Here is a 52771-nt window from a genome sequence, read left to right as displayed (position 1 = left end):
ACCCTCCGGGCGCTTCGTTCTTCGTTCTGTTTCAAACCTTAGCGGATTCCAGCTCCACAAGCCAAATCCGCCGATTTCCCGATAAACGGCATGACAAAACAACGCCACACCATCTGATCAGGGGGTTCGCCGCCACCACTCAGTCGTAGGGCAACTCGAAGGACACTACGGTACCCATCCACGGCCCCGCAAATCGGGCCGGGTCCAGAACGGTCAGAACACAACCGCAGGGCTGGAGCGTCGATGGGGTGAGATGGGTCGGGGAGTCACGAGGAGGGGTGCGGTAGGCATGGCGGACACAACGGACGACGGGTACCAAGCCTTCGCCGCGGCGCGCATCGGTCACCTCTATCGCTCGGCATGCCTGCTGACCGGTGGAGACACCCATCTGGCCGAGGATCTCGTCCAGGAGACGCTGGGCCGGATCTTCGTGCGCTGGCGACGTGTCTCCGGCGCGGACAATCCGGTGGCGTACGCACAGACGATGCTGGCGCACACCTTCCTGTCCTGGCGGCGACGGCGCAGCAGCGGCGAGCGGCCGAGCGCGACTCCACCGGAGGCGGGCATCGCCGAGGACGGTGATCCCGCGCTGCGGGTCACGCTGCTTTCCGCTCTGCGGCAGTTGCCCGAGCGGGATCGGGCGGTACTGGTCCTGCGCTATTGGGAGGACCGCAGCGTGCAGGAGACGGCGACGGCCCTGCGGCTCAGCGCCGGGGCAGTCCGTTCCCATGCCCTGCGCGCGCTTACCCGCCTGCGGGCGGAACTCGGCGACGACGCGTCCCTCTTCATCGATCGCTGAACCCGGCCGGCCTTTCGGCCCGCCCGTCACTGGCACGTCAACCACCAGGAAGCAGGTGCTCCCATGGACTTCGAAGAGCGGATCAGCCAGGCCCTGACCGAGGCCGGGCACAGCTACGACCTGGAACCCCAGCCCTTGCTGGATCGCGGCCTCCGGCGCGGCTTCGCGCTGCGGCGCAGGCGGGTCGCGCTCCGGGTGACCGGCGCCGCCGCGGCTCTCGCCGTGATCAGCACCGGCGCGGCCCTGTCCCCCGGCGTACTGTCGGGGCACGCGGACCAGGCGGCCTCACCCAACACGACGAGTACGGCCAAGGGGCCATCGGTGTCGGGGCAGCAGATTCTCGACCTGTTGGAGAGTGCGCTGCCGCCCGGCAAGGTCACCCAAACGCAGGCGATCGGCGCTGGTGGCGGCCGTCCTGCTATGGATATTCCCACCGCCCAGTTGGTCTACGACGACGGGCACGGTCCCGCGCTCATCCGGTTCGGATCCGCGACCGAGAACAATCCGGACGTCACAGCGGCAGGGACGTGCGACCCGGCTATGACGACACCGCAGAGCACCTGCCAGCGAAAGACGCTGGCCGACGGCTCGACCGTCTCTTTTTCCAAGAACAACCAGAACAAGAAGACCGGCCTGGCGGCAGATCTGCAGTGGACTGCGACCTTGGTCACCGCCAAGGGGGATCGGATCTGGATCGACGAGTTCAACCGGCCCACCGAGTTCGCAACCAGCGACGGGACCCGTACACAGCCTCCGTTGGACGCTGACCAGTTGACCGCTCTGGCGACGAAGCCCGACTGGACCGGGCTGTTCGCGGCGATCCGCGCCTCGAAGCCGGACGGGCAGCTCACCGCCGCCCAGACCCTCGCCATAGCGAAGAAGACCATGCCTGCGGGCGTCACCGCCCATGGCTCCCTCGCTGACAACCAGGAGGGCATCGCCAACGTGAGCTGCGGCACCGACTGCTCGCTCACCTTCGACGTCGAGCGCTGGCCCACCGACGCCCGCAGCGAGGTTCTGGCCCTTGAGTACGGCGATTCCACCAAGCTGCTCCCCGACGGCACAACGCTGCGCGTCGCGACCACGGGCGGCCTGGTTCTTCCCAACGGCAGGCACTCCTGGCACGTCTCAGCTCTGCTGTCCGACGGGACGTCGGTCCAGGTCGTGGAGCAGTACCCGTTGACGACGTCGGTGGCACCACTGTCCGTCGCCCAGTTGAAGACGATCGTGCTGAATCCGGCCTGGGCCCGGTAGCCGACCGGGCTCAGTTGGTGGGCCCCACCTGGCGGGGCCCACCCCGACCGGGCTCAGCTGGCCGGGCTCACCTGCTCCAGGGCGGTGCGGGCCTGTGTCGCCAGCTCGTCCGCGGCGCAGGACTCGGCCAGGGTGAGTGCGCTGCGCAACTGCTCGGCGGCTTCCGCGAAGCGGCCCACCTCGCGGAGGGCCAGGCCGAGGTCGAGTGCCGCGCGGGTGTGCTCGTACGGGGCGGTGCAGCGTTCGAACTGGGCCAGGGACTGCCTCAGCAGCTCCAGTCGGCGGTCGCCCTCGGCGAGGGCGGCGCAGGAGCGCAGCTCCATGCCGATCGCAGAGGCGGTGCCGAAGCGTTCGGCTCTGGCCAGTGCGTCCTCGGCGAGGGTGCGGGCGTACTCGGTCTCGCCGCGTGCCGCGTGGCTCTGGGCCAGGGCGCGCTGCCAGCCGCACCAGCCGGGGTTGCTCATCTCCCGACCGTCGAGCCGCTCGCCGGCCGCGGCCAGTTCGGTGACGGCGCCGTCGAAGTCGGCCGCGGCCAGCAGCAGCCCGCCGCGCACGGTCTGCGAGTCGGGGAAGACCACGGCCGCCGAGTAGGGCGCTCGGAAGCGGTAGCGCTCGGCCAGCTCGTGCGCCTCGTCCAGGCCGCCGCGGGCGAGCAGGATCGCGATCAGGGTGCCGACCGCGTACCAGTGCACCGGGATGCCCTCGCCGACGCGGTTGGCGGTGGCGAGGCCCTCGCGGGCGCTGCGCTCGGCCTCTGCAAGGTTCCCGGTGCGGAAGCGGATGTAGGCCAGGATGGTGTGGCCGAAGGCGAGGTGGGCGCCACGCCAGCCGGCCTCCTCGTACTCGGCGATGCCCTTGGCAAAGAGCGCCTCGGCGCGCTCCGGCAGGTCGGCGTACATGTAGACGAGGGAGGCGAGGGTCGGCACCTCGAACGCCCACTCCTGGTCGGTCCAGCTGAGGCCGTCCCGCTGCTGGGCCAGGTCGGCGTAGTGGACGGCGGTCCGCACCGGTTCGCCGCGGACCACGGCGTCCCAGGCGCGCAGGCCGAAGACATAGCGCTCGGCGACGCCGATCCGCTGCTCCTCGCGTTCCAGCAGCAGCGCGAGGTCGGAGAGCCGCTGCGAGCGGTCCTTGGACCCCTGCTCGGCGGCGTCGAAGGCGCACCACATGAAGTTCCACACCAGCAGCCGCAGCCGGGTCTGCTCGGAGTCGGCGGACTCGGCCGCACCGCTGGTGGTCTCGGCGGCTTCGAGCAGGTTGTTGCTGTGCGCGAGTGACTGGGCCAGCCGCACGGTGATGCCCTCGTGCAGTCGCGGCGACAGCACCGGCTGCTCCAGCGCCGCCCGTAGGTGGCCGACCGTGGAGGCGGGGTCGTAGAGCAGGGTCGAGCAGCCCAGCTCGAACAGTACCTCTGCCCGCTGCGCGCCGGACGGGGGTTCCCGCAGCGCCCTGGCCAGGCAGCGCTGCGCCGTCTCCGGTGCCCCGGCCTGCATGAACAGTCGGGCCGCGGAACGCAGTTGCTCGACCACCTCGCTGTCGCCCTGCGGCGGAATCTCCAGCCAGTGCCGGGCCGCGGTGCCGGGGCTGCCGCCCGCGCGGAGCACCGCCCAGCCCGCCTTGGCGTGCATCCCGGTGCGCAGTTCCTCCGGGATGCCGCGGTAGACCGAGGTGGCGATCAGCGGGTGGACGAATTCGAGTATCTGATGGCCGGTCAGGATGCGGGCCTCGCGCAGCCGGTCCGCGGCCTCGGCAACCGCCGTATGCGACAGCGAGGCCACCGATCCGGCCAGCTCCAGCGGAGTGTGGATGCCGAGCACCGACACCGACCAGGCGAGCCGCACCGATGACTGGCCGAGCCGCTCCAGCCGGGCCACCAGGCCGCTGCCCTGACTGGCGGCGGCCAGGTCGCGCAGCAGCGGGCAGGACGCCTCGACCGGCGCGACGCCCCGTTCCTGCGCTTTGGCCAGCAGTTCGACCGTCTCGAACGGGTTGCCGCCGGTGACCGCCCAGACCTCGCGGCTGAAGGCGTCGTCCACCGCTACGCCCGAGGCGCTGAACAGGTCGGTCACCAACTCGGCGACGGCGTCCGGGGTGAGCGCGGTCAGGCCGAGCGCCCGGGTACCGTTGCTGTCGGCGATGGTGCGGAACGCGGCGGGGATCTCAGGCAGTTCGTCCGGCCGGTAGGCGACGACCAGCAGCACCGGGAGCTCGTCCACCCGGCCTGCGAAGGAGGCCAGCCAGCTGAGCGACTCGGCGTCGGCCCAGTGCGCGTCGTCCACCATCATCACCAGCGGGCCGCGCTGGACCGCGAGGTTGGTGACGATCCAGTCCAGGCCGTCACGGACGCCCTGCGGGTCGGGGGCCGCCCCGGCCGCGACCGTGGTCAACCCGAGGGCGGGGCCGACGATGTCGGTCCAGCCGCCGAGCAGTTCCCGCCCGGCCTCCTCGCCGACCTGGGCAAGCAGCGGCCGTAGCAGGGTCCGGACCAGGTGGAACGCGGTCAGCTGCTCCTGCTCGCCGCCGCGGGCGGTGAGGGCGAGCAGGCCGCTGTCGGTCGCGGCCCGGCGGACCGCGGCGAGCAGACTGGTCTTGCCGAGGCCGGCCGCGCCGGTGTAGACGAGCAGGTGCTCGCCCGGCCCCGTGGGCGCCTCAGCCGCGGCCAGGCTCGCCAACGCCCTTCGCGCGGCCCCGAGTTCGACGTCGCGTTCCAGCAACCCGGCGCCACCTGCAAGCTTTTGCTCTGCCACGCTGCTGAGAGTAGCGCTCGGCGGTGGTCCGGGCGGGGTGCTTGCACACGTTCGCTGCGGGGTGGCCGGTCGGTCGGTCGGCTTCCGGGTCGGCTTCCGGGTCGGCTACCGGTCGGCTCCAGAGCCGGCCGCAGGTCTACCGCGCCTCGTGTTCCTCCCGCTCCTGCCTGCGGGAGGCGGTCAGGCTGGTCGCGGTGGTGATCGCGAGGACCAGCACGATGAAGCCCAGTGAGAAGGGGATCCCGATCTCCGGCGCCCAGTGCGCTCCGGCCTCGTGCAGGGCGTGCAGCAGCAGCTTCACGCCGATGAAGCCGAGGATCACCGACAGCCCGTAGGAGAGGTGGACCAGCTTCTTCAGCAGCCCCCCGATCAGGAAGTACAGCTGGCGCAGGCCCATCAGTGCGAAGGCGTTCGCGGTGAAGACGATGTACGCATCCTGGGTCAGCCCGAAGATCGCCGGAATGGAGTCCATCGCGAAGAGCAGGTCGGTGCTGCCGATCGCCAGCATCACCACCAGCATCGGGGTAATCAGCCGCCTGCCGTTCTCCGTCACGACGAGCTTGGTGCCGCGGTAGCCGTCGGTTGCGGGGAAGCGCTTCTCGACTGCCTTGAGCAGGCGGTTCTCCTCGAACTCCGCCTCCTCCTCGCCCTCCTCGGCTCGGGCCTCCTTGATCAGCTTCCAGGCGGTCCAGATCAGGAAGGCGCCGAAGATGAAGAAGACCCAGGAGAAGCTGGCGATGATCGCCGCACCGGCCGCGATGAAGACGGCCCGCAGCACCAGCGCTATCAGCACCCCGACCATCAGCACCCGCTGCTGGAAGACGCTGGGTACCGCGAACTTCGCCATGATCAGCACGAAGACGAAGAGGTTGTCGACGCTGAGCGACTTCTCGGTGATGTATCCCGCGAAGAACTGCCCGGCCGGGGTCGGACCGGAGTGCCACCACAGGTAGCCGCCGAAGGCGACGGCCAGCAGCACCCAGACGGTGGTCCAGATCCCCGCCTCCTTGAGCGAGACGTCGTGCGGCTTTCGGCCCCCGATGAAGAAGTCAGCGGCGATGAGCGCGATCAGCACCCCGATGGTGGTGGCCCACATGGCCACGGATACGTCCATGCACTCCCTCTGCTCGTACTGTCCGCCTGTCTGCGACAGTATGGCAAAGAAGAAGTAAAGGGATCATATGTTGAGTTAAAAACTGCTGGTCAGAGCAGTCCCATCGGAGAGCTGAAAGGTAGGTCAGAGGTAGGGCTGTATGGCCGGCAGCATGTCCTGGAAGGTACGCCCGGCGGCAGGCGCCCCGATCGCCGACATCTGCCAGCCGCCGCCCGCGTCCCGCTGGACCTTGGCCATCACCTGGCCGGTGTGCGCACCGCCGCCGCTCAGGCTGTAGCGGGCCAGCTCCTGCCCGTTGGTCTCGTCCACCAGGCGGCAGTGCGCGTTCTCCACCTCCTGGAAGGTCTGCCCGGTGTAGGAGTTGACCGTGAAGACGATCTGCTTGACGTTCTGCGGGACCTGCGAGAGGTCCACCAGGATCGACTCGTCGTCCTCTCCGCCGGCGCCACCGGTGAGGTTGTCGCCGGTGTGCCGCACCGAGCCGTCATTGCTGACCAGGTGCTGGAAGAAGACGACGTCCAGCAGCTGGTGCTCGCCGAACATCACCGCCGAGGCGTCCAGGTCGATCGCCCGCGCGCGGCGGCTGAACAGCCCCTTGCGCGGGGCCGCCTGCCAGCCCAGCCCCATCCGCACCAATGTCAGCTCACCTCCGCCGGCCTTCTTCAGGCTGACGCTCTGACCCTTGTTCAGACTCACCGACATGGTGGTCACCCTCCCCGTTCCTGACGCGTCTCCGCGGCGTTCAGCCGTCTCCCGGCAAACCTTACGCATTCCCCGGATACAGCGGACGACCCGCGTGCGCCATTCCCTTGCTAGGCCATTCCCGCCTCACGCATTTGGCGGAGTTCCTTCTTCAGCTCGTTGACCTCGTCGCGGAGCCTGGCCGCCACCTCGAACTGCAGTTCCGCGGCGGCGTTGTGCATACGCTCCGTCAGCTCGGCGATCAGGTCGGCCAGCTCGGCCGCGGGCAGGCCCTTGGCGTCGGCCGCGCCGCGCTTGCCCGCCGCGCCCAGCGCCGGGACCGGGGCCTTGGCGCCGCGGGCGCCCTTGACCCCGCCCGGCTGCCGGTAGCCGGTGCTGAGCAGCTCGCCGGTGTCGATGTCCTCACGGGCGATGGAGTCGAGGATGTCGCCGATCTTCTTGCGCAGCGGCTGCGGGTCGATGCCGTGCTCGGTGTTGTACGCGACCTGGATCGCCCGGCGGCGGTTGGTCTCGTCGATGGCCTTCTCCATCGCCGGGGTGATCCGGTCCGCGTACATGTGGACCTGCCCCGAGACGTTGCGGGCGGCGCGGCCGATGGTCTGGATCAGCGACGTCCCGGAGCGCAGGAAGCCCTCCTTGTCCGCGTCCAGGATCGCCACCAGGGAGACCTCGGGCAGGTCCAGGCCCTCGCGGAGCAGGTTGATGCCGACCAGGACGTCGTACTCGCCGGCGCGCAGCTCGCGCAGCAGCTCGACCCGGCGCAGCGTGTCGATGTCGCTGTGCAGGTACCGGACCCGGATGTCCAGGTCGAGCATGTAGTCGGTGAGATCCTCGGACATCTTCTTGGTGAGCGTGGTGACCAGGACGCGTTCGTCCTTCTCCACCCGGAGCCGGATCTCGTGGATCAGGTCGTCGATCTGGCCCTCGGTGGGCTTGATCACCACCTCCGGGTCGATCAGGCCGGTCGGGCGGATGATCTGGTCGACCTGGCCGTTGCCGCGGGACAGCTCGAACGGGCCGGGGGTGGCCGAGAGGTAGACCGTCTGGCCGATCCGCTCCAGGAACTCCTCCCACTTCAGCGGGCGGTTGTCCATCGCCGAGGGCAGCCGGAAGCCGTGCTCGACCAGGGCGCGCTTGCGCGAGGCGTCGCCCTCGTACATCGCGCCGATCTGCGGGACGGTCACATGGGACTCGTCGATGACCAGGAGGAAGTCCTCCGGGAAGTAGTCCATCAGGGTGTTCGGGGCGGTGCCGGAGTCACGGCCGTCGATGTGCCGGGAGTAGTTCTCGATGCCCGCGCAGCTGCCGATCTGACGCATCATCTCGATGTCGTAGGTGGTGCGCATCCGCAGCCGCTGCGCCTCCAGCAGCTTGCCCTGCTTGTCCATGGTGGCGAGGCTCTGCTCCAGCTCGGCCTCGATGCCGTTGATGGCGCGTTCCATCCGCTCCGGACCGGCGATGTAGTGCGAGGCCGGGAAGACGTAGAGCTGCTGGTCCTCGGTGATCACCTCGCCGGTGAGCGGGTGCAGCGTGGTCAGCGCCTCGATCTCGTCGCCGAACATCTCGATCCGGACCGCGAGCTCCTCGTACACCGGGAAGATCTCGATGGTGTCGCCGCGGACCCGGAAGGTGCCGCGGGTGAAGGCGACGTCGTTGCGGGTGTACTGGATGTCGACGAAACGGCGCAGCAGGGCGTCCCGGTCGATCTCGTCGCCGACCTTGAGCCGGACCATCCGGTCGACGTACTCCTGCGGGGTGCCGAGGCCGTAGATGCAGGACACCGAGGCGACCACGACGACGTCGCGCCTGGTCAGCAGCGAGTTGGTGGCGGAGTGGCGGAGCCGCTCGACCTCCTCGTTGATCGAGGAGTCCTTCTCGATGTAGGTGTCTGTCTGCGCGATGTACGCCTCGGGCTGGTAGTAGTCGTAGTACGAGACGAAGTACTCGACCGCGTTGTTGGGCAGCAGCTCGCGGAACTCGTTGGCGAGCTGTGCGGCCAGGGTCTTGTTCGGCGCCATCACCAGGGTGGGCCGCTGGAGCTTCTCGATCATCCACGCGGTGGTCGCCGACTTGCCGGTGCCGGTCGCACCGAGCAGGACCACGTCCTTCTCACCCGCACGGATGCGCTTTTCCAGGTCGGCGATGGCGGTGGGCTGGTCGCCGCTGGGCTGGTAGGGACTGACGACCTGGAAGGGCGCCACGGTTCGCTCAAGATCGGTGATGGGTCTCACGGAACCAACCGTACGACCTGCCACTGACAATCCGGTCGGTTCGGCCCGGACCGGGGGCCCGGAGCGGGGCCCGAACCGGGCCCGGAGCGGGTGAGCGGAGCCGGGTCAGCCGGTCTCCCGGGCGCTCGCGACGGGAGGGTCAGCCGGTCCCCCGGGCGCTGTCGCGGGCCAGGGCGACCAGGCGGGACACCGCGCGCAGGTACTTCTTGCGGTAGCCGCCGTTCAGCATCTCCTCGCTGAAGATCCGGTCGAACGGCAGCCCGGAGGCCACCACCGGCAGTTCCCGGTCGTACATCCGGTCGGCCAGCACCACCAGCCGCAGCGCCGTGCTCTGGTCCTGGACCGGGACCACGCCGGTCAGGCAGACCGTGCCGACGCCGTCCAGCAGCGCCCCGTACCGGCTCGGGTGGACCGCGGCGAGGTGCGCGAGCAGCTCCTCGAAGCCGTCCAGCGAGGCGGTCCCGCCGAGGCGGGCGGCGGTGGCCTCGACCACGGCGTCCGAGTACGGCGGCGGGGCCTCGGGCAGGCCGCGGTGACGGTAGTCCTGGCCGTCGATCCGGACGCTGCGGAAGCGCGCGGACAGCCCCTGTATCTCGCGCAGGAAGTCGGCGGCGGCGAAACGCCCCTCGCCGAGCTTGCCGGGCAGGGTGTTGGAGGTCGCGGCGAGCTTCACCCCGGCCTCGGCGAGACGGCTGAGCAGGGTGGAGACCAGCACGGTGTCGCCCGGGTCGTCCAGTTCGAACTCGTCGATGCAGAGCAGCCGGTGCCCGGACAGCGCCTCGACGGCCTGCCGGAAGCCGAGCGCGCCGACCAGGTTGGTCAGCTCGACGAAGGTGCCGAAGGCCTTGGGTCCGGGCGCGGCGTGCCAGAGCGAGGCCAGCAGGTGGGTCTTGCCGACGCCGTAGCCGCCGTCCAGGTAGACGCCGGCCGGACCGGCGGTGGACGCGGCCGGGGCGGCGGCGCGGCCGAACCAGCGCTTCCTCGGCTCCGCCGGGGCGGTCAGGCCCGCTGCGAAGGCCTCCAGCACCCGGACCGCCTCGGCCTGGCTGGGCTGGGCCGGGTCCGGGTCGTAGGTGCCGAAGCGGGCGTGCTGGAAGCGCGGCGGGGGCACCATCTCGGCGACCATCCGGTCGGCGGGCACCACCGGGCGGCGCGACGTCAGCGACACCGGGGCCGGGGTGGATCCGACGGTCGGCCCGGCCGTGGACCCGACGGCGGGCCCTGAGGCGGTCAGGGCGTCGTCGGGCCGGGCGTCGGACGGGGCGTCCGGGAGGACGGCGGGCAGGTCAGCAGCAGCAGGCACAGCTACCAAGGGTACGGTCCGGCTCGGCGTGGAACACTGCTGGATATGCGTCGACTGCTGCCCACAGCCCCGGATGTGACCGACCTCACCAGTCTGGAGGGCCTCGCCGAGGCGTACGCCTACCCGGACAGCGTCGCGGAGGGGAGGCCGTGGCTCCGCGCCAACATGGTCTCCAGCCTGGACGGCGCGGCCCGGCTGGACGGACTGTCCGAGGGACTGTCCAGCGAGGCCGACAAGCGGATCTTCGGGGTGCTGCGCGCGCTCGCCGACGTGGTGCTGGTCGGCGCGCAGACGGTACGCGCCGAGGGCTACCGCCCGGCCCGCGCCCGAGCCGAGTTCGCGGCGGCGCGGGCCGCCAGGGGACAGGCCCCGGCGGCGGCGATCGCGGTGGTGACCGGACGGCTCGACCTCGACCTCGACGCTCCGCTGTTCACCGAGCCGCTGGTGCCGACGCTGGTGATCACCAGCGCGAGCGCCCCGGCGGACGCGGTGAAGGCGGCCGGGCGGGTCGCCGACGTGGTGGTCGCCGGGGACGAGCGGGTCGATCCGGCGGCGATGGTCGCGGCCCTGGCCGGACACGGCTGGACCCGGCTGCTGACCGAGGGCGGCCCGCGGCTGCTGGGCCAGCTGACCGCGGCGGGTGTGCTGGACGAGCTGTGCCTCTCGCTGGCGCCGCTGCTGGCATCCGGCGACGCGCCGAGGATCAGCAACGGCCCGGCGGGGCAGGCGGAGCGGATGGAGCTTGTCTCGCTGCTTGAGGAGAAAGGTTTCCTCTTTGCGCGCTACGCCCGTAGCGTGAACCCCGCCGACTAGCGGAAGCAGATCGTCCGCGTAGCAGGTGTATTCCCACCCCAGCGGGCAGGATGGACAACCGGTGGGGACAGGGGAACCGGAACGAGAAGGGACGCACGTGTTCACGACCGTACTGCTGATCGAAAAGCCTCTCTCCGACGCCGACGTCGACCTGATCACCACGCTCCACGGCGAGGAGCCGGTCGCCTTCCACGTGCTGATGCAGCCGCGCGGCAAGCAGGACGAGTTCCTGCGCGCGGTCGACGACGTGGCCTTCGGCTACCTCGACCGGGCCGCGCACGAGCGGGACGAGCCGCAGGGCGCCGACGCGGTCAGCGCCGCCGCGGCGGGTCTGGACCACACCCTCCAGGGCCTGCGCAAGGCCGGGGCGACAGCAGAGGGGCGGGTGGTGGACGAGAACCCACTGGACGACCTCAGGACGCTGGTGCAGAACGTCGGGGCGGACGAGGTCATCGTGCTGGCCGCACCGCACTGGATCGAGGGCCTGTTCCACCGCGACTGGGCCTCGCAGGCCCGGCACAAGGTCGGCGTACCGGTACTGCAGCTGTTCGCCCAGCAGGACTGACGCGGGGGGCCGGGCACGGGCGTCGGCTCGGGAAGCTGGCGCGAGGGTCGGCTCGGGGACGGGTGCGGACGGCGTCGACTCGGGGACGGACACGGGCGGCGGCTCGGGGGCTGACCGGGCTGAGCTGCGGGTGCGCCCGGCGGATCGGAGTCGGCCCGGTCAACTGGCAGAATCGTGCCCGACCGCTCCGACCGCCCTGCAGCCGACCCCGGGAGAGCACCAGTGACGTCCCCCGCCCACGTCCCCGCCTCGATGAGCGTCCCGGCGAGCACCGCCGATCTCGCCGCACCGCACTTCATCGGGATCGGCGGCGCGGGAATGTCCGGCCTCGCCAAGATCCTCGCGGTGCGCGGGGCCAAGGTGTCCGGCAGCGATGCCAAGGAGTCCACCGTCGTGCTGGCGCTCAAGCAGCTCGGCGCGGAGGTCTTCGTCGGGCACGCCGCCGAGCACGTCCCGGCCGGGGCCAGCTGCATCGTGGTCTCCAGCGCCATCCGCGCGGACAACCCGGAGCTGGTCGCGGCGCAGCAGCGGGGCCTGCCGGTGATCCACCGCGCCGACGCGCTGGCCGCGCTGATGTCCGGCCACCGCGGGCTGGCCGTCGCCGGGACCCATGGCAAGACCACCACCACCAGCATGCTCGCGGTCAGTCTCACCGCACTGGGCCTCGACCCCTCCTTCGCCATCGGCGGCGACCTCAACGAGCCCGGCAGCAACGCCCACCACGGCACCGGCGAGATCTTCGTCGCCGAGGCGGACGAGAGCGACCGCAGCTTCCAGAAGTACTCCCCCGAGGTCGCCATCGTCCTCAACGTCGAGCTGGACCACCACGCCAACTACGGCTCCCTGGAAGAGATCTACGAGTCCTTCGAGGCGTTCGTGGCCCGGATCGTGCCCGGCGGCACGCTGGTCCTGGACGTGGACCACGCGGGCGCGGCCGAGCTGGCCGCACGGGTCGCCCGCGCGGGCGGGCGGGAGGACCTGCGGATCGTCGGAGTCGGCCAGTCCGAGGCGGCCGACCTGCGCATCCTCTCCATCACCGCCCGCGGGATGACCAGCGAGGTGGTGGTGCTCCACGAGGGCAAGGAGCTGGCCTTCACCGTCTCCGTGCCCGGTCGCCACTACGCCCACAACGCGGTCGCCGCGCTCGCCGCGGGGATCGCCCTGGGCGTGCCCGCCGACAAGCTGGCGTCCGCGCTCGGCAGCTACCAGGGCGTCCGGCGCCGGCTCCAGCTCAAGGGCGAGGCCCGCGGCGTCCAGGTGATCGACTCCTACGCGCACCACCCGACCGAGATCGCCGCCGACCTGGAGGCCATCAACGAGGCGTCGGGCGACGGACGGGTGCTGGTGGTGTTCCAGCCGCACCTGTTCAGCCGGACCCAGCAGCTCGGCGCCGAGATGGGCGAGGCGCTCTCGCGCGCCGACGCGGTCGTCGTCCTCGACATCTACCCGGCCCGCGAGGACCCGGTCCCCGGGATCACCAGCGCCCTGGTGATCGACGCCGCGCGCGCGCACGGCGCGGACGTCACCCCGGCCCACTCACTGGCGGACGTGCCGGACCTGGTCGCGGGAATCGCCAAGGAGGGGGACCTTGTTCTCACCATGGGCGCGGGCGACGTGACGTTCCTCGGCTCCGAGATCCTGGCCCGTCTGGCCTGAAAGGCAGGAACCACGATGACCTCCTACGAGATCGAGAAGACCGACGCCGAGTGGCGCGAGCAGCTCACCCCGCAGGAGTACGCGGTGCTGCGGCAGGCGGGCACCGAGCGCCCCGGAGTCGGCGAGTACACCGACACCAAGACCGAGGGCGTCTACTCCTGCCGCGCCTGCGGCAATGAGCTGTTCAGCTCGGAGACCAAGTTCGACAGCCACTGCGGCTGGCCGTCCTACTTCTCACCGCTGGCCGAGGACCGGGTCCAGTACATCGAGGACACCACGATGGGCATGCGCCGCGTCGAGGTCCGCTGCGCCAAGTGCGGCTCCCACCTCGGCCACGTCTTCGAGGGCGAGGGCTACGGGACTCCGACTGATCAGCGGTACTGCATCAACAGCATCTCGCTGAAGCTGCGCCCCGCCCAAGGCTGAGGCAGCAGGAAGCCCTCGGAGGAGATCTCTCCGAGGGCTCTGTCGTCCTCCGGCCCTGAGGGCGGCCGGTGGGAGCTTCCTTCAGGGCAGTCCGGCAGGGGTGCTCCGGCCGTCACCACGCCCTCAGCACGGGAACATCGGTACTCACCGCGTGCTCCGCCTCCACGTGCCGGCGCTGGAACACCCGGACGTCGGTGAGGCGCGAGCGGTCACCGCTGAGGAGCGCGGCACGGGCCTGCTCGCAGAGGCGACGGCACTCCGTGCAATCGTCGATGTCGGCCGTCATGGACGTTTCCCGCCGGTTGATGCCCGTCGCTGCCGAGTCCGCGTCGCTGAACGAGGCCCACCCGCGCGGATTCCCATGGTCATCGTGAACAGGCGAGCCATCGGCGAGCTCTACCCGCCACATCTGCGCGCCCCTGTCGAAGATGACGTGTGCGCCTGCTGACACTGCCGTACCCCGCCACCCGAACATGCGTCACCCTCCGTCCATGGCCCTCACCACCTGCGAGGTTCAGCATGGCTTGATCGTGACCCACCTATTGGGACGCAAGGTCGCACTACGGGGGGCAGTTGGACCTTCTCCGCCCTAGGATCGAAGAAGGCTCAAACGTCCCAGGGGGAAGCCTTGAATACCTCTCTTCGTACTGCTACGGACGTCGCGCACATGTCTCCGCGTCAATTGGCTAGTCGTATTGGAGTGACCAGTAAAACCGTTGAGCGCTGGTTGGCTGACGGGGAACGTGTGCCACATGCTAGGAACCGCGACGACGCCTGTAGGGCGTTAGGGGTGGACGAAGAGATGATCTGGCCGCAGGTGGTCCGGGACAAGCTGAAGACAGGGCACGATCGCGAGCTGATGCACGCGTACCCGTACCGCTCTGCTTGCCCGTCGACGGTGTGGGGGAAGCTCGTAGCAGGCGCGTCGGACGATCTGCTCTTCGCTGGATACACGAACTACTTCCTGTGGCTGGAGCAACCCAACTTCGCCGCCACGCTGCGGAAGAAGGCCGCCGCGGGATGCCGGGTCCGCTTCCTGCTCGGCAACCCTGACGGGGAGGTCACCCGTCAGCGCGAGGCGATCGAGGACACCGCCCTGAGCGTGTCCACACGGATCCGCATCACCCTGGAGGCTCTCGCGGGGCTCGGCGAGCTTGACGGCCTCTCAGTTCGGTTCAGTGCCCCGCTCGACGCCATCAACCACGTGAGCCTGTCGGTCTTCCGCTTCGATGACCAGGCCCTCGTCACGCCTCATCTGGCTCGCCTGGTCGGCCACGACTCCCCGCTGATGCACCTCCGCCGCCACGAGGCCGACGGCATGTTCGACCGCTTCGCCGAGCACGCCGAGGAGCTTTGGTCGCGCGGGACACCTGCGTCGTAGCGGCCCCCGTTAACGACGAAAGAGCGTCTGCTGCTGACTGCTGAGCTTGCTCCGGTTTGACGGACAGGTTGTGCCTGTCCGTCAGGCTGCGATAGCGGAAACGTAGTCGACTTGCGATTCCCCTGCCGCAGCCGGACCGTTCCTCGCGTTCGCCGCTAGTCAGACCGTCGCGCTCGCAGTCTCGGGGAGCAGACAGCTGCCCCGCGAAGGAACCACGGCTGGGCGAGGACCATCCCTGCGTGCGCGGGGAGCAGATCGGGCGCAGCAGCCGGGCCGCGTCCAGGACGGGACCATCCCTGCGTGCGCGGGGAGCAGATCGGGCGCAGCAGCCGGGCCGCGTCCAGGACGGGACCATCCCTGCGTGCGCGGGGAGCAGCCTTTGAGGGTGTCGAAGGACACGCGCTCGTGGGGACCATCCCTGCGTGCGCGGGGAGCAGGTATTTGACTCTCCCTCACTCCCGTGCGTTTAGGGACCATCCCTGCGTGCGCGGGGAGCAGTGACCAGCGCAAACGTCGGGCCGTCAGGCCACGGGGCCATCCCTGCGTGCGCGGGGAGCAGCGCGCTGATCGGAAGAATCTTGGGCCCTTCCCGGGACCATCCCTGCGTGCGCGGGGAGCAGTCCATGCAGGGCTGGTCCAGACAGCTGGGGTCGGGACCATCCCTGCGTGCGCGGGGAGCAGCTCGGCATCCCCGCCGGGCAGGGCCAGGTCTCGGGACCATCCCTGCGTGCGCGGGGAGCAGTGCCCGGCTTCGCGCACGGCGCGCATCAGGAAGGGACCATCCCTGCGTGCGCGGGGAGCAGAACGAGGACTGAACACGCCCCGCCGGGCGGCGGGGACCATCCCTGCGTGCGCGGGGAGCAGGGTCCTCCGGGGCGGCGGGCGCCAAGGGCGTGGGGACCATCCCTGCGTGCGCGGGGAGCAGTAGGCGCTGCATCCCGTTCCCACGTTCGTCTAGGGACCATCCCTGCGTGCGCGGGGAGCAGGGCTTCGGCCGGGGACACGGCCGGTTAGGCCCGGGACCATCCCTGCGTGCGCGGGGAGCAGGGCTTCGGCCGGGGACACGGCCGGTTAGGCCCGGGACCATCCCTGCGTGCGCGGGGAGCAGTGGCGGCCGTCGGCACTGGTCAGACGGCGGTTGGGACCATCCCTGCGTGCGCGGGGAGCAGTACATGGTCCTGGACTCCGGCTCATCGGCCGCGGGACCATCCCTGCGTGCGCGGGGAGCAGATCTGATCTTGCAGGATCATCACCGCGGTGGTGGGACCATCCCTGCGTGCGCGGGGAGCAGTGGCGGACTCCACATCTCCGAGACAGACCGTTGGGACCATCCCTGCGTGCGCGGGGAGCAGCTGAAGCTGAGCACCTTCTTAGCCGTGGGCATGGGACCATCCCTGCGTGCGCGGGGAGCAGTAGGCCCGGCAGCGGCAGGTGCCGGGGAACTTGGGACCATCCCTGCGTGCGCGGGGAGCAGGCAGGCACAGCGGAGATCAGGTCCCCGCAGCGGGGACCATCCCTGCGTGCGCGGGGAGCAGGCAAGTTCTGACGCCACGGCGAAGTTCCGGGAGGGACCATCCCTGCGTGCGCGGGGAGCAGAACTGGACGATCGCGCCCAGGGGGTGGGGCATGGGACCATCCCTGCGTGCGCGGGGAGCAGCGGCCGTCTCCGGCCGAACGGCCGGGACCTCTGGGACCATCCCTGCGTGCGCGGGGAGCAGACTGCTTGAGGTGCGACTTTAGCTGGGGGGAGGGGCGGAATTGAGTACTTGTTGGGAATTGGATAGTTCATGGCAGATCGGTGGAAGCAACTCAAATCACCCGCGTCAGTGGCCGAAGCGGCGGCGTTTTGAGGCGGTGCTCCAGCCGGGGGTTGGGGGCTTGGCTGACACGGTCGGGCGGTCCTTGGGGCGGCGGATGAGGGTGAGGCCCTCGATGTCGACGGGGTGCCAGGAGTGGTCGTGGGTTCGGAAGGTGAAGCCCTGCTCGGTGTTCGTGGTGTGGGCGAGGAGCGCGCGTCCCTGGTCCGCGTAGGCGTGGACCTCGGACCAGAGGGCGTCGCGGATGCGGGCCGACGGGTTGCCGATGAAGACGCCGGGTGAGATCTCCAGGAGCCAGCGGGTGAGGAATCCGCGCAGGCCGGCCGGGCAGTTGGTGAGCACGATGACTGTCACCAGGTCTCCTCGTAGCCGTAGTTGACCCCTGACGCCACCTGGGTGTCGCGGTCGGACTGGAGGGTGACCCGGTCCTGAGTCAGATCCAGATCCCGGTCTCGGTCGTCGCCCGCCGCGGGCTCGGCGGGGCCGTCGGAGCCGGCGCGGCCGTCGGGGTGGAGCAGGTCCTTGACGTCGCCGACGATGCGCTTGAGGAGGTCGAGTTCGTGGATGCGGTCGCGCAGCGCCCGGCGGGTCCGCGCACCCACGTCGTCCGGCGACTCCGCGGCGACGTCGAAGGCGACCGGGATGCCGATCTCGGTCTTGTACAGGTCGGCGATGTCGAGGACGAAGGACAACTCGTGGCCGGAGTGCACGAATCCGAGCGCCGGGGAGCAGCCGAGGGCGACGACGACGGCGTGTGCGACGCCGTACATCGCCTGGGCCGCCGCGGTGACGGCCTGGTTGGGAGCGTCGCCGGAGGCGAAGTCGCCGGGCGTGTACCTGCGGCCCTTCCACGGCACGCCGGTGCGCTGGGATTCGGCGCGGTAGCAGAGCTTGACCCGGCTGCCTTCCCGGCCGAGGAGCTCCTGCCGGGTGAGGCCAGCCGGGTCCTCGTCCGGGAAGCGGAGCCGGTACATCGCGCGGGCCACGTCGAGCCGGGTGCGGCGGTTCGCCCAGCAGACGGCCTGGGCCTCGACCAGGGCGGACGAACGGGCGAGCGAACGCCCGGCGGCGTAGTAGCGCACCCCGTGCTCGCCGACCCACACCACTCCCGCCCCGGTCTCGCCGAGGATGCTCATCGCCTGGTGGGTGATGCGTGTACCCGGCCCGAGCAGCAGGGTGCCGATGGTCGCGGACGGGATGTGGGTGGTGCCCTCGGCGTCCTCCGCGGTGATGGCGTTGGCGTCGCGGTGGACCGTGCAGCGCTCCAGGTAGACGAAGGAGAGCCGGTCCTCGACCCTGGTGAGTTCACGTGGGCCGCTGACCGGCCTTTGACTGACCGTCATCCGGTTCTATCCGACCGGTGCGAGGGTCATCAGCCCGCAGCCGTACGCCTTGGCCTTGCCGAGGCCGCCGGTCAGGACGCGGCGCAGGGCGTCGGGGTCGGTGACCTCCAAGCGCCCGTCGTAGGTGACGGTTTTGATTGTGACCCTGCCCTTCGCGCCCTGCTTGCCGAAGTCCATGCCGCACTGGTCCCGGACCACGACCTGGTGCTCGTCGCGGTGCTCGGTGTGCCGGCGCTCCTCGGGCTTCGTCAGGATCCTGAAGCCGCACGGCTCCTGACGCTCCAGCAGCCACCGCACCTGGTGCCGGGCGTTGAGGTGCGCGGTGCGCTTGGTCGGGGCCCCGTCGGCATTGCGGACCGAGTGGACCGGGTTCGCGGTGAGCCGGAAGTTCCAGGTACCGCCCTTGTCGAGGCCTTCGAGGAACGGGGCGTAGCGGTACGTCTGCCAGCCGGCCGTCCCTGAGGCAGCCGCCGCGGGCCAGCCGGCCTGCTCGACCAGGTGGGTCAGATCCGGCTGGGACGGGCCAACCAGGAAGAGCAGGACCTCCGCAGAGGCATTGCGGTCGACTCGCCACAGCACTCGGGGCCCCGCCGTCGCCGGTACGGGCGCTGCCGTCGGCAGGAGCTCGGGGTACGAGGACATCACGGCCGCGTGCATGCTCTGCGGCGAGGACAGCAACCGGCGCGCACCGGTCCGGGCGGTGTTGAGGCGGAAGCGGGTCAGGTACATCGGACGACGCCTTCCAGGTGTTCCAGATGGCTGATCGGGTCGTGCGCGGGCGCTGCCCCGCGGGGGTCGGGGATGCGGGTGTGCGCAGCGGCGGCGCAGGGGTTCGGGACGGTGACCAGCGAGGTGAGCACGGTGCGCAGGGCGAACCTGCGCTGCCGGGGGTCGAAGCTGAGCGGCTGGTCCCGGATCGTGTCGCCGAGGACAGCGGACTCGGGCCTGGGCTCGGACGCGGAGCTGGGCCCGGACCGGGCCCCCGCTCCGGACCACCCATCGGCCGTACCGGCCTCGGCCAGTACTGACAGTTCCACGGTGCTCTCCGCACGCCGCCGTTGCTGGTACCACTCGGCGGCCCGCCAGGGCTCCGCCGCCAGGACGTCGCCGAGCGCGGCGTCCTCGTGGACGGCGAGTTCGACCGGACGTGACGGAGGGCAGGAGCGCCGTCCGAGGTAGGGCAGGTATGCCGGGTTCGCCACCGCCCGGTGCAGCTCGTCGATGAGCGTGGCCCCGCCCTCGACCGCCGCCACGAACACCGCGTCGGCCAGGTAGAACCGTTCGGACAGCGGCATCGACGCTCCGGTGACCGCATGGTGCGCGGTCTGGAAGTCGCGGAGCCGGGTGCCGGGCTGGTCGATCCGCACACCGAACCTCAGCGCGGCCAGCTCGGAGAGGTCCGCGTCACGCGGCAGGCCCTTGGCCGCGGCGAGCAGGCCGACGACACCGCTCTTGGTCGGCGCATTCTCGGTGGTGCGCCGGGCGAAGCGCGCCGAGGCACCCCAGGACTGGAGCGGTCCGGCCAACTGCAGCGTAAGGACACTGCTCATCCGCGCCGCTCCAGGCGGGCCGAGACCGCCGCACCGGCCGTCTCCACGAGCTGCCGGAGGCTGGGCACCTCGCTGCCGAGCGCCGAGTCCTTCTCGGTGAGCGGGCCCAGGCGCAGCACCCAGGTCTCGGTGGCCTCGTCGCCGTAGGCCCGCTCGACCCGGGGGATGTAGTCGGCGAGACGGGCCCAGGCCGGCTCCAGGTGGCCGCCGAACTCGTCGGCGACCACCGGCTTCTCGAAGGCGGAGACGAAACTGACGGGGCGGCTGGAGCGGAGCTTGACGACCACGGCGTCCGGCAGGGTGTGGTTGCCGAAGGTGTTGATCTTCCCGGTGGGCAGCGAGGAGACGAAGCCGTCCAGGAACGCTTCGACGGCTCGGCGCACCGGCGTGGCCGGGGACTCGTCCTCGTCCAAGCCCTTGCCGAGGTTGCGTGCCAGCAGGTCGACATCGAGCGCGGCGTAGCGGTAGAGCGTGGCGGAGTTGAAGTCGACCGCGCCGATCATCCCGGCGCCGGGCTCGGCCTGGGAGTTGCGGTCGTCGACGGCGGTGAAGTAGTCCGACTCGTTCTCCACCCGGTGGACGCTCAACGCGTGCGCGACCTGGGCCGCTGCGTCCACGTTGATGTCGGCGGAGTCGGCGACCATGCGCCCGAAGAGGGCGATGTCGACGGAGTGCCGGGTGTCGGCGATCAGTTTGGCTCGGGCCTTGTTGTCCTTGTCCTTGCAGAAGGCCTTGATGTCAGGAGCACCCTCGACGCCGAGTCGGGCCAGGCCGTCGAACTGGCGGGAACTGAGAAACATCAGATAGGAGGACTCGGGCGCGGGCTCCGCGGTCCCGTTCTTCTTGGCCGCGTCCACCTTCCGCTTGGGCGGCTCGATCTTCGAACCGGTGGCCGTGTACAGCACCTCGGCGGCGACGGCCCACGCCTCCGCACCCTGGATGGACCCGTCCAGCTCGGTGATCCGCTCGGCGAGCAGTTCGGCGACCCGCTTGGTCCGCACACCCAGTTCGCTCGGGTCGAGCAGGCCGTCGAAGTAGCGTCGGGTCGCCCGCTTCCACGCCTGGCTGGAGACCCGCGCCCGGGTGACCCCGCCGTAGACGGCGGATTTGGGCGCACCCGTGTCGTCCCGGTTCAGATTGCTCGGCGGGACGTTCTGCAGGACGTGCACGTCGAGGATGAGGCGGTCGGTCACGGCGTGTCCTTCGGGTCGGTCTCAGGGGTGGTCCGGGCGACCGGATCGGGGTCGGAATCGGCGGTGGGGTCGGCGGCTGCGGCGGGGTCGGCGGTCGCGGCGGGGTCGGCGGCCGTCTTCGGGCGGTGGGCGTGGAAGGAGCGGCCCCACGAGCGCCGCACCTCGTCCGGACCGCCGCGCAACTGCCAGCGGTAGAGCTGGTCGGCGAGCAGGGCGTAGTCGAGGCTGATCTCCTCAACGCGCAGCAGCGTGGTGATCTCCCGCAGCTTGACGGCGAGGGCGGCCAGGGTGGGGGCGGCACCGGCCCGGACGAAGCGCTTGCGGATCGGTTCCAGGATCTCGCCGGGTGGCATCAACCGGCGTACTGCGGTGCCGAGTTCGTCACCGCCGGGACGGTGCATGCCGGTGCTGCGCGACTGCTGGTGCAGCGCCCACAGCGCCATCGCCGCGTAGACGGCGTTCTCCGCCTCTTCCTGACGTAGCGTCATATCGGTGTAGAGGGTTTGCAGGTCGATGAGGCCCCAGAGGTCCGCGATCCCGGCGGCGTCCTTGCCCGCACCGCGCCGCAGGCGGGCGAGAGCCGCGACGGCGTCGGGGCGGTCCCTGAGGTAGCCGGACTGCAGCCGCTTGACCTCGGCTCCGACGACAGTGCCGACCGTACCCAGCGGGGCCGTCGGGGTACGGACCCGAGTCGGGGTCGGGGGCTGGGTCTGTGCCGGGGTCTGGGATCGGAGTTGGGGTTCGGTGGTCATGCGGGCACCTTCGGAAGGTCGGGAGCGGAGTCCGCGTCGACGCCGGGACCAGGACCGGGAACGGCAGCCGGGTCGCTGTCGTAGGCCCGGGGCAGCTTCTTCTTCAGCCGGGACCGGAACCACAGGTCGGCCGAGGCCGTGTTGAGCCACACCGACCCCTTGGCGTCGGTGAGCACCCTGCCCTCCCAGGCCGCGTCCCCCGCCCGCGCGACGAGTTCACTGCCGAGGCGGCTGACCTCCCTGCGCACGATGCACTGCCAGGCGGTGCGCAGCTGCTGGGGGTCGTCGCCTTCGCGGATCGCACCCAGCCAGATCCGGAACAGGCCGTCGAGGACACCGAACCCGGCGTCGCGCGCAGTATTCCGACCGGACTCGGACTCACCACCCGACGCCCGCTCCAGGTCGGTGGCGAGGTCGCCCAGCACAGTGACGGCGGACTCGGCGTCAGCCACCGCGTCGACGGCAGCCCAGCCGAGCGCCCGGCCGCTCTCACCGAGCAGGACCACGGCCATGGCCACCGCGTCCTCGGTGATCTCGTCGATCACGGACTGCTGGGTCCCGTAGACGGCGCCGTAGGTGCGGACCCGGATCAGCATTCCCCTGGGCAGCACCCCTTCGGTGCTCAACCGCGCCAGCCATTCGACCACGCCGGGACACAGCGTCTTCGGCGGGTCGCCCCCCGCCCCCGCGTCCTGCCCACGCGGTGCGATCAGGGCCGCGAGGCCACGCCAGGCGGCGCGGGCCGGATCGTGCTCGCGCGGCATGTAGACCAGCGGGCGGGAGAGCTTCTTCTCCTGCGCCTGGCTGCGCCGCCACCCGGTCATCGGCTCCACGTGCTGCTTGTCCTGCTGGGCGAGCGGATCGCCGTAGCTGAGCACGACGCCGTACACGCCGGTGTCGTCGGAGACCAGTCGCAGTCGCCGGGACTGCCAGGTGTAGAGGTCACGGACGCCGCCGGGCCGGGAAACCAGGTCGTCGTCAGCGGCGGCGCCGGGCCCGCAGGGCGGTCTGCGCCAGGCCGGACGGTCACCGGCGCCGGACGCGCCGGCGGCGACACCTGCGGCAGGCCCCGCGGCCCCGGTCCGGCTGTCGGCGGCGATGAGGTTGAGGAGCAGCGTCTCGCGCAGCGTCCGGCCCTCGGCCAGGACGCCACCGAGGTTCCCGGCCCAGGCGACCCCCTGCGGATACGCCTTGCCGTTCTTGGCCCGGGGGTCCCCGACCACGCCTGTCTTGATCCCGGAGGTGTCGTACGCGTGTGCGTGCACGACCCAGCGCGCGGCCTCCGCGAAGGTGATCCGGTCGGCCCCCGGGAAGCGGGTGGTGAAGAACGGATCCCCGTTGGGCACGTCGGCGATGATCCGGTTCAGCGAGAAGACCTCGTCGTTCGACGTGCGCAACCCGGCGGTCTGGAAGAACGGTGTTCTCGGGTGCAGCAGGTCGAATCCGGCCCGGTGCCGGTCGAGGTATTCCGGGACGCTCGCGAACGCGGTGCCCCCCGCCGCCCAGAGGTCGGCCCAGGCGTCCAGGTCCGACGGGCCGTCCAGGGCGTCGTGGGCGATCGCGAGCAGTAGGCGGACCAGGGCGAAGTCCTGGGTGGGGACGTCCCCGGCCAGCCGTCGGATCTCCTCGGCTCGCGCGAACACCTCGCGCAGGGACAGCAACGCCTCAGCGCCGTCGGCCAGGAGCACCGGCAGCCAGGGCTGCTCGGTGAGGTCGAACGACCGGGTTTCGTCGGATGGTCGGGCTGTCTGATCAATCGTCACGTCTCACCTCAAGCCCCTGGGTGTGGTGGTAGCTGAGCACGAAGCCTGCCAGGTGGGTCTGACAATCGGGTTGAACAGGGAGAATAAGCTCTCCAGCAAGCCAGTGGCTCTCTTTGGACTGCCAAGCCGGGACACAGAACTGCTCCAGCTCGGCGATCACTTGATCGATCACGCCCGGGTGCGACAGTTGCAGCGGCAACCGCAGTCCGCAGGCGGCTGCGGCCTTCGCCGCCGCGGACGTCGGGACGGCGTCCTCGGGCAGGGGCAGCCCGGCGCGGCCCTGCCCGATCCAGTCGACGGTCGTCAGCGTCCCGTCGGCCTGCCGCTGCACGACGATGACCTCCAGGCTCTCCTGGCTGTCACGGACCTGCGCCCGCCCGGCCCTGGTGTCGTCCGCGTCACCGGTGCCGCCCGCCAGCCAACCGACCAACGACCGCCCGGCGACGGCGACTTCCCCGATCCGGAAGGTCGCGGCGCGGCGTTCCTTGTCGGCCCGGATCCGCTGCTGCGCGTCCCTTGCCTCGTCCATCGCCCCGGCCCAGGCCGACGGTCCGACGTCGCCGGAGCCGTACGCCTGCTGGACCAGGGGGCTGATGTCCTCCGGCAGCCTGAGCGGTTTCGCGGTCGTGCCGGACGGGTGGATTCCCAGGTGGGGAAGCAGGACGGCGAGGGAGCGCAGGAGGGAGTGGCGCCCGTAGACGATCTCCGATCCACGGACCGGCGCCGGCGGATCGACCGTCCAGTCGGCCCCGGTCACCAGGCAGCGCGGGACGCCCAACCGCTCGGGCCGACGGTCACGCGCATGCCGGTGCAGGCGCCCCATCCGCTGCAGCAGCAGGTCGATCGGCGCGAGGTCGGTGACCAGGAGGTCGAAGTCCACGTCGAGCGACTGCTCGGCCACCTGGCTGGCGACGACGATGTGGCGCGGGGGGCGTCGCGCCGCCGAGTCCTCCTGCGGCGAGGCCTGCGTCGGTGACGTCTGCGTCACTGACGTCTGCGTCGCTGGGGTCTCCATCGCTGAGGCCTCCGTCGCTGAGGCCTCTGCCGCTGGCGGTGGGGCCTTCGCCGACGTGTCCGCCGACGCCGACTCGTGCGGCGGCCCGAAGCGCCTCAGTAGTTCGGCGTCGTTGGCGGCCCGGTCCAGGTCGATGAACCGGGCGTGCGCGACGGTGACCGGGGTGCCCTCCCCGAAGTGGTCGCGCAGTGCCTGCGCCGTCTCCAGCACCCGGTTCACCGTGTTCCGCACGATCAGGACGCAGCCGCCATCGGTGAGTTCGTGCTGCAGTCGATCAGCGAGGATGTCGAGGTCGTCCGGCAGCGCTTCGACCCGGATGGTGCTGCCGCGCCCGGAGGCCTCCGGGGATTCCTGCGACGGCGGGTGGCCGCCTGGACCTGGGGCCACCGCGGTGAGCAGCGGGTAGCCGTCGGCCAGCGCCAGCGCCGCGTACGCCTCCGCATCAGGGGACACCCCCGCGTACGCTGCTGCCAACTCCCGCCGCCGGGCGGCGGGGAGCGTCGCCGACAGCACCACGACCGGAACCCGGTAGGCACCGAGCCAGGACAGGACCCGGTCCAGGTAGGAATTCATGTAGGTGTCGTAGGCATGGGCCTCGTCGATGACGACGACCTTGCCGGCCAGAGCGAGATGACGCAGCGCCAGATGACGACTCTTCAGACCGGCGAACAGCAGTTGGTCGATCGTCCCGACCACGAAGGACGACAGCATCCCCTTCTTGCGTCCGTTCAGCCACTGATGGGCCACCAACTCGGCCGGAGCCGCTCGCGTCGCGGCGCCGGGTGCCGGAAACGGGTCATCACCGTCCGGACCGTCCAGGTCGACTGCGGCGATCTGCTGCTGGGAGTGAGTTTTGAGTTCGGCGAAGTCCTGGTTCAGGGCGGCCTTGGAGTGCGCCAGCAGAACCGACAGCCGTCGGCCCTCCTGGGAGGGGAGGTGGTCGAGCCAGTCCAGCAGACGGGGGAACATCGCGTTGCCGGTGGCCATGGTCGGCAGGGCCAGGAACACCCCTCCGGCCCCGCTGCGGGCGGCGAACACCTCGGCCACGGCGAGGGCTGCCTCGGTCTTCCCCTCCCCCATCGGCGCCTCGACGATCAGCAGACCGGGCTCGGGCATCTCCCGCGCGATCCGCAGGGCCGCCTCCTGCACCGGCCGAGGGGTGGCACCGGGCGGCAGGTCGAACCGGGCGGCGAACAGCTCGGTGGCGGTCGACTTCGGCTCCTCGGGGCTCCAGGGCTCGGGCAGCCCCAGCCCACGCCACGCGGCAGCGACCCGTTCGGCGCTGCGGGCTTCGGGACCGCGGGCATCGGCTGCCCCGCCGCTCCGGGTGTCCTCGTCGGCTGCGGCAGTTGCCGCTGCGTAGGGGAACAAGTCCGTGTTACTGGCGATCCAGTCGGCGACGATGACCAGCGCGGACAGCAGCACCTGCACTGTCTGCGGCAGCTTCACCCGCTGCCAGTCGGCGAGCCGGTCGGCTGCGCCCGAGACGTCGGCGCCGGCACAGGCATTCAGCAGTTCCTCCTGCACCTGACGCCAGATGGTCTCGCTGGGCCCTGGAGTACGGAGCAGTTCCGGGTGCGAGTCGAGGGTGTGCACCTGCAGGTTGTCCGGGGGCGTGCCATGGTGACCGCCGATCACGACCGCGAACTGGCCTGTCGCCCGTACCGGCCAGTTATGCCGCTCCTCCAGCCACTCCTGTAAAAGGAGTTGCCCGGCCAACCCGTGCGGAGCCAGGCGCCGATCCGGGCCCATCTGCTGCCGATACGGCATGGCCAGGCCCGCGCCACGCATCTGGTCGGCGAGAGCGTCCACCTGGCAGGCGAAGGCCGGCGTGGCCTTCCCGATGTCGTGAACTGCCGCGAGCCACACGGCGAGTGTCCGTCCGTCCGACTCCCCTGCGGGCAGCGGCTCAGCCACGAGGCGGCGTACGTGTGCGGGGAGCCACCGGTCCCACAGCAGACCGGCCACGGCGGCGCTGTCCGTCATGTGCCGCCACAGCGGCAGCCAGCCTTCGGTATCCGCATCATGCTTCGCCCACGCCTGCCGAGCAGTCGAAGACAGACTGCTTGGCATGCCGCTCACCTATCCCCCTCACAACTCGGCCCGATAGCACCCGTATCAAGCAAACGGGACACGACGGCAATATAGGACCGCGGCGGACTCGCACGTCAGGCAATCAGGCAAAGAGTGGGAAGTATTTGATACGGCAGACGGGGAATGTCTCCATGTGCTAGGCGCACAGGACTTCCTGGTGGGGTCTCTCCGTCCATAGGGGCAACGGGCGGGGAGGAGAAGGGCGCTCTGGTTCCGGCCTCGCATGATGGACCAACCTGCGTGCGCGGGGAACAGGCCGGCGAGAACAAGGGCCAGTGCTCGTACTCGGGACCATCCCCGCGTGCGCGGGGAGCAGAGGAACACCGTGGCCTCGGGCTCGGTGTTGAAGGGACCATCCCCGCGTGCGCGGGGAGCAGGGGTCGTCGTGGACCCGTCCGCGGCCTCCTTCGGGACCATCCCCGCGTGCGCGGGGAGCAGCCGAGGACGCCCTGTGCCAGGTTGCTGCCGGCGGGACCATCCCCGCGTGCGCGGGGAGCAGCCGTCGAGCCAACTGACCACACCCTGAGGGCGGGGACCATCCCCGCGTGCGCGGGGAGCAGCCGGTCGGTGTCCACGACGTGCCCACCATGCAGGGACCATCCCCGCGTGCGCGGGGAGCAGTACTCCGGCAGCGCCCGGGTGCGGGTGAGCGCGGGACCATCCCCGCGTGCGCGGGGAGCAGTCCTGACCGGCGTAGATCAGGTTCTGTCCCTGCGGACCATCCCCGCGTGCGCGGGGAGCAGCCGACCGTGGACGCCGCCTTGCCCCCGCTCGCGGGACCATCCCCGCGTGCGCGGGGAGCAGCTCTCGACCCGCTTTTCGAGCTTGGCGACCATGGGACCATCCCCGCGTGCGCGGGGAGCAGGATGCTCGCTGCCGCGCGGGGCGAGTGGGGGCGGGACCATCCCCGCGTGCGCGGGGAGCAGAGGGAGATTGTCCAGAACTCGCAGCAGTCATGGGGACCATCCCCGCGTGCGCGGGGAGCAGCGCACGCTGGAGCAGGCGGAGGGGTAGGACCCGGGACCATCCCCGCGTGCGCGGGGAGCAGTGAACCGGCCGGGCCCAGGGCGTTGATGGGGTGGGACCATCCCCGCGTGCGCGGGGAGCAGAAGGGCCACCCAGTCGGTGGCGTACCCCTCGCGGGACCATCCCCGCGTGCGCGGGGAGCAGCCGTTTCGCCCATTTGGCCGCACGGATTGCACGGGACCATCCCCGCGTGCGCGGGGAGCAGGCGGTCACCACCGGGATCACCGCGCTGTCGACGGGACCATCCCCGCGTGCGCGGGGAGCAGACCCAGCTACGAGCCGTTCCCGGGCGGCAGCTGGGACCATCCCCGCGTGCGCGGGGAGCAGGCCACGATCCGGTTGTCCCAGATCGTCAGGGCGGGACCATCCCCGCGTGCGCGGGGAGCAGGTCCCGAATGCCGTGGAAGCCGACCATGCGGTGGGACCATCCCCGCGTGCGCGGGGAGCAGGCATCCTTGGAGAACCGCTCGAACAGCGAGTCGGGACCATCCCCGCGTGCGCGGGGAGCAGGCGCTGTCGCGTCGGGCCGGCGGATCGTGGGGGGGACCATCCCCGCGTGCGCGGGGAGCAGCGCATCGCCGCCACGCTGGCGAAGTTCGCGGTGGGACCATCCCCGCGTGCGCGGGGAGCAGTCAAAGAGCGAGATTCAGAGGCAGATGGACGAGGGACCATCCCCGCGTGCGCGGGGAGCAGTCCTTCCTGATCGCCTTCGAGGTCCCCAACCTGGGACCATCCCCGCGTGCGCGGGGAGCAGGCTGGTTGAGCTGGGGCTTTAGTTGGTGGCGGTGGGGAAATCGAGTACTTCCGCAGGATCCGACATTTCGTCATAGTCCATGGCAAGAAGATAGCTGAGGTCGCCATCGTGCCAGGAACCGTGGCGGTGGATGTTGGCTTTGGCGGTCGGTGGAGCGGGAGGGTGAGCGCTCCGGGGTGGCAGGGGTGGGGTGGGGAGCAGGGGTAGGGGGCGGGGCGGATGCAGGTGGGGCCGGAGCGGGCGGTGGCGGACGGCCCGGGGGGCGCGGGGTCGCGGGGTTGCTGCCGCCCTGCCGGTTACGGCACGCGGGGGAGGTGGATGCCGAGTTCGTGGTGGAGGGCGGAGCGGGCGGCCAGGTAGCCGGGCATGGCGTGGACTCCGGGGCCCGGAGGGGTGGAGGCGGAGCAGAGGTAGGTGCCGGGGAGCGGGGTGCGGTAGGGGTCCCAGCGCGGGGCCGGGCGGAGGACGGACTGACGGAGGGTCATCGCGCCCGCGCTGATGTCGCCGCCGGTGTAGTTGGGGTTGTAGCGCTCCAACTCCTTTGCCGGTAGCGAGCGCTGGGCCACGATGGTGTCGCGGAAGCCGGGGGCGTGCTGCTCGATCCGGGCGATGATCGCCTCGGCGGCGTCGTCCGGGCTGGCGTGCGGGACGTGGGCGTAGGCCCACAGCGGGTAGGCGCCGGGTCGGCCCCGGCCGGGGTCGACCGCGACCGGGTCGGCGACCAGGACGAACGGGCGGCGGCCCGACGTCGATCCCGACGTCCCTGACGACCCGGCAGTCCCCGACGACCCCGCTGCCGCGCGGGCGTTGCGGGTTTCCTGGGCGTAGACCTCGGCGAGTGGGCCGCCGAGGTGGAGCGTCCCGGCGCGGTGCAGTTCCGGGTGGGTCCACGGGACGCGCTCGGAGAGCAGGAAGTCGGTCTTGGACGCGCCGGGGCCGTAGCGCAGGGCGGCCAGCGCGCGGGCGTAGCGCGGCGGCAGATCCGGCCCGGCGATGCGGAGGAACTCGCGCGGGCCGACGTCGGCGAGGACGATCCGGGCCGGACGGACCTCGCCCAGGTGGTTGATCCGGACGCCGGTGCGGACGCTGCCGCCGTGGGCGCGGAGGTCGTCGGCGAGGGCGCGGGCGATGCTCGCGCTGCCGCCTTCCGGCACCGGCCAGCCGCTGGTGTGGGCGAGGTGTCCGAGCAGCAGCGCGACACCCGCGCCGGGGAGGCTCGGCAGTCGGCCGAAGACATGGGCGGCGACTCCGGCGAGCAGGGCCGGGGCCAGGTCGCCGCGGAACTGACGGCCCGCCAGCGGGGTGCCGTGGCGCAGCACCCGGGGGGCGAGCAGCAGTGGGAGCGCCGGTCCGGTCGGCGGGTGCCGGAAGTCGGAGAGCATCAGTTCGACCAGTTCCCGGCTGCGTTCCATCAGCGGCGCCATCAAGCTGGTCCAGGCCGGGCCGTCCGGGCCGAGTCCGTCCGCGGTGGCGGCGAGGTCGCGCCAGGCCAGCGCGGCACGGCCGCCCGCCAGCGGGTGGGCGTAGGAGAGGTCGGGGGTGCGCAGCCGAACGCCGTGCGCGGCGAGGTCGAAGGCCCGCAGGAAGGGCGACGCGACGGCCATCGGGTGGACCGCGGCGCAGATGTCGTGCAGCACGTCGGGCTCGAACAGCGGGACGGAGCGCAGCCCGCCACCGTAGTCGTCGGCCGCCTCGTAGACGGTGACCCGCAGCCCGGCCCGAGCCAGGGTGACGGCGGCGGCCAGGCCGTTGGGGCCGGAGCCGATCACCGCGGCGTCGGCGGGGTCGCCGACGGCGGGACGACGGGCCGGAGCGGGACGACGGGCCGGAGCGGGTCGGTTCTCGGGCGAGGGGCGGCGCATTCGATCAGCAAATCACAGGACGCGGCGACGGCGCGCCAGGTGCGAATGGGACCCAAGCGGGCAAGTCGCTCGGGGGGCTCCGACGAAGCTCAAATCTAGCTCTGAGAATCGTTGCGGCCCCTTCCCCGGCATCGAAAGGCGAGCCATGCTCATCGTCATGGAGCCGGGTGCGGGGGACCCGGCTCCTCTTGTCGTCCGGGGGTGCAGGATGAGCGTGGATCGGGAGTTCGCCGAGTTCATGGTGTCCGGAGCGGCGGTGGGGGCCGCCGCCGTGAACCAGGTGTGCTGCGCCCGGCGCCGACGCGGGACGGCGGCCGACCGCCATCGCCGGGCGAACCGGCTGATGGCGTCGGCGCTGCTGCTGACCCTGGTCCTCGGCGGCGCGGCCATCGTCGACTGGGCCGACGACAGCATCCGCGGTACGCAGACCGCCACGCATCCGCCCCTGCTCTGGCCGCTGACCCTGCTCGCCGCGGGGGCGGCGGTGTCGATCGCGGTGAACGCGCAGCGGGTGCGCCGCAGCCAGCACGCCCGGCCCGCCCAGCCCGCCCAGCGGGTGCAGTGGGCACGGCATCGGACGCGGCGTCAGGAACACCGCCGGGCCGCCTGAACAAACCGGCGGCACCGGCAGAGTCGACGTGGTCGACGTGAATACGTGGACGTCAGGACTCGGGCCTCAAGCCAGCCCGGCCAGCAGGTCGGCGATCGGCTTGCGGCGCCCGGTGAAGAAGGGCACCTCCTCGCGGACGTGCAGTCGGGTCTCCGAGGCGCGCAGGTCGCGCATCAGGTCGACGATCCGGTAGAGGTCGTTCGCCTCGAACGCCAGCAGCCACTCGTAGTCGCCGAGGGCGAACGAGGCGACGGTGTTGGCGCGCACGTCCGGGTAGCCGCGGGCCAGCATGCCGTGCTCCATCAGCAGGCGGCGGCGCTCGGCGTCCTCCAGCAGGTACCACTCGTAGGAGCGGACGAACGGGTACACGCAGACGTAGTCGCGCGGGGTCTCGTCGGCCAGGAACGCCGGGATGTGCGACTTGTTGAACTCGGCCGGGCGGTGCAGCGCCATGTTCGACCAGACCGGCTCCAGCGCGCGGCCCAGCCGGGTGCGGCGGAAGCGGTTGTACGCCTCCTGCAGGTCGTCGCTGTTCTCGGCGTGCCACCAGATCATCAGGTCGGCGTCGGCGCGCAGCCCGGAGACGTCGTAGGTGCCGCGGACCGTGACGTCCTTCTCGGCGAGCTGCGCGAACAGCTCCTCGACCTCGGCGGCGTGGACGGCCCGGTCGTCCGGAAGCACGTCCTTCAGCCGGAACACCGACCAGAGGGTGTACCGGATGACCTTGTTGAGGTCGCGTGCCTTCTTCGTGGGTTCGGTGCTCTCGGTCATGCGGACATTCTCCCCTCCGCCGCTAGTGCGCCGGTCACCAGGTCCGCCGCACGCCACCCGCTGGCGATGCAGGCGGGGATGCCGACCCCCTGGTAGGCGGCGCCGCACAGGGCCAGGCCCGGCAGTTCGGCGGTCAGCCTGCCGATCCGGGCCACCCGGTCCAGGTGCCCCACCGGGTACTGCGGTAGCCCGCCCCGCCAGCGGGTGACCGTGCTCGCGTACGGGGCGGCGGCGATCCCGGCCGCCGTGCCGAGGTCGCGCAGCGAACGGGCGACCAGCTCGGCGTCGTCCAGGTCGAGGTCCTGCTCCTCGCCGTGGCGGCCGACGGAGGTGCGGAGCACGAAGCTGTCCGGGGCGGCTGCCGCGAGCCAGCCCCACTTGTTGCTGGAGAAGGTCGACGCCTTGATCGCACGCCGGTCCACCGGCGGGACCAGGAAGCCGCTGCCGCTCAGCGGGCCGAGGTCGGAGCGCTGGAAGGCGAGGGTGACCAGCGCCATTCCGGCGTACTCGACCGCGGCCAGTTCGGCCGAGGCGGCGGGGGCGGTGGCGGCGAGGAGCCGGGCGGCTACCGGCGCGGGGACGGCGAGCACGACGGCGTCGGCGGTCAGTTCCTCAGTGCCGATTGCGCTCGTGGCGCGGACGCTCCAGCCGTCGGCGGTGCGGCGCAGCGAGCGCACCTCGGTGCCGAGCCGCAGCTCGACCCCGGCGGCGCGGCAGGCGTCCGCGACGGCGAGCGGCAGGCGTCCGATGCCGCCGTCGATGCCCTGGAACACCGGCGCGGGGTTGGCCGGGGCGGCACGTTGGATCGCCCGGACGCCTTCGATCAGCGAGCCGCCGCGGCGGGCCAGCGGCAGCAGCTGCGGGACGGCGGCGCGGAGCGAGAGCTGGTCGGCGTGCCCGGCGTAGACGCCGCCGAGGAGCGGCTCGACCAGCCGCTCGACCACCTCGCGGCCGAGGCGGGCGCCGATGTAGGCGCCTACGGCGACGTCGTCGCCCTCGATCGCGGCGGGAGCGGCGGGAGCGGCGGAGTCGGCGGGACCGGCGGGGTCGGCGGCAGCAGCGGCAGCGTAGTCGAGGGTGAGGTCCTCGGCGATCCGGGCCATGCCCTCGGGGGAGACCACGCCGGAGGCGGCGAGGGCGTCCAGGTCGCCGGGGACGCCCATCAGGTGGCCGGTCGGCATCGGGCGCAGCGCGCCCCTGGTCCAGATCGCGGCCTTGGCGGTGGCCGGCGGTTGCAGCGCCGGGCCGAGGCCGACCGCACGGGCCAGGGTGACGGCCTCGGGTCGGCGGGCCAGCATGGACTCGGCGCCGAGGTCGACCGGGATGCCCTCCAGTTCGCCGCTGCGGAGCTTGCCGCCGAGGCGGGTGGCGGCCTCGATCAGGGTGACGCTCGCGCTGGGCGTGCTCCCGTCGGCCCCGCTGAGGCGGGCAGCGGCGGCGAGGCCGGCGATGCCACCGCCGATGACGATCACCCGGGGGCGGGCGGGGGGCTCAGGAGCGCTGCTGTGCATGCCTTTCACTCTCCCACAGCACGGTTGCGCCACCGCGTGGTCCCCCGGGGGCGGCGGTGCAGGTCCCGGGCACCGGCGTGGGTGGGGGCCGCGGCGCAGTTCCCGGGCACAGCAGGCCGCAAAACCGCGACCGGTCCCGGGCACGCGGTCGCGAGGCTCCCGCGCGGTTCCGAGGCCTGATCGAGACCCTGATGTGACGCTCCGTCCGGAACCCGTCCCCGGCTCGGGGAGTCCCACCATCGATCGGCTCGCGCAGTGCGGGCCGCGTCTCGGGGAGGGTCAGCATGGACGGTACGGCAGGCAGAGCGAGAACCAGGAGCGTCGGACGGTACCGGAGGGCCGGAGCGACCGCGGCGGCGCTGGTGCTGGCGGGTGGGCTGACGCTGGGCGGGTGCAGTGCCTCCGGCGGGAGCTCCAGCAGCAGCGCGGCCAAGGCGCCGGAGGCCGCGGCGAACAACGGCGCCGCCGCGGCGGGCGCCCCGACCGGCGCTCCGGCGGGGGCCGGAGCCGGGGCCGGCAGCTCCGACGCCGCGGGCACGGCCGGCTCCGCCGGGAAGCCCGGCACCGCGATCACCCCGCCCGCCGACACCGGCCGCTCGATCATCTACACCGGTGAGATCCAGCTGCTGACCAAGGGCAGCGGCGGGGTGAACGGCGTGGACGCCGCCGTCGCGCGGGCCGAGCAGCTGGTGCGCGGCGCGGGCGGGTTCATCGACTCCGAGGTCAGCGGCGACGACACGCTGCTCACCAACAGCTACAACGGCTACCAGCCGGAGCAGAACGACTCCGGCTCGGCCGTCGGATCCGTCCCGGCCTCGGGCGGCTCCGCCTCCGCCCCGCTGCCGTCGCCGACCGACGTCGGCGGCCAGTCGGCGCAGCTGGTGCTGCGGATCCCGGTGGACTCCTACGACACGGTGTACCAGCAGCTGCTGACCCTCGGCACGGTGCTGGCGCACCAGCGCCAGGCCCAGGACGTGACCCAGCAGGTGGTCGACATCAGCAGCCGGGTGAAGACCCAGCAGGCCAGCGTGGCCCGGGTGCGGACGCTGATGGACCGGGCCACCACCATCGGCGACGTCACCACGCTGGAGCAGGACCTGACCCAGCGCGAGGCGGACCTGGAGTCGCTGGAGTCGCAGCTCGCGGCACTGAAGTCGGAGACGGCGATGTCCACCGTGACGGTCCAGCTCTACTCGAAGGCCACGCCGGTCCAGGCCGCGCCCGCGAAGCACGGCCTGTCGGTGCTCGGCGCGCTGAAGAACGGCTGGCACGCGCTGTACGAGACGGTACGGGCGCTGCTGATCGCGCTGGCCGCGGCGCTGCCGTTCCTGGTGCCGCTGGGCTTGCTGCTGTGGCTGGTACGGGTGCTGATGCGGCGTCGGACGGTACCGGTCCACCCGCTCACCCGGGCTCCCCGACCCGGCGGCCCCGATGCGGCGGCGGCCTACCCGGCCCGACCCACGACCCCGCCCCGCGCGGAACCCGAGCAGGACGCGGAGCAGTACCCAGAGCCGACCGCGGAGCAGTACGCCGAGCCGACCGCGGAGTGGGAAGCGGAGCAGGACGACACGGAGGACTGACGAGGCACGACCCCACCAGCCCGCCCGCCCACAGCCAGAAGGCGCCGCCGCCCGGACGAACGTCCGAGCGACGGCGCCTCCCGCAACCCCGCCGCCGCGGCCTCAGCCCGCGCTGTGCTCGTGCACGTGCGCGACCAGCCGGGTCAGCGCGGTCGGGTCGGTGCTCGGGAGCACCCCGTGGCCGAGGTTGAAGACGTGTCCGCGCCCGCTCGCCGCCGCGGCTGCCAGGACCTCCTCGGTCTTGGCGCGGACCGCCGCCTCCGGCGCGAACAGCAGTGTCGGGTCCAGGTTGCCCTGCAGCGCCTTGCCCGGCGCGACCCGGCGCGCGGCCTCGTCCAGCGGGACCCGCCAGTCGACGCCGACCACGTCCGCGCCCGCGTCGCCCATCAGGCCGAGCAGCTCGCCGGTGCCGACGCCGAAGTGGATCCGCGGCACGCCGTACCCGGCGACCGCGTCGAAGACCTTGGCGCTGGACGGCATCACATACCGGCGGTAGTCGTTGGGGGCCAGCGCGCCGACCCAGGAGTCGAACAGCTGCACGGCCGAGACGCCCGCCTCGATCTGCACCTTCAGGAACCCGGCGGTGATCTCCGCGAGCAGGTCGAGCAGCTCCTGCCACAGCTCGGGGTCGCCGTACATCAGCGCCTTGGTGTTCTCGTGGTTCTTCGAGGGGCCGCCCTCGACCAGGTAGCTGGCCAGCGTGTACGGGGCCCCGGCGAAGCCGATCAGCGGGGTCGCGCCCAGCTCGGCCACCAGCAGCCCGATCGCCTCGGTGACGTAGGAGACGTCGTCCGGCTCCAGGGCGCGCAGCTGGGCCAGCCCGGCCCGGTTCCGGATCGGGTTGGCGACGACCGGGCCGATGCCCGGCTTGATGTCCAGGTCCACGCCGATGGCCTTGAGCGGCACCATGATGTCGCTGAAGTAGATGGCCGCGTCGACCCCGTGCCGGCGCACCGGCTGCAGGGTGATCTCCTTGACCAGCTCCGGCATCATGCAGGAGTCCAGCATCGGGATGCCCTCGCGGATCTTCAGGTACTCCGGCAGCGACCGCCCGGCCTGGCGCATGAACCACACCGGGGTGTGCGGCACCGCCTCGCCCCGGCAGGCGCGCAGGAACGCGGAGTCGTGGAGGGCCCCGGCCCGTGGAACGTCTCGGCTGCTGTTCTCGGTCACGGTCACGGTCCCGGTCACCCTCTCGCTCTCGCTCACGGGGCAAATCCTCGCATGCGGGCGAGGCCTCCGGCGCCGCGCCCGTGGTGCCTCCACCGCCGGAAGGTGCCCGGGTCCTAGTCTTCCGTCATGGCAGTCAGTGGGAACCCAGCGAGCGAGGACGGAGCGCCCGGCGTTCCCCCGGCCTTCCGGGAGGCTGTCGAGGCGCTGCGGAGCGCGCGGCTCCGTCCGGAGATCGTGATCGGGGACACCCCGGCCCCCAGGAAGCTGGCCTCCTACGCCTTCGCGCTGACCGCGACGGTCGAGGTGGACGGCGAGGAGCTGGCGGACGGGCGGTTGGTGCTGCTGCACGAGCCGGGCGGCCACGAGGCGTGGAACGGCGAGTTCCGGCTGGTGTCGCTGGGCCGCGCCGAGCTGGAGCCGGAGATGGCCGACGACCCGCTGCTCGCCGAGGTCGGCTGGTCCTGGCTGACCGAGGGCCTCGACCAGCAGGGCGCCCGCTACACCGAGCCGAGCGGCACCGTCTCGCGCTGCTCCTCGCACTACTTCGGCGGGCTGGCCGAGCGGGAAACCTCGACCGAGATCGAGATCCGGGCCTCCTGGACGCCGCTGACCGGCGCGGGCTCGGGGCAGGGCTCGGGTCTGAGTACGAGTCCGGGCCCAGGGCAGGGCTCGGGCGCCGCGCCGGGCGGGCGCACGGGTGCGAGCGCCGGAGCGGGCAGGGGCGTCAGCGCCGGAGCGGGCTTCGCCGAGCACCTGCGCGCCTGGTGCGAGCTGCTGTGCCTGTGCGCGGGGCTGCCCCCCGCCCCCGCGGCGCCGGTGGCGTCCCCGGTGCCGGTCGGCGGCGTGGTGCCGATGCCGACCCGGCGGCGCCCGCTCTGACGTTCGGCGTGTCGATCGGTTTTGATCACTTTAGGGTGACTTACGCTCAGTCAAGAAGGTCAATATGAGCGTTGTGCCCGATTTGATACTCACTCAATCGTGATCTTTCGCTAAAGCCGGGCACGCATCATGCCGAAGCAGTCAGTGACCCTTTCCACACGAGGACCCCACCCCAGCTGCATCCGCCGGGTCCCCGCGCCACTCCCTCAGGAGGCCTGGTGTCTGTTCTTCTGGAGCACCCCGCAAACCTGGTCGCCTATCGTCCGACCAAGCCCACCGCGATGGTGGTCGTTGCCGACCCACGGGTACGCAGCACCGTCACCCGTCACCTCTGGGCACTGGGCGTTCGCGACGTGATCGAGGCTTCCTCCCTCGCCGAGGCCCGTCCCCGGGTCGGCACCCCCCGCGACATCTGCGTGGCCGATGTGCACCTCCCGGACGGCTCCGGGCTGGCGATCCTGGCCGAGACCAGGGCCGCGGGCTGGCCGAACGGCCTGGCCCTGTCCGCCGCCGACGACATCGGCGCCGTGCGGAGCGCACTGGCGAGCGGCGTCAAGGGGTACGTGGTCACCGGCACCCGGGTCAACACCGGCCTGCCGCAGCGGCCGGGGATGGCCGGGGCGCCCGGCCTGAACGGCCGCCAGCTGGCCGGGCACCTGCGCCGTCCCGGCCTCCCCGGCGCCCCGGGCAGCGCGCCCGGCGCCGCCCCGGGCGCCCCCGGGACTCCCCCGCCGCCCGCCTACCGCGAGCTCTCCGGCCGCGAGGTCGAGGTGCTGCGGCTGGTCGCCGAGGGGCAGTCCAACAAGGCCATCGGCGTCGCCATGGGCCTGTCGGCGCTGACGGTCAAGAGCCACCTGGCCCGGATCGCCCGCAAGCTGGGCACCGGCGACCGGGCCGGCATGGTCGCCGTCGCCCTGCGGACCGGAATCATCCACTAGTACGTCCCGCGCCCCACCGTCCGACGGAACGTTCCTCCTCCCCGTCGGGCGGCGGGGCGCAGCCGTGTCCACCGGCTCGTTGAGGGGCGGGCGAGGGGGCGTACGGGCGTAGGCTTGGCGCGTGACCGACGCCCCTGAAGCCACCGCCGACCGCCCTGAAGCCGTTGCAGCGCCCGCCGCCGTCCCCGATGCAGGTGGGGCCACCGGTGCGGTCGGTGTCGAGGAGGCGGCCGGTCCGGTCCCGCTGCTGGAGCCGCGCGAGGGCATCCCGCCGGTAGTGGCGGACGCGGAGGCGCTGGCCGAGATCGTGGCCCGGTTCGCGGCCGGGACCGGCCCGGTCGCCATCGACGCCGAGCGCGCCTCCGGCTACCGCTACGGGCAGCGCGCGTACCTGGTGCAGCTGCGCCGCGAGGGCGCGGGCAGCACCCTGATCGACCCGGTCGGCTGCCCCGACCTCTCCTCGCTCGGCGAGGCGCTGGCGGACACCGAGTGGGTGCTGCACGCCGCCACCCAGGACCTGCCCTGCCTGGCCGAGCTGGGCATGCGCCCGACCTCGCTGTTCGACACCGAGCTGGCCGGACGGATCGCGGGCTTCCCACGGGTGGGGCTCGGCCCGATGGTCGAGGGCGTGCTGGGCTTCATCCTGGAGAAGGGCCACTCCGCCGTCGACTGGTCCACCCGGCCGCTGCCCGACCCCTGGCTCCGCTACGCCGCGCTGGACGTCGAGGTGCTGGTGGACCTGCGCGACGCGCTGGAGCAGGAGCTGGCCGACCAGGGCAAGCTGGAGTGGGCCCGGCAGGAGTTCGCCGCGATCGTGGCCGCCGGACCGCCCGCGCCCCGGGTGGACCCGTGGCGGCGCACCTCCGGCGTGCACAAGGTGCGCCGCAGGCGGCAGCTGGCCGCGGTCAGGGAGCTGTGGCAGACCAGGGACCGGGTGGCCCGCGAGCGGGACATCTCCCCCGGCCGGATCCTCTCCGACGCCGCGATCGTGGCAGCCGCCCTGGCCATGCCGGTGAACCTGCCCGCGCTGCAGGCGCTGCCCGGCTTCGGGCCCCGGGTGCACCGCCGGGCGCTGGAGCAGTGGTTCGCCGCCCTGGACGCGGCCAGGGCCGTCCCCGAGGCGCAGCTGCCGCCGCCGTCCGCCCCGCACGAGGGCCCACCGCCGCCGCGTTCCTGGGCCGAGAAGGACCCGGTGGCCGCGGCCCGGCTGACCGCCGCCCGCGCCGCGGTCGGGGCGCTGGCCGAGTCGCTGAACCTGCCGCAGGAGAACCTGGTCTCGCCGGACCTGGTGCGCCGGGTGTGCTGGACCACGCCCGGCGACGGCGGCGCCGAGGCGGTCGGCGCCGCGCTGCGCGGGCTCGGCGCCCGCGCCTGGCAGGTGGAGCTGGCCGCCCCGGTGCTGGCCCGCGCCTTCGTCGAGGCGAGGACCGCCGCGCGGGCTCCGGGCGCCGGTTCCTGACCCTCGCCCCGAGGCGTTCCGGGCCCTCTCCCCGGCCTTCCCCGAGCCGTCCCGCGGCCTGCTCCGACTCCTCCCGGGCAGGTGACGCCGGACACTCCTGGCGCGCTGCGCCGGTTCGGTCTGGGCAACTTAGTTACTAGCGGGTAGCATCAGCTGAGTGTCGCCGCCGACGCGTGTTCCCGGCGGCCGACCGCACCGGTCCAGCTGGGCCGCCACGTCATTTGGGCCCCCACTTGGGGACTTGGGAGGAGAGCCACCGTGCCTCGTACCGCGAGGGACGTCGTCTTCGTCGACGGCGTCCGCACCCCGTTCGGCAAGGCCGGACCGAAGGGCATCTACGCGGAGACCCGCGCCGACGATCTGGTGATCAAGGCGATCCGCGAGCTGCTGCGCCGCAACCCGAGCCTGGACCCGGCCCGGGTGGACGAGGTCGCCATCGCCGCCACCACCCAGATCGGCGACCAGGGGCTGACCCTCGGCCGCAGCGCGGCGCTGCTCGCGGGGCTGCCCAAGTCGGTGCCCGGCTACTCCATCGACCGGATGTGCGCGGGCGCGATGACCGCCGCCACCTCGGTCGCCGGCGGCATCGCCTTCGGCGCCTACGACATCGCCATCGCCGGCGGCGTCGAGCACATGGGCCGCCACCCGATGGGCGAGGGCGTCGACCCCAACCCGCGCTTCCTGTCCGAGAAGGTCGTCGACGAGTCGGCGCTCTTCATGGGCATGACCGCGGAGAACCTGCACGACCGCTTCCCGCACCTGACCAAGGAGCGCTGCGACGCCTACGCCGTGCGCAGCCAGGAGAAGGCCGCGAAGGCGTACGCGAACAACAAGATCCAGCCCGACCTGGTGCCGGTCGCGGTGCGCCGCACCAACGAGGCCGCCGGGGAGACCGGCTGGGGCCTGGCCACGGTGGACGAGCCGATGCGTCCGGGCACCACGCTGGAGTCGCTGGCCGGGCTGAAGACCCCGTTCCGTCCGCACGGCCGGATCACCGCGGGCAACGCGGCCGGGCTGAACGACGGCGCGACGGCCTCGCTGCTCGCCGCCGAGGACGTGGCCCGCGAGCTGGGCCTGCCGGTCAAGATGCGGATGGTCTCCTACGCCTTCGTCGGCGTCGAGCCCGAGGTGATGGGCATCGGCCCGGTCCCGGCGACCGAGAAGGCGCTCCGCCAGGCCGGTCTGACGATCGGTGACATCGGCGCGTTCGAGATCAACGAGGCGTTCGCGATCCAGGTGCTGTCGATGCTGGACCACTTCGGCATCGCCGACGACGACGAGCGGGTCAACCCCTACGGCGGCGCGATCGCCTACGGCCACCCGCTGGCGTCCTCCGGCGTCCGGCTGATGACCCAGCTGGCGCGGCGCTTCGAGGAGCGCCCCGACGTCCGCTACGGCCTGACCTCGATGTGCATCGGCATGGGCATGGGCGGAACGGTCATCTGGGAGAACCCCAACTTTTCTGAGGGCGGCAAGTGATGACCGACACCACCACCGAGCTGCTGAAGCGCGCTCATGAGCTGTTCCCCGACGAGGTCGTGACCAGCGCCCACGTCCGCCACCTGGACCTGCCGCTCGGCGCCGGACGGCTCGCGCTGATCACGCTGGACAACGGCTTCGACCACACCAAGCCGACCACCTTCGGCCCCGGCTCGCTGGCGAAGCTGTCCGAGGCGCTGGACCAGGTCGAGGCCGAGGCCGCGGCGGGCTCGATCGCCGCCGTCGGCGTCACCGGCAAGCCGTTCATCTTCGCGGTCGGCGCCGACCTCAAGGGCGTCGAGGTGCTCAAGGAGCACAGCGACGCGCTGGCCATCGGCAAGGGCGGCCACGACGTCTTCAAGCGGATCGCCGCGCTGACCGTCCCCACCTTCGCCTTCTACAACGGCGCGGCGATGGGCGGCGGCGTCGAGATCGGGCTGCACTGCGACTACCGCACGGTCAGCACCGGCGTCCCGGCGTTCTCGCTGCCGGAGTGCTTCCTCGGCCTGGTGCCCGGCTGGGGCGGCTGCACCCTCCTGCCCAACCTGATCGGCCCGGCCAAGGCGATCACGGTCATCATCGAGAACTCGCTCTCGCAGAACCGCCAGCTCAAGGGCAAGCAGGTGTTCGACCTGGGCATCGCCGACGCGGTGTTCGCCCCGGCCGACTTCCTGGAGCAGTCGCTGCTCTGGACCGCGACCGTGCTCAAGGGCGAGACCGTGGTCGAGCGCCCCGAGATCGACCGCGGCGACGCCTGGGACGCCGCGGTGGCGCACGGGCGCGCCGTCGCCGACTCCAAGGTGCACGGCGCCGCCCCGGCCCCGTACCGGGCGCTGGACATCATCGCCGCGGCCAAGGACGGCGACGTGCAGGCGGGCTTCGACGCCGAGGACGCGGCGCTGGCCGACCTGATCATGGGCGGCGAGCTGCGCAGCGGCATCTACGCCTTCAACCTGGTGCAGAAGCGCGGCAAGCGCCCGGTCGGCGCGCCGGACAAGTCGCTGGCCCGTCCGGTCACCAAGGTCGGCGTGGTCGGCGCGGGCCTGATGGCCTCGCAGCTGGCGCTGCTGTTCGTGCGCAGGCTCAAGGTGCCGGTGGTGCTCACCGACATCGACCAGGAGCGGGTCGACAAGGGCGTGGGCTACGTCCACGCCGAGATCGACAAGCTGCTCGGCAAGGGCCGGCTCAACCAGGACACCGCCAACCGCTTCAAGGGCCTGGTCACCGGCTCGCTGGACAAGGCGGAGGCGTTCGGCGACGCGGACTTCGTGATCGAGGCGGTGTTCGAGGAGCTGGGCGTCAAGCGGCAGGTGTTCGCGGACGTCGAGGCCGTGGTCTCGCCGACCTGCATCCTGGCCACCAACACCTCCTCGCTGTCGGTCACCGAGATGGCCGCCGAGCTGAAGCACCCGGAGCGGGTCGTCGGCTTCCACTTCTTCAACCCGGTGGCGGTGCTGCCGCTGCTGGAGATCGTCCGGGGCGAGCGCACCGACGACGCCTCGCTGGCCACCGCGTTCGGGGTGTCGAAGCAGCTGAAGAAGACCGGCGTGCTGGTCAAGGACGCCCCGGCGTTCGTGGTCAACCGGATCCTGACCCGCTTCATGGGCGAGATCCAGCACGTCATCGACGAGGGCACGCCGATCGACGTGGTCGAGAAGGGCGTGGAGCCGCTGGGGCTGCCGATGTCGCCGATCGTGCTGATCGAGCTGGTCGGTCCCGCCATCGCGCTGCATGTGTCGGAGACGCTGCACGCGGCGTTCCCGGACAGGTTCTCGGTGTCCGAGAACCTGGCGCGGGTGGTCAAGGCCGGCAAGCGCGGGTTCTACACCTGGGCGTCGGGCCAGCAGGAGATCGACCCGGAGGTCGCCGCGCTGCTGCAGGTCGGCGACGTGGTGCTGACGCCGGAGCAGGTGCTGGACCGGGCGCTGACGGCGGTCGCCGAGGAGATCGCGCTGATGCTGGACGAGGGCGTCGTCGCCGAGGCCCAGGACGTCGACCTGTGCCTGATCACCGGCGCGGGCTGGCCGTTCCACCTGGGCGGGATCACCCCGTACCTGGACCGGAGCGGGGTCTCGGCCCGCGTCAACGGGAAGCCGTTCCTGGCGCCCGGCGTGGCCAGCGTTCCGGCGTAGTTGCCGGGGGCGGGGGCGCGGGGAACTTCAGCGCGGCCGGACGTGCACGTAAGTGCGTGGCCGGTCGCGCAGTTCCTCGCGCCCCTGAGGCAGTCACCTTCCGCCGGCCAGGCGGGACGCGGCGGTCAGAGCCGGACCGCGTGGACCAGGCCGCCGGGGCCCTCGTCGGCCCTGGGCTCGCTGGTGATGGGCCGGCCGTAGGCGGCGGCGCGTTCGCGCAGGGTGTGGGTCTCCGCGGCCCATCCGTGGGCGGCCAGCCAGGCGACCGGGTCCTCCGGCATCTCCGAGACCCACATCGACGCCGCCGTGCCCGCCGCGGCGTCCGCCCCGAAGCGGGACAGCACCCCGCGCGAGCCCAGGGTGAGGCCCATCCGGCTGCCCGGCGCGGACTGCTCGCCGACCAGCCCGACCAGCCGCTCCACCGCCTCCTCCGGGAGGTAGATCAGCAGGCCCTCGGCGATCCAGGCGGTCGGCCTGGTCCGGTCGTGCCCGGCGGCGGCCAGCGCCGCGGGCCAGTCCTCGCGCAGGTCCACCGGGACGGTGATCCGCTCGCAGCGCGGCACCGCCCGCTCCTGCCGCAGCACCGACTCCTTGAAGTCCAGCGGCTCGGCCGTGTCCACCTCGAACAGCCGGGTGCCCTCGGGCCAGTCCATCCGGAAGGCCCGGCTGTCCATCCCGGCCCCCAGCAGCACGACCTGCCGGACGCCGGCCGCGGCGGCCTGGTCCAGCAGGTCGTCCAGGAACCTGGTCCTGATGATGATCGAGAAGGCCACCCCGAGCCAGCGCCGCCGCGCGGCCTCGTCCCCGCGCTCCGGCCGCGGCGCGGACGGGTCGAAGCCGCCCGCGGTGGCGAAGGCCAGCGCCAGCGGGTCCCGGAACAGCGGGTCCTCCCGCGCGGTCTCCAGCGCCCGTACCCGGGCCACGCCGACGGCCGTGGCCCACACCCCGGACGGGGTGGCCCGTTCCTGTGCGTCAGTCATACCGGCAGCCTACGACGCGGTGGATCAGTTGCCCGACGGGGAGGACGACGGGGAGGCGGTGGGGGCGTTCTTGGCAGCCGCGAGCACCTCGGTGACCAGCTGCTCCGGCGTGGTCCGGGTGGTCCCGCCGACCAGGGTCGTCGCGGACGTGTCGTCCTGGTAGACCATCTTCATGGTCAGCACCGGCACCGCGCCCAGCTTCGCGGCGTCGAAGTCCTTGCTGGAGTCCTTGACCCAGACGTTGTGCGCGCCGCTGTCCACGCAGCTGCGGAACACGTCCGTGTCCAGCCCCTTGACCTTCTTGGCCAGCTTGGTCAGCGCCGCCTTGTCGGCGAAGGTGTCGGTCTGCTCGTCCGGCTGGTGCGCGAGCAGCACCTTGCGGTAGGCGGTGAAGTGCCCGGCGTCCTGGGCGCAGCCCAGCGCGTTGCCCGCGTTCAGCGAGCCGGTGCCGCCCTTGGCCGCGTCCACGCCGGCCACCTCGCGGTAGTAGATGTTGACCGCGCCCGCGGCGGTCAGCTGGGCCAGGGCCGCCGCGTAGGTCTGCGCGAAGGCGGCGCTGGCCGGGTCGCGCATGTCCTCGTACACGGTCAGCGTGACCGGGGGCTTGCCGCTGACCGGCACCGCGTAGCTGCTCGGGCCGCCGGCCGCGCTCGGCGGGGTGAGCTGCGTCGTCTTGTGGTTCCTGACCACCTCGCCGACCAGCCCGGCCAGCACGAAGACCACGGCCACCATCACCGCCGCGCTGAGCCAGCGCCGGGTGGAACCGCCGCGCTTCCGCATGCCGCCATCAGCGGCGTCCGGCCCGGGTGCCGCGTTCTGGTTCTTCTTGCCGACGGAGCGCTTCACTCGTGATCTCCTCAGGAATCCTGCAGCGGTGCAGCCGACAGAATGCCATGAAGCGGCAAGGAGCGTACGACCGGGGCCTCTTACCGAGGGGCCGGGCGGTCGGTCCTGAGCCGGTAGAAGACGGCGGTGCCGTCGCTCCCGATCCTGGTGTAGTGCGCCGCGAGCAGCGCGCGCAGCGGCTGGATGTAGCGGGGGGCGTACGGGGCGTTGCCGGACTCGTCGACGATCAGCACCGGCAGCCGGCGGTCCATCTCCGAGTCGAAGACCTTCCAGGAGCCGGGGACCGCCTGCTTCACCCCCACGCTGTTCGGCTCGCGCCCGCCGGCGAAGTTGGTCAGCAGCCCTGCGGTGAGGTAGCGGGTCGCCGGGGTCCGCCCTGACAGCCAGTAGACCTCCGGGTTCATCCCCCAGACCAGCACCGTCTCCTTCGGGGCGGTCTCCTCGGCGACGTCGGTGGCCACCGAGACCGAGTGCTGCAGCGGCTGGTGCGGCCAGGCGAAGCCGAGCCCGACGAAGACGGTCCCGGCCAGTGCGGTGTAGAGCAGCACCGGACGCCAGTTCGCCGCGCCCCGGGCCACCGCGCCGACCCCCAGCAGCACCAGCGGCGGGACCAGCTGCAGGTAGTAGTGGCCGAAGAAGTGGAAGCCGGTGATCACGCCCATGCCGGAGGCCCCGAGCCAGACCCAGAGGTCGGCGTCCTCGCGGACCCGGCGCCAGCGCCGGGCCAGCGGCACCAGCAGACCGAGCGCGGCGGACGCCAGGATCGCGGCGTTGCCGAAGGCCCGTTCCAGCATGGTCAGCCAGGCGCCGTCGAGCGAGGCGTAGTCGCTGCTGCCGGTGATCACCCAGAAGACGAAGTTGCGCACGCCGGTGGACAGCGCGATCACCAGCACCGGCAGCCCGAAGCCGAAGGCCAGCGCGGGCAGCGAGGTGCGCGGCCGTTCCCCGCCGTACCTGCGGGACTCCCTGCGGACCATCCAGAGCACCGCGAACAGCACCGCGCCGCCGGTCTGCTTGGTCAGCGCGGCGACCGCGGTGGCCGCCCCGGCCTGGGCCCAGCGGCGGTTCTGGGCGTACCAGAAGGCGGCGGCCGTGGCCGGCAGCATGAACACCTCGAAGGTCGCCGCCTGGCTGTCCTCGGGCGAGAGCCCGATCGAGACCAGCAGGTAGAGCACCCCGGCCGCGCCGCCGGCCCGGTTGCCCCAGCGCTGCCTGGCGATGGCCGCGAGCAGCACCGCGGTGCCCAGGTGCGCACCGATGGCGAGCACCCGCAGCGGCCACAGCGAGGAGGAGCCGAACAGCCAGAAGGCGCTCTCGTAGAGCCAGGGCAGCAGCGGCGGCTTGCGGTCCACGACGGTGTCGTAGAGCACCCCGCCGCCGGCCAGCATCCGGGCCTGGGAGGCCAGGAAGCCCTCGTCCGGGCTCCAGAACGGGCGGGCGAAGGACGGCAGCCGGGTGACCACCGCCAGCGCGCCCAGCAGCGGCACCAGGCGGGCCCAGTAGCCGGTGCGCAGCGCCTCGCGGGCCCGCGCCGCCAGCTCGCCCAGGGAGGTCGGGGCGAGCGGCAGCGCGACGGCGGAGCCGCCGCCCGAGCGGGTCAGCGGCCCTCGTCTGCGGTCGGACGGCTCATTGGACACAGGGATCACGCTACCCCGTGACCGCCGTCCCATCCCGGCGGGTGCCGAAGCGGGCGACTCCGCGCAGGTCAGACCGCGGGCTCGTTGGAGTCCTGCTTGGCGACGAACGCGGCGACCCGCTCGGCGACGGCGGGCGCGGTCAGCCCGATCTGCTCCAGGATCTCGTTCCGGGAGGCGTGGTCCAGGAACTCCTGCGGGATGCCGAAGTCGCGCAGCGGGACGTCCACGCCCGCGTCGCGCAGCGCCTGGGCGATCGTCGCGCCGACGCCGCCGACCCGGCCGTTGTCCTCGACCGTGACCACCAGCCGGTGCTCGGCGGCCAGGCCGGGCAGGGCCGGGTCGACCGGCTTGACCCAGCGCGGGTCGACCACGGTGCTGCTGATGCCGCGGGCGGCGAGCAGCTCGGCGACCTCAAGGCAGGTGGCGGCCATCGCGCCGACGGCCACCAGCAGCACGTCCGCGCGCACACGGCCGACCGGCTCGCCGCTGTCGCGGAGCACGTCCATGCCGCCGATCCGGCCCACCGCGGGGATGGCCGGGCCGACCGTGCCCTTGGAGTAGCGGACCACGGTGGGGGCGTCCTCGACCGCGACGGCCTCGCGCAGCTGGGCCCGGAGCTGGTCGGCGTCGCGCGGGGCGGCCAGTCGCAGTCCGGGGACGACCTGGAGGATGGACATGTCCCACATGCCGTTGTGGCTGGCGCCGTCGGTGCCGGTGACCCCGGCCCGGTCGAGTACGAAGGTGACCCCGCACTTGTGCAGGGCGACGTCCATGAGGACCTGGTCGAAGGCCCGGTTCAGGAAGGTCGCGTAGACCGCGACCACCGGGTGCAGCCCGCCGGTGGCCAGACCGGCCGCGCTGACCGCGGCGTGCTGCTCGGCGATGCCGACGTCGAAGATCCGCTCCGGGAACTCCTTGGCGAACGGGGCCAGGCCGACCGGGTGCAGCATCGCGGCGGTGATCGCGACCAGGTCACGCCGCTCGCGGCCGAGGGCGACCATCTCCTGGCCGAAGACCGAGGTCCAGTCCTGGCCCGCGGACTTCACCGGCAGGCCGGTGTCGGGGTGGATCACCCCCACGGCGTGGAAGCGGTCCTCCTCGTTCTGCTCGGCGGCGCGGTAGCCGCGGCCCTTCTGGGTCAGGCAGTGCACGATGACCGGGCCGCCGAAGCCCTTGGCGCGCTTCAGCGCGGACTCCAGCGCCTGGGTGTCGTGGCCGTCGATCGGGCCGATGTACTTCAGGCCCAGGTCCTCGAACATGCCCTGCGGGGCGATGAAGTCCTTGAGGCCCTTCTTGGCGCCGTGCAGGGTCTCGAAGATCTGCTGGCCGACCACCGGCGTGCGCTGCAGCGAGGCCTTGCCCCAGGACAGGAAGCGCTCGTAGCCCTGGGTGGTGCGCAGGGTGGCGAGGTGGTTGGCCATGCCGCCGATGGTGGGCGAGTAGGAGCGCTCGTTGTCGTTGACCACGATGATCAGCGGGCGGTCCTGGGCCTCGGCGATGTTGTTCAGCGCCTCCCAGGCCATGCCGCCGGTCAGCGCGCCGTCGCCGATCACCGCGACCACGTGCCGGTCGCCGTGCCCGTGCAGCTGGTTGGCCTTGGCCAGCCCGTCGGCGTAGCCCAGCACGGTCGAGGCATGCGAGTTCTCGATCACGTCGTGCGCCGACTCGGCCCGGGACGGGTACCCGGACAGACCGCCCTTGACCCGCAGCCGGGAGAAGTCCTGACGACCGGTGAGCAGCTTGTGCACATAGCTCTGGTGGCCGGTGTCGAAGAGGATCCGGTCCTTGGGCGAGTCGAACATCCGGTGCAGCGCGAGGGTCAGCTCGACCACGCCGAGGTTGGGGCCGAGGTGGCCGCCCGTCTTGGACACCTCCTCGACCAGGAAGCCCCTGATCTCCTCGGCCAGCACGGTGAGCTGGCCTGGGGTGAGCGGGTCCAGGTCGCGGGGTCCCCGAATGCGGGTCAGCAGGGCCACCCGTTCCTCCTTCGTCGTTCGACTCCGTCTCGAGCCGGGAGAGCTGAGTCTAGTGGGCGCGGACGTGCGACTGCCCGGCACCGTAGCGGTACGGTGCCGGGCAGTCGGTTTCCACCGGCCCCGGCCGGGGCGGACCTCCCCCTCGGAAGTCCGCCCCGTCCGGTCACGGCCGGGGGTACCGGTGCACGTGCTGTGCGTGTGGCGCGCCGCTGTCAGGCGCGACCGGCGGCCTTCTGGGTGCGGCGGGACAGCGAGTCGACGATCACGGCAGCAAGCAGCACCGCGCCGGTGATCATGTAGTTCGCGTCCTGGGTCAGACCCAGCAGGAACAGGCCGTAGTTGATGGACTCGATCACCAGCACACCGAGCAGTGCGGACCAGACCCGGCCCCGGCCGCCGAAGAGGCTGGTGCCGCCGATGACCGCGGCCGCGATGGCCATCATCAGGTTGTTCGGGTCGGCGCCGCTCTGGCCGGCCGCGTTGGTGGTACCGGCGAGCGCCAGACCGGCGAGCGCGGCGAAGGCGCCGGCGATGGCGAAGACCGAGATCCGGATCGCCGCGACGTTGATACCGGCTCGGCGGCTGGCCTCGATGTTGCCGCCGACCGCGAAGATCTTGCGGCCGAAGCCGGTGCGGCGGAGCACGAAGTCACAGATGATCAGCAGGGCCAGGAAGATCACCGTGGCGTCCGGGACGCCCTTGTCCTGGTTCAGGATGTAGGCGACGCCGAAGGCGCCGATCGCCAGCAGCACCACGCGCAGCGCGATCTCACTGGTGGGACGGAACGGGACCCCGGCCTTGCGGCGGCGGCCCTGCTCGATCAGGTTGCCGACCAGCATCGAGGCCACGCCGAGCCCGGCCAGGATGTAGCCGCCGGCCAGGTCGCCGTTCAGGAAGAACGCGCCGCCCTGCAGGTAGTGGTTCAGGCCGGTGTCCGGCAGGTTGATGGTGCCGGTGCTGCCGAGCAGCCACAGCATCACGCCCTGCCAGGCCAGGAAGCCGGCCAGGGTGACCACGAAGGCCGGGACGCCGAGCTTGGCGAAGACGGTGCCCTGCAGCGCGCCGATCACGGCGCCGGAGATCAGGGTCAGCAGGACCGCGAGCCAGGGGTTCAACCCGTGCTGTACCGACAGCACCGCGAAGATCGCGGCCGCCAGTCCGCTGACCGAGCCGACCGACAGGTCGATCTCCCCGAGCAGCAGCACGAAGACCAGGCCGATGCCCAGCAGGCCGATGCCCACCGCGTAGTACGCGATGTAGGTGGCGGTCGAGGCCTGGAGGTAGGTGCCGTCGTTGATGCTGAAGACGACCCAGATGATGATCAGGCCGATGACGACCGGCAGCGAGCCGAGCTCGCCGCCGCGCACCTTGCGCTTGAACTCGGTGAGGTAGCCCTTGAAGCCCTCTTCACGGACCAGCAGGCGCGGGTCGATGGCGGGGTCCACGGCGGGAGGGGCGGTGTCGATGCCCTTGCTCGTGTCGATGCTGTGCTTGCTCACTGGGAGGCCTCCGCCGTACGTGCCTGGCGTCGGGTCACCGCGTTGTCGGTGGCGCCGGTGATCGCGGCAATGATGGTTTCCTGGGTGCTCTGCGCAACGGTGAAGGTGCCGTTGTTCCGGCCGAGCCGCAGCACGGCGACGGTGTCCGCGACGGCGCGCACGTCGGCCATGTTGTGGCTGATCAGAATGACGCCGAGGTTGCGCTCACGGAGCCGCTCGACCAGGTCGAGGACCTGGGCGGTCTGCTCCACGCCGAGGGCGGCGGTGGGCTCGTCGAGGATGACGACCTTGGGGTCGCCGATCAGCGAGCGGGCGATGGCCACGACCTGGCGCTGGCCTCCGGAGAGGCTGGCGACCGGGATGCGGACGCTGGGGATGCGGATGGAGAGGGTGCTGAGCAGCTCCCGCGCCTTCTTCTCCATGCCGACCTCGTCCAGGACCCCGCGGTGGTGCAGCTCGCGACCCAGGTAGAGGTTGTTGACGACGTCCAGGTTGTCGCAGAGCGCCAGGTCCTGGTAGACGGTCGCGACGCCGAGGTGCTGCGCGTCCTGCGGCCGGTTGATGCTGACCGTGCGGCCCTCCCACTCGATGACGCCGTCATCGATGGGGTGGACCCCCGCGATCGTCTTGACCAGGGTCGACTTTCCCGCGCCGTTGTCGCCGACCAGTGCGACGACCTCTCCGGGATGGACCTCGAGCTCGACGTCCGTCAGTGCCTGGACGGCGCCGAACCGCTTGGAGACCCCGCGCAACGCCAGTACGGGTGCGCTTGTCACGTGAACCAACTCCTTAACCACCCGGTGCCTCGGGTGGGTTGCCGCGCCGTCCCGGGCGCAGACTCGTGCGGACCTGGGCAGGACCTGACGCTGAATCAGCTGACATGGTCCCGCGCCGAGCCCCGCGCGGGAATCCCCCCGGCTGTTCCGGAGCGGACACCCGCGCGGGGCGTAGCGGTGGCCCGGCGTCACCGACACCGGGCCACCGGGGGTACTACTTGATGCCGGCCGCGGTGCAGGCGGCGGCGAACTCCGAGGTGCAGATCTGGTCGACGGTGTAGAACTTGTCGGCGACGATCGTGGACTCGATGTTGGCCTTGGTGATCAGGACCGGGGTCAGCAGGTCGGAGGGGACGCTGTTGCCCGAGCCGTTGGTCTTGGTGGCGGTCGCGACGCTGGAGACGTCGGTGCCGTTCAGCAGGTCCACGGCGAGGGTGGCGGCCGCGTCGGCCTCCGGGGCGTACGCCTTGTAGATGGTGTACGCCTGGGTGCCGGCGATGATCCGCTGGATGGCGTCGAGCTGGGCGTCCTGGCCGCCGATCGGCAGCTTGGACAGGCCCGCGGTCTTCATCGAGGCGACGATACCGGCGGCCATGCCGTCGTTGGCCGAGTAGAAACCGGCGATGTTCTTCGCGCCGACCTTGGCGATACCGGCGGTGGCCTGCTGCGCGGCGACGGTCGGGTCCCACTTGCCGGACTCGTCGTAGGCGATGGTGAGCTTGCCCTTGACGGTCTCCTGGAAGCCCTTCTTGAAGTCGGCGGCGTTCGGGTCGGCCGAGTCGCCGTCGATCTCGATGATCTTGGCGGTCGGGACGGCCTTGGCGCCGAGGGCGTCCAGCAGGCCCTGGCCCTGGAGCTTGCCGACGGTCTCGTTGTCGAAGGACACGTAGGCGGAGACCGGGCCGGAGGCCAGACGGTCGTACGCCAGGACCTTGATGCCCTTGGCGGTCGCCTGCTGGATCGAGGACTGGATCTGGGTCGAGTCGACCGCGTCCACGATCAGGACCTTGGCGCCCTGGTTGATCGCGGTGGTGACCTGCTGGGCCTGGGTCGCGGCGGACGCGTTGGCGTTGTAGTACTTGACCTGCGCGTTCGGGGCCAGCTCCTTGATCTTGGCCTCGATCAGCGGCTTGTCGAAGGTCTCGTACCGGGTGGTCTTCGTCTCCGGCAGCAGCAGACCGATGATCTGGCTGCCGCCCGAGGCGGCGGAAGCGGTCGAAGAGGACGACGCCGACGAGGAGCTGCTGCTACCGGCCTTGCCACACGCAGCCATACCGAGGGCCATCGAGATCGCAGCGGTCGCGACCACGGTACGGCGAAGAGAAGTGTTCATCTGTGGGGTGCCTCCCTGACGCGGTCGCCACTTTGCGACCGAGGTGTCACGGAGTCAACATCGCTGGTGAGGCTGACGTCAATAAGTAAATCCTCAACACCCCGAATCCGAACCTTTTCGTTATCTTCCTGAAGGCACGACCGCAACCGAACGCTGGGAATCCCTACCCTCGGTCGCCGGCAATGCCCCAGAGTCACCCATCTCGGACATCACCAGCGCCAAGGCTCCAAGGACCTCGGCCCGGCCGCCCAGGGTGCCCGGGACCACCGAGAGCTGGCGTGCGGCGCTGGGGATGGCGTACCGCGCCACCGACTCCCGGATCGGGTCGAGCACCAGGTCACCGGCCTCGGCGAGGTCTCCGCCGAGGATCACCCGGCGCGGGTTCAGCAGGTTGCAGAGGTTCGCCACACCGGTGCCGATCTGCCGCCCGACGTCGGCCAGCACCCGGCGGCAGCCGAGGTCGCCGCGCTGGGCCAACTGGACCACCCGGGACAGCGTCAGGTCCGACCCGTGGCTGCTGGCCAGCAGGTTCAGGACATGGCGGGAGCCGACGAAGGTCTCCAGGCAGCCGCGGTTGCCGCAGCGGCAGACCGGGCCCGACTCGTCCAGGGTGATGTGGCCGATCTCGCCGGCCGTGCCGCCGGGGCCGCGGTAGATCTGCCCCGAGATCACCAGGCCCGCGCCGACGCCGCTGGCGACCTTGATGTAGGCCAGGTCGGACAGGCCGCGGCCGGCCCCCCAGACCAGTTCGCCGAGCGCGCCGAGGTTGGCGTCGTTGTCGACGTAGACGGGCATGCCGAGGCGGCTGGAGAGCTCGCGCCCGGGGGCGATCCCGGTCCAGCCGGGGAGGATCGCGGTGGAGCCCAGCGCGCCGGTCTCGCCGTCGATCGGGCCGGGGACGCCGAGGCCGACCCCGATCACCTTGTCGGTGCGGAAGCCGGTCTGCTCCAGCAGCCGGGCCACCAGCGTCTCGGCCCGGCCGAAGCCCTGGTCCGCCGAGGCGTCGGTGTCGATCGGCTCGCTCTCCTCGGC

General features: G+C 71.8%; 40 protein-coding genes and 2 CRISPR repeat arrays (1 of these 42 cut by a window edge). Of the genes, 14 read left to right on the top strand and 26 right to left on the bottom strand.

Annotated elements, in window-relative coordinates:
* Positions 1–289: 289 nt before the first annotated feature.
* A complete protein-coding gene (locus tag ACEZDE_RS30180) occupies positions 290–799 on the top strand; it encodes a SigE family RNA polymerase sigma factor (RefSeq protein ID WP_380542988.1) in 510 nt (169 codons plus the stop codon).
* Positions 800–862: 63 nt separating this feature from the next.
* Entirely contained in the window at positions 863–2053 is a 1191-nt protein-coding gene (locus ACEZDE_RS30175; RefSeq protein WP_380542985.1) for a hypothetical protein, read from the top strand.
* A 53-nt stretch (positions 2054–2106) separates the two neighbouring features.
* Here ACEZDE_RS30175 and ACEZDE_RS30170 read toward each other — a convergent pair whose 3' ends face one another.
* The 5 genes from ACEZDE_RS30170 to zapE form a co-directional block, all read right to left on the bottom strand.
* The gene (locus tag ACEZDE_RS30170) at positions 2107–4800 is read right to left on the bottom strand and encodes an ATP-binding protein (protein WP_380542982.1); all 2694 of its coding nucleotides are present in this window, start codon (positions 4798–4800) and stop codon (positions 2107–2109) included.
* 136 nt (positions 4801–4936) lie between these two features.
* Positions 4937–5914 carry a TerC family protein gene (locus ACEZDE_RS30165; RefSeq protein WP_380542979.1) on the bottom strand — a complete coding sequence of 326 codons (978 nt, stop codon included), beginning with the start codon at positions 5912–5914 and terminating at the stop codon, positions 4937–4939.
* A gap of 123 nt (positions 5915–6037) precedes the next feature.
* Positions 6038–6616, bottom strand: a complete 579-nt coding sequence (locus tag ACEZDE_RS30160) for a TerD family protein (RefSeq protein WP_380542976.1) — start codon at positions 6614–6616, stop codon at positions 6038–6040.
* Positions 6617–6726: 110 nt separating this feature from the next.
* Positions 6727–8847, bottom strand: a complete 2121-nt coding sequence (gene uvrB, locus ACEZDE_RS30155) for an excinuclease ABC subunit UvrB (protein ID WP_380542973.1) — start codon at positions 8845–8847, stop codon at positions 6727–6729.
* Between the two features lie 139 nt (positions 8848–8986).
* Positions 8987–9973: a cell division protein ZapE gene (gene zapE, locus ACEZDE_RS30150; protein ID WP_380542996.1), complete on the bottom strand. Its 987-nt coding sequence runs from the start codon at positions 9971–9973 to the stop codon at positions 8987–8989.
* Positions 9974–10195: 222 nt separating this feature from the next.
* Between zapE and ACEZDE_RS30145 the strand changes: the two genes are divergently transcribed.
* The 4 genes from ACEZDE_RS30145 to msrB all read left to right on the top strand — a co-directional run bounded on the left by ACEZDE_RS30145 (position 10196) and on the right by msrB (position 13610).
* Positions 10196–10963, top strand: coding sequence for a pyrimidine reductase family protein (locus ACEZDE_RS30145; protein WP_380542970.1), 768 nt, complete (start codon positions 10196–10198; stop codon positions 10961–10963).
* A 97-nt stretch (positions 10964–11060) separates the two neighbouring features.
* The gene (locus tag ACEZDE_RS30140; RefSeq protein ID WP_380542967.1) at positions 11061–11528 is read left to right on the top strand and encodes an indole-3-glycerol phosphate synthase; all 468 of its coding nucleotides are present in this window, start codon (positions 11061–11063) and stop codon (positions 11526–11528) included.
* Between the two features lie 252 nt (positions 11529–11780).
* On the top strand, positions 11781–13184 hold the full coding sequence (gene murC, locus ACEZDE_RS30135) for a UDP-N-acetylmuramate--L-alanine ligase (RefSeq protein ID WP_380542993.1): 1404 nt from the start codon (positions 11781–11783) through the stop codon (positions 13182–13184).
* Positions 13185–13199: 15 nt separating this feature from the next.
* Positions 13200–13610 carry a peptide-methionine (R)-S-oxide reductase MsrB gene (gene msrB / locus ACEZDE_RS30130; protein ID WP_380542964.1) on the top strand — a complete coding sequence of 137 codons (411 nt, stop codon included), beginning with the start codon at positions 13200–13202 and terminating at the stop codon, positions 13608–13610.
* A 112-nt stretch (positions 13611–13722) separates the two neighbouring features.
* On the opposite strand, the gene ACEZDE_RS30125 is transcribed toward msrB, so the two are convergent.
* On the bottom strand, positions 13723–13896 hold the full coding sequence (locus tag ACEZDE_RS30125) for a hypothetical protein (protein ID WP_380542961.1): 174 nt from the start codon (positions 13894–13896) through the stop codon (positions 13723–13725).
* 504 nt (positions 13897–14400) lie between these two features.
* Between ACEZDE_RS30125 and ACEZDE_RS30120 the strand changes: the two genes are divergently transcribed.
* Positions 14401–14991: an XRE family transcriptional regulator gene (locus tag ACEZDE_RS30120; RefSeq protein ID WP_380542958.1), complete on the top strand. Its 591-nt coding sequence runs from the start codon at positions 14401–14403 to the stop codon at positions 14989–14991.
* Between the two features lie 225 nt (positions 14992–15216).
* A CRISPR array of direct repeats spans positions 15217–16709; the repeat unit is 29 nt; unit sequence GGGACCATCCCTGCGTGCGCGGGGAGCAG.
* 105 nt (positions 16710–16814) lie between these two features.
* On the opposite strand, the gene cas2e is transcribed toward ACEZDE_RS30120, so the two are convergent.
* The 9 genes from cas2e to ACEZDE_RS30075 all read right to left on the bottom strand — a co-directional run bounded on the left by cas2e (position 16815) and on the right by ACEZDE_RS30075 (position 30160).
* A complete protein-coding gene (cas2e, locus tag ACEZDE_RS30115) occupies positions 16815–17162 on the bottom strand; it encodes a type I-E CRISPR-associated endoribonuclease Cas2e (RefSeq protein ID WP_380542955.1) in 348 nt (115 codons plus the stop codon).
* The gene (cas1e, locus tag ACEZDE_RS30110; RefSeq protein WP_380542952.1) at positions 17159–18151 is read right to left on the bottom strand and encodes a type I-E CRISPR-associated endonuclease Cas1e; all 993 of its coding nucleotides are present in this window, start codon (positions 18149–18151) and stop codon (positions 17159–17161) included. Before cas1e ends, cas2e begins: the two co-directional genes overlap by 4 nt.
* Before the next feature lie 6 nt (positions 18152–18157).
* Complete coding sequence (gene cas6e, locus ACEZDE_RS30105) at positions 18158–18880, bottom strand: type I-E CRISPR-associated protein Cas6/Cse3/CasE (RefSeq protein ID WP_380542949.1); 723 nt, start codon at positions 18878–18880, stop codon at positions 18158–18160.
* Positions 18871–19701: a type I-E CRISPR-associated protein Cas5/CasD gene (gene cas5e / locus ACEZDE_RS30100; RefSeq protein ID WP_380542946.1), complete on the bottom strand. Its 831-nt coding sequence runs from the start codon at positions 19699–19701 to the stop codon at positions 18871–18873. The genes cas6e and cas5e overlap by 10 nt, the downstream gene beginning before the upstream one ends.
* Positions 19698–20894, bottom strand: a complete 1197-nt coding sequence (gene cas7e / locus ACEZDE_RS30095) for a type I-E CRISPR-associated protein Cas7/Cse4/CasC (RefSeq protein WP_380542943.1) — start codon at positions 20892–20894, stop codon at positions 19698–19700. The genes cas5e and cas7e overlap by 4 nt, the downstream gene beginning before the upstream one ends.
* Complete coding sequence (gene casB, locus ACEZDE_RS30090; protein ID WP_380542939.1) at positions 20891–21646, bottom strand: type I-E CRISPR-associated protein Cse2/CasB; 756 nt, start codon at positions 21644–21646, stop codon at positions 20891–20893. Before casB ends, cas7e begins: the two co-directional genes overlap by 4 nt.
* Entirely contained in the window at positions 21643–23409 is a 1767-nt protein-coding gene (casA, locus tag ACEZDE_RS30085; protein ID WP_380542936.1) for a type I-E CRISPR-associated protein Cse1/CasA, read from the bottom strand. Before casA ends, casB begins: the two co-directional genes overlap by 4 nt.
* On the bottom strand, positions 23399–26497 hold the full coding sequence (locus tag ACEZDE_RS30080) for a CRISPR-associated endonuclease Cas3'' (RefSeq protein ID WP_449341719.1): 3099 nt from the start codon (positions 26495–26497) through the stop codon (positions 23399–23401). The genes casA and ACEZDE_RS30080 overlap by 11 nt, the downstream gene beginning before the upstream one ends.
* Positions 26498–26805: 308 nt before the next feature.
* Positions 26806–28298: direct repeats of the CRISPR family, unit length 29 nt; unit sequence GGGACCATCCCCGCGTGCGCGGGGAGCAG.
* A 296-nt stretch (positions 28299–28594) separates the two neighbouring features.
* Complete coding sequence (locus tag ACEZDE_RS30075) at positions 28595–30160, bottom strand: phytoene desaturase family protein (RefSeq protein ID WP_380542930.1); 1566 nt, start codon at positions 30158–30160, stop codon at positions 28595–28597.
* Positions 30161–30368: 208 nt separating this feature from the next.
* Between ACEZDE_RS30075 and ACEZDE_RS30070 the strand changes: the two genes are divergently transcribed.
* The gene (locus ACEZDE_RS30070; RefSeq protein ID WP_380542927.1) at positions 30369–30770 is read left to right on the top strand and encodes a hypothetical protein; all 402 of its coding nucleotides are present in this window, start codon (positions 30369–30371) and stop codon (positions 30768–30770) included.
* Positions 30771–30836: 66 nt separating this feature from the next.
* On the opposite strand, the gene hemQ is transcribed toward ACEZDE_RS30070, so the two are convergent.
* Positions 30837–31541 (bottom strand): hydrogen peroxide-dependent heme synthase, encoded by a 705-nt coding sequence (hemQ, locus tag ACEZDE_RS30065; protein ID WP_380542924.1) that lies wholly within the window; start codon positions 31539–31541, stop codon positions 30837–30839.
* On the bottom strand, positions 31538–33052 hold the full coding sequence (gene hemG, locus ACEZDE_RS30060; protein ID WP_380542921.1) for a protoporphyrinogen oxidase: 1515 nt from the start codon (positions 33050–33052) through the stop codon (positions 31538–31540). Before hemG ends, hemQ begins: the two co-directional genes overlap by 4 nt.
* 284 nt (positions 33053–33336) lie before the next feature.
* Between hemG and ACEZDE_RS30055 the strand changes: the two genes are divergently transcribed.
* Positions 33337–34632 carry a DUF4349 domain-containing protein gene (locus ACEZDE_RS30055; protein ID WP_380542918.1) on the top strand — a complete coding sequence of 432 codons (1296 nt, stop codon included), beginning with the start codon at positions 33337–33339 and terminating at the stop codon, positions 34630–34632.
* Positions 34633–34734: 102 nt separating this feature from the next.
* Here ACEZDE_RS30055 and hemE read toward each other — a convergent pair whose 3' ends face one another.
* Positions 34735–35841 (bottom strand): uroporphyrinogen decarboxylase, encoded by a 1107-nt coding sequence (gene hemE / locus ACEZDE_RS30050; RefSeq protein ID WP_380542915.1) that lies wholly within the window; start codon positions 35839–35841, stop codon positions 34735–34737.
* A gap of 90 nt (positions 35842–35931) precedes the next feature.
* Here hemE and ACEZDE_RS30045 point away from each other — a divergent pair, with 90 nt between their 5' ends.
* The 5 genes from ACEZDE_RS30045 (at position 35932) to ACEZDE_RS30025 (ending at position 42692) form a co-directional block, all read left to right on the top strand.
* Positions 35932–36684 (top strand): DUF3000 domain-containing protein, encoded by a 753-nt coding sequence (locus tag ACEZDE_RS30045; protein WP_380542911.1) that lies wholly within the window; start codon positions 35932–35934, stop codon positions 36682–36684.
* A 218-nt stretch (positions 36685–36902) separates the two neighbouring features.
* Complete coding sequence (locus ACEZDE_RS30040; protein ID WP_380542908.1) at positions 36903–37622, top strand: LuxR C-terminal-related transcriptional regulator; 720 nt, start codon at positions 36903–36905, stop codon at positions 37620–37622.
* Between the two features lie 121 nt (positions 37623–37743).
* Entirely contained in the window at positions 37744–39081 is a 1338-nt protein-coding gene (locus ACEZDE_RS30035) for an HRDC domain-containing protein (RefSeq protein ID WP_380542905.1), read from the top strand.
* A gap of 258 nt (positions 39082–39339) precedes the next feature.
* On the top strand, positions 39340–40560 hold the full coding sequence (locus ACEZDE_RS30030) for a thiolase family protein (RefSeq protein WP_380542902.1): 1221 nt from the start codon (positions 39340–39342) through the stop codon (positions 40558–40560).
* Positions 40560–42692: a 3-hydroxyacyl-CoA dehydrogenase NAD-binding domain-containing protein gene (locus ACEZDE_RS30025; RefSeq protein WP_380542899.1), complete on the top strand. Its 2133-nt coding sequence runs from the start codon at positions 40560–40562 to the stop codon at positions 42690–42692. Before ACEZDE_RS30030 ends, ACEZDE_RS30025 begins: the two co-directional genes overlap by 1 nt.
* Before the next feature lie 125 nt (positions 42693–42817).
* Here the strand turns inward: ACEZDE_RS30025 and ACEZDE_RS30020 are convergent, their stop codons facing one another.
* The 8 genes from ACEZDE_RS30020 to ACEZDE_RS29985 form a co-directional block, all read right to left on the bottom strand.
* Positions 42818–43672 carry a class I SAM-dependent methyltransferase gene (locus ACEZDE_RS30020; RefSeq protein ID WP_380542896.1) on the bottom strand — a complete coding sequence of 285 codons (855 nt, stop codon included), beginning with the start codon at positions 43670–43672 and terminating at the stop codon, positions 42818–42820.
* 24 nt (positions 43673–43696) lie between these two features.
* A complete protein-coding gene (locus ACEZDE_RS30015; RefSeq protein WP_380542893.1) occupies positions 43697–44518 on the bottom strand; it encodes a DsbA family protein in 822 nt (273 codons plus the stop codon).
* A gap of 80 nt (positions 44519–44598) precedes the next feature.
* Positions 44599–46155 (bottom strand): ArnT family glycosyltransferase, encoded by a 1557-nt coding sequence (locus ACEZDE_RS30010; RefSeq protein WP_380542890.1) that lies wholly within the window; start codon positions 46153–46155, stop codon positions 44599–44601.
* A gap of 68 nt (positions 46156–46223) precedes the next feature.
* A complete protein-coding gene (gene dxs / locus ACEZDE_RS30005; protein WP_380542887.1) occupies positions 46224–48131 on the bottom strand; it encodes a 1-deoxy-D-xylulose-5-phosphate synthase in 1908 nt (635 codons plus the stop codon).
* A gap of 212 nt (positions 48132–48343) precedes the next feature.
* Positions 48344–49630 carry a sugar ABC transporter permease gene (locus tag ACEZDE_RS30000; RefSeq protein ID WP_380542884.1) on the bottom strand — a complete coding sequence of 429 codons (1287 nt, stop codon included), beginning with the start codon at positions 49628–49630 and terminating at the stop codon, positions 48344–48346.
* Complete coding sequence (locus ACEZDE_RS29995; RefSeq protein WP_380542881.1) at positions 49627–50415, bottom strand: ATP-binding cassette domain-containing protein; 789 nt, start codon at positions 50413–50415, stop codon at positions 49627–49629. The genes ACEZDE_RS30000 and ACEZDE_RS29995 overlap by 4 nt, the downstream gene beginning before the upstream one ends.
* 205 nt (positions 50416–50620) lie before the next feature.
* On the bottom strand, positions 50621–51739 hold the full coding sequence (locus ACEZDE_RS29990; RefSeq protein WP_380542878.1) for a substrate-binding domain-containing protein: 1119 nt from the start codon (positions 51737–51739) through the stop codon (positions 50621–50623).
* Between the two features lie 120 nt (positions 51740–51859).
* Positions 51860–52771, bottom strand: partial view of an ROK family transcriptional regulator gene (locus tag ACEZDE_RS29985; protein WP_380542875.1) — the 3' portion only. It continues 309 nt past the right edge of the window; only the last 912 of its 1221 coding nucleotides appear in the window; its start codon lies off the right edge, out of view; the stop codon is at positions 51860–51862.

Origin of the sequence: Streptacidiphilus cavernicola (assembly GCF_042510955.1) — a bacterium.
Classification (GTDB): Bacteria; Actinomycetota; Actinomycetes; order Streptomycetales; family Streptomycetaceae; genus Streptacidiphilus; species Streptacidiphilus cavernicola.
This window is presented reverse-complemented; position numbering and strand designations above follow the sequence as displayed.

Excerpts from the sequence above, each read along its gene's own strand:
- ACEZDE_RS30020 (WP_380542896.1), bottom strand. The coding sequence starts at position 43,672 with ATGACTGACGCACAGGAACGGGCCACCCCGTCCGGGGTGTGGGCCACG.
- ACEZDE_RS29990 (WP_380542878.1), bottom strand. The coding sequence starts at position 51,739 with ATGAACACTTCTCTTCGCCGTACCGTGGTCGCGACCGCTGCGATCTCG.
- ACEZDE_RS30165 (WP_380542979.1), bottom strand. The coding sequence starts at position 5,914 with ATGGACGTATCCGTGGCCATGTGGGCCACCACCATCGGGGTGCTGATC.
- hemG (WP_380542921.1), bottom strand. The coding sequence starts at position 33,052 with ATGCACAGCAGCGCTCCTGAGCCCCCCGCCCGCCCCCGGGTGATCGTC.
- ACEZDE_RS30125 (WP_380542961.1), bottom strand. The coding sequence starts at position 13,896 with ATGACGGCCGACATCGACGATTGCACGGAGTGCCGTCGCCTCTGCGAG.
- msrB (WP_380542964.1), top strand. The coding sequence starts at position 13,200 with ATGACCTCCTACGAGATCGAGAAGACCGACGCCGAGTGGCGCGAGCAG.
- murC (WP_380542993.1), top strand. The coding sequence starts at position 11,781 with ATGAGCGTCCCGGCGAGCACCGCCGATCTCGCCGCACCGCACTTCATC.
- casB (WP_380542939.1), bottom strand. The coding sequence starts at position 21,646 with ATGACCACCGAACCCCAACTCCGATCCCAGACCCCGGCACAGACCCAG.
- cas6e (WP_380542949.1), bottom strand. The coding sequence starts at position 18,880 with ATGTACCTGACCCGCTTCCGCCTCAACACCGCCCGGACCGGTGCGCGC.
- ACEZDE_RS30160 (WP_380542976.1), bottom strand. The coding sequence starts at position 6,616 with ATGTCGGTGAGTCTGAACAAGGGTCAGAGCGTCAGCCTGAAGAAGGCC.
- zapE (WP_380542996.1), bottom strand. The coding sequence starts at position 9,973 with ATGGTCGCCGAGATGGTGCCCCCGCCGCGCTTCCAGCACGCCCGCTTC.
- cas1e (WP_380542952.1), bottom strand. The coding sequence starts at position 18,151 with ATGACGGTCAGTCAAAGGCCGGTCAGCGGCCCACGTGAACTCACCAGG.
- ACEZDE_RS30070 (WP_380542927.1), top strand. The coding sequence starts at position 30,369 with ATGAGCGTGGATCGGGAGTTCGCCGAGTTCATGGTGTCCGGAGCGGCG.
- ACEZDE_RS30025 (WP_380542899.1), top strand. The coding sequence starts at position 40,560 with ATGACCGACACCACCACCGAGCTGCTGAAGCGCGCTCATGAGCTGTTC.
- ACEZDE_RS30075 (WP_380542930.1), bottom strand. The coding sequence starts at position 30,160 with ATGCGCCGCCCCTCGCCCGAGAACCGACCCGCTCCGGCCCGTCGTCCC.
- ACEZDE_RS30055 (WP_380542918.1), top strand. The coding sequence starts at position 33,337 with ATGGACGGTACGGCAGGCAGAGCGAGAACCAGGAGCGTCGGACGGTAC.
- ACEZDE_RS30180 (WP_380542988.1), top strand. The coding sequence starts at position 290 with ATGGCGGACACAACGGACGACGGGTACCAAGCCTTCGCCGCGGCGCGC.
- cas5e (WP_380542946.1), bottom strand. The coding sequence starts at position 19,701 with ATGAGCAGTGTCCTTACGCTGCAGTTGGCCGGACCGCTCCAGTCCTGG.
- hemQ (WP_380542924.1), bottom strand. The coding sequence starts at position 31,541 with ATGACCGAGAGCACCGAACCCACGAAGAAGGCACGCGACCTCAACAAG.
- ACEZDE_RS30080 (WP_449341719.1), bottom strand. The coding sequence starts at position 26,497 with ATGCCAAGCAGTCTGTCTTCGACTGCTCGGCAGGCGTGGGCGAAGCAT.
- ACEZDE_RS30045 (WP_380542911.1), top strand. The coding sequence starts at position 35,932 with ATGGCAGTCAGTGGGAACCCAGCGAGCGAGGACGGAGCGCCCGGCGTT.
- ACEZDE_RS30175 (WP_380542985.1), top strand. The coding sequence starts at position 863 with ATGGACTTCGAAGAGCGGATCAGCCAGGCCCTGACCGAGGCCGGGCAC.
- ACEZDE_RS30145 (WP_380542970.1), top strand. The coding sequence starts at position 10,196 with ATGCGTCGACTGCTGCCCACAGCCCCGGATGTGACCGACCTCACCAGT.